We start from the raw sequence: 56,826 nt of genomic DNA on the forward strand, positions 1-56,826 counted from the left end.
GCGCCGCTCACCTGGGCGTTGATGAGCGACAAGGCCGTGACCCTGCGGTGGAGGGGTGAGGGAGAGCCGCCCTCCAGGCGAGAGCGCCGCAGGTCGAGGCGCCCCTCGATCCGGATCAGGCCGGCTTCCAGGCCCGGCACCCGGCTGCCCACGATCGCGATCGAATGGGTCGACGCTCCGGTGAGCTCCACGCCTTCCTCGAACCAGCAGTCGTCGAGCCGGAAGGCGTGATCGATCTGCGCGCCGGCCAGGTCGAGGTGCCCGGTTATGCGCGCCCCGGCGAGCCTCAGACTTGCGACGGCGCCCGTGCGCGCGGCGCTCGCGCCTTGGAGGAGCGCGGTGATCACGGCGGCCCGCACCGTCCGCGCGGGCCCCCACCGATCACCCCCGGCGACACGGTCGTCCTCGGGCACGCCGGTGCGCAGGTCCACACGGCGTCCGTCGGGGAACGCGTCCCACAGCTCACGCTCCGGTGAAGTCAACTCGTCGTATGAGAACACTCGTGCAGGGTAGTGATCCTTCTGCGCGCCCGCCGCGGGAACGCACCTGCCATCCCGCCACCGTGATGCCCACCCTCCTCCGCCCGCGCGCCGCCGTCCCGCGAACGTGTGTGCCAGGATGCGTGTACCTGCCCGCCATCGGCACGAGGAGCGATCTCGATGAGCACCACCCCCGCCGGCTACCTCTCCGGACTGTTCTCGCTCGAAGGGCGCAACGCACTGGTCACCGGCGGCAGTTCCGGCATCGGCAAGGCCATCGCCGGGGCCCTGGCCCGGGCGGGGGCGAGCGTGGTGATCCTGGCCCGCAAGGAGGCCGAGCTCGCCGCGACCGTCGACGAGCTGACGGCCGACGGCTGCCGGGCGGCCTGGGTGAGCGCCGACCTGAGCACCCGGGAGGGCATCAAGGCGGGGGCGGAGGCGGCGGCGGCCGTCTTCGGGGAGCCGGACATCCTGGTGAACTCGGCCGGCATCAACCTCCGTCCGCCGTTCGGCGAGCTGGGCGACGAGGTGTGGGACACGACGATGACGGTGAACCTGGAGGCGCCGTTCCTCCTGGGCCGCCGCTTCGGGCCCGGCATGGCCGAGCGGGGCTTCGGCCGGATCATCCACATCACCTCGCAGCAGGCGCACCGCGCGTTCGTGCAGAGCGGGGCGTACGGAGTCTCCAAGGGCGCCCTGGAGTCGCTGGCCCGCTCGCAGGCCGAGGCCTGGTCCCCGTACGGCGTCACCGCCAACACCCTGGTCCCCGGCTTCGTGATGACCCCGCTCAACCAGCGCCTCTCCTCCGACCCGGAGAAGGTCGCCGCGCTGGCCGCCCGCACGATGGTCGGCCGCAACGGCCTGGCCGAGGACTTCGCGGGCGCGGCCGTGTTCCTGGCGAGCGCCTCCTCGGCGTACGTCACGGGCCATTCGCTCTTCGTGGACGGCGGGTTCTCGGTCCACTGAGGCCCGCTCCCGGCCCGGGTCGGACGTAGAAGTCCTCCGCGTCCTGGAGGGGGAAGGCGTAGAGCCCGATCATCGCGCCGTGCTTGCCCTCGCCCAGGTAGTAGTCGCCGGTGTGGTGCATGCAGAAGAACCGGTTGCGTTCGTCCACGACGTACACCTCTCCGTCCGTGGAGTCCCAGCCGACCGGGAAGAGCCGCACGCCGAGGCTGCGGCTCAGTTCCGCCATGTTCTCGAAGGTGTCGCTCCAGACGGGAACGGGCGTGAAGTCGATGTAGTCGTCCCGCTGCGCGTCGTGCATCACGCGGAGCCCGGCGTGCTCGGTGAGGAAGTCGGTAGCGGGTGCGACGGGCTCCAGCGGGAATCCGCCGCTCCGGCTCTCCTCGACGGTCTCCGCCACGAACGCCGTTGCCCGGTCTCCGGCGTTCCGGCCGGGATACCAGCCGTACTCACCGAACCAGGCGTCGACGTCCGCGGGGACCTTGAGGTGGGGCACGAGGAGCTCCTGAGCTGCGGGGGCGGTGATCCCCATCCTGTCGCCTCACGGGCGGCACCCCCCAGGGGGGCGCACTCCACCGCGCAGAATCGGCCACACGCGCCCCCGACGGCCCTACGGTTTTCGGTCATTGTCGTCGGACCCCCTGGCGATGCCCGCGTGGACCACTTGAATGGCCTCACTCGTGTGCGAAGAACAATCGGGGGTGCACATGGATCCACTGACCGCCATCGCGGCCGCGGGCGTCGCGCTCGTCGTCAAGGGTGCTCTTGAGGCCACCGGCCAGGAAGCCGGCCGCAGCGGCTGGAACGGCGGCGCCCGGCTCATGGAGCGGATCAGGGCGCGGTTCCGCGGGGACACGGAGGCCGAGGCGGCTCTGGAGCGCGTCACGGAAGCTCCGGACGACGAGTCCCGGCAGCAGGTCCTGGAGCGGATGCTCGCGGCGCACATGCTGCGGGACCGGCAGTTCGAGGACGACCTGCGGCGCATCGTCGACGAGGCCGTGGCCGCCGGTGGACACCGCGGTGCGCAGGTCAGCGCCGCCCTGATCAAGAACGCCCAGGTCTTCAACGAGAAGGTCGAGATCAAGGGCGACTGGAACCTCTCCTGACGGTGTGACCGGCGCCGTGCGGCGCCGCCCCGTCATGTCGTCGCGCCCTCGTGACGGCATGCCGTCGTCCGTCGTGCCGTCATCCCTCCCGGAAGTCCGTGTGCCATGAGTGAGGAAGTCACCGCCCCGTCCGGCGGGACGAAGCCGAGCCCCGAACCCGCCCCGAAGCCTCCCGAAACCGATCCGGAGGCGAAGGCCCCGCCGGAGAGCGAGCGGCGGGGCACAGGACCGGAACAGGACGGTCCCGTCAGCGAGTCCGACGCCCTGCGCTCCCTCGCCGAGGGGAGCGGGAGCGACGACCCCGAGCGTTCCGAGGCGCAGCGCGCGGGCGCCATCGCGGACCTGATCGCCCAGCGCCTCAGCGCCGACGCCTCCGGCACCCGGATCGGCACCCTGGCGCTCTTCAACGACACCGTCAGCTTCGGCGGCGGCTTCCACACGGACGGCGGGCGGCGGCACCGGGAGCGGCCCGCAGCGGGCGAGGGTTCCGTCCTGCCGCTGGACTCCGCCGAACTCGACGACCACACCACGCGGTTCGTCGAGCCGCGGGCGTACCGCTCCGTGCTCGGGGTGCTGCGCGAGCGGCGGTTCCTCGTCCTGACCGGTCCGTCCGGCAGCGGGCGCGAGGCCGCCGCCGTCAACCTGCTCGCCGAGGCGCTCGCCCTGGCGGGCGCCGACGGCGGCGGGATCTGCCACCGGCTCCTCGACGCCTCCGCCCTGCTCACGCCCGGCTGGGAGCCGCCGGCGCCCGACAGCGGATACCTCGCCCAGGTCGACGACGGGCCGGCCGGGGCGCACGGCTTCGACGCGCTCCCCCGGCTGCTGCCCGCCGTGGTGGCGGCCCTGAAGGCCAAGGGGTGCCATCTGGTGCTCACGGGCGGCCAGGACCTCGCCGTCGCCGTCCGCGGTGACGGCGGCACGGAAGTCGCCGCACACGTCCTCGACCCCGTCGATCCCCTCGCCGTCCTCGAACGGCGGGTCCTCGGGCTCGGCGCCGCCCCGGAGGCGCACACCGCGCTGCGGGCCCGGCTCGCCTCCGGCGGGGTCGTCGACACCCTCAAGGAGCTGCCGGCCGCGCGGCACGCCGCACGGCTCGCCGCCGACATCTCCGCGGGCCGGGACGTGGCCGCCGCGGCCGCGGCGCTGCGCGACCCCAGCGACCAGGTGCGGGCCTGGTTCGACCGGCACCGGAACCCGGAGGCGGTGGCGTTCGCGCTCGCCGCGGCCGTCCTGGAGGACAGCGGCTATCTGACCGTCGCCGAGGCCGCGGTGAAACTGCGGTCCTCCCTCGCCGAACCCGGACTCGCGCCCCCGGACGTACGGTTCAGGGACCGGCTCGGCGACGAGCAGCAGTGGATCAGGCTCGACACCACGGGCGGCGGCGCGCCCCGCGTCCGCTTCCGCAACCCCCTGCTCGGCCAGGTCGTCCTGCTCTACGCGTGGACCGGTCTCGACGGCTGGCGCGAGCCCCTGCTCGCCTGGCTGCGGCAGCTCCTCGGCCACACCGACCTGGAGGTCCGCGCCCGGGCCGCGGTCGCCGCCGGAGTGCTCGCCTGGGCCGACCACCACTACGCGGTGCACCGCTACCTCACCACCTGGGCGGCCGGCGAGTCCTGGCCGCTGCGCCAGGCCGCCGCGACCGCCCTCGGCGTGGCCGGCGGCGACGAGGACTCGACCGAGGCCGTCTGGGCGCTGCTGCACGACTGGGCGCGCGGCGGCAGCTCCGCCCGCGCGCGCAGACTGGCCGGGACGGCGGCGAACACGGCGGGCGGAATCCTCGGCCGTACCGCACCCGGGCGGGCCGTGGCCGTGCTGCGCGACGCCCTGGACCGCGACGACGACTGGGGCACCCTGCCGTCCGTCGCCTGGGGCGGGGTGCACCTGATCCACCAGGGGCAGGCCGGGCCGCTGCTCGCCGCGTACCTCGACTGGTCCGCGCCCCGGGACCTCTCCCCCATGGTGGTGAAGTCGCTCTCCGCCTTCGTCTTCGCGACGACCCGGCCGTACGAGCCCGGCGTCGACGGGCCCGTGGACGGGGTCGCGGGGGTGCCCCTGCTGCTCGGCGGACTGCCCGCCCACCGGGCGGCGCTCGCCGAACTGTGGGCGCGGTCCCTGGCCCGGCGGCCCGTGCAGGACACGGCCCTGCTCGCGCTGCGCGACTGGATCGACGTCCACGCCGACCGGGCGGGACCGTCCGCGCTCGACGCGCTCGGCGGCCTCCTCGCCGACATCGCCCGCCGGCCGGGCTCGCACCGCGCCCGGCTGCTGTGGTGGCTGGACAAGTGGTCGCACGAGCGCGAACGGCCCTCGCGCAACGCGGCCCTGCTGCACGCACGCCTGTCCCGTACGTCCTGAGCGCACCGACGAGGAGAAGGGAGGAACCCGTGGAGGAGCAGACCTACGACCCGGTGCTGTCCTTCGAGGAGCTGCCCAAGTGGCGGCTGACGAAGCCGGTCCGGCCGCCGGAGCCGGGGCGCGCGATCGTCCTGGTGCGGGAGAGCGGCTCGTCGCTGACGATCCGCAGCGGCGAGGAGATCCCGTCGTCGCGCTTCGGCGCCTACAGCGGCATGTTCACCGTCGACCTGACCGAGCACCGGCTGATCCTGGACATCCCGCTGCTCAGCCGTGACCCCACCTTCTCCTTCCGCAGCCGGGTCGACCTGGTCTGCCGGGTCGCGGACCCGGCGCAGGTGGTGGCCCGCGGCATCCGGGACATGAGCGGCGCGCTCTTCGGCCACCTCCGCAAGACGCTCCGCGAGGTCGCGCGGGAGTACGACATCGCCGAATTCCACCAGGCCGAGCGGGCGTTGAACACGGCGGTGACCGGCTTCACCGGGGACGACGCGGTACGCCTGCGGAACGTACAGGTCGAACTCCTCGTCGACGAGGACGAGATCACCACCAGCGGACGTGAGTTCCGGGACGTCGTACGGGAGACCCGGCTCGCCGGCATGCGGCGCGGACGCCACCTCGACATGATCCGCGAGGAGGGCCTCGACGGTCTGATCGCCGAGATCATGGAGAAGGAGGGGCCACGGGCCGCGCTCACCTGGATCGAGAAGAACGAGGCCGAGAAGCGCGAGGTGAAGCGCGAGATCATGCGCCTCGTCCTGGAGCGCGGCGACGCCGACCGCGAACCCTTCGAGCAGGCCGAACTGGAGCGCACCGTCCTGGAGGAGGTGCTGCGCGAGAGCGACGGCCTCTTCGACGGCGCCGCCCGGCGCGGCAGGCTGCGCGGCTCCCTGGCGCGCGCCATCGAACCCGCTCCGGAGCCGGCCCCGGAACCCTCCTACGAGGAGCCCGGGCCCAGGCGGCTGCGGGGCGAGGTGATCCGGGAGGACCGACCGCGGTCCCGGCCCCGCTCCGGGCCGCCTTCGGGGCCGCCGTCCGGGCCGCCTTCCGGGCCGCCCGAGGACGAGCCGCTGCCGGGCCGCCGCGGCGCCCGCCCCACGGGCGGCGACGGGTCTCCTGGGTACACCCCGCCGGCGGCCCGTCCCGCCGAGGCTCCGGCGGATCCCCCGCCGCCCCGGGTCAGCAGGGTGCGGGGCACCACCACACGGGACACCGCCAAGCGTGACACCCCCGGCCGCGGACACGACAAGGAGCACTGATGGCCGACCACGAGCGCAGGGCCCGGCACGCCGTCTCCTCGCACCCGCACCCGCACGGTGCCGGGCAGCCGCCCCTGGGGCCGGCCGGGCCGCCGCCGCCCCCGGGACCCCCCGGACCGCCGCCCCCGGTGGCGCCGCTCGGACCGCCGCCGCCCCCGGCCGCGCCGCCCTCGCCCGGCGCGCCGCGGCAGCCGTCGGCCTCGGCGGGCGTCGTGGGCCCGCCGCTTCCGGCGGCCCCCGGGACCGCCGCGGACACCGCCGTGCCGGGGGCCTCCCCGGAGCGGCCGGCGCTGCCGCCCCAGGCCATCTGGTCGACCGAGGGCACCGCGCGCGGCGTCCAGGCGCTCTCGGTGTGGACCGAGCGCGTCCCCGGTCACGGCGAGGACGCCGAGCCCTTCGTCGCCCACCACTGGGGCACCGACCAGGGCCTGCTCGCCGTGTTCGACGGCTCCGGCGGCGCGGGCGCGGCCCCCGTCTGGCAGGACGCGGACGGCGTCTCGCACACCGGGGCCTGGGTCGGCGCCCGGATCGCCCGGCTCGCCACGGACTGCTGGTTCCGCGAGGTCGCCCAGGACAACGAACCCCTCGGCCCGGAGAGCCTGCACGAGTACCTGTCGTGGTTCCTGGCCAAGGCCCCGCAGCGGCGCAGCAAGATCGGCGGCACCATGCGCCGCCAGCTGCCCACCACCCTGGCGGCGGTCCACTACCAGGTGCGCAAGACCGACTGGAGGGTCGAGCTGCGGCCCCTGTGGGCGGGCGACTCACGCGCGTACGTGCTCACCGAGACGGGCGGGCTGCACGTCCTCACCCGGGACCACACGCGCGAGAGCGACGCCCTGGAACTGCTCCGCACCGACCCGCCGATGACCAACGTGGTCTGCGCGGACCGCGAGTTCACCGTCGACACGCACGACCTCGCCGCCTTCGAGCTGCCGTGCGTGCTGGTCGCCGCGACCGACGGGTACTTCGGCTACGTCGACACGCCCGCCGACTTCGAGCACCTGCTGCTGAGCACCCTCGGGAAGTCGGGCGACGAGTCCGAATGGGCCGACCTGCTGCGCCGCGAGGTGCAGGGGTACACGGGGGACGACGCCTCGCTCGCCCTGGTCGCCCTCGGCCACCCGGACTTCCGGGCGCTGCGCGACGCCTTCGAACGGCGCTACCGGGAACTGACCGAACTCCTTCAGCGGGACCGCCCGGCCGTCCTGGACCGCACCCCCGCCCGCCCGGGCGAAGCGGGAGCACCGGGCACGGCCCCGGCGGACCCGCGCGAGACCCACGCCCGCATCCGCGCCTGGCAGGACCAGAGCTGGCAGGCGTACCGCTGCGGCTACGAGACCCATCTGCCGCCCGCATCCGAGGAGCACCGATGAAGAAGGGCGACACGATCGCGGGCTACCGCATCGTCACCGACCCCACCAACGCCAACGGGGGCAAGTGCATCTGGGCCTTCGCGGAGCGGGACGGCCGGCAGTACTTCATCAAGCAGTTCCTGGAGCCCAAGCGCCCCAAGGACGACGCCGCCGACTCCAAGAGCGTACGGATCCGCCGCGAGGTCGCCCGGGAGTTCGAGGACCGGCACCGCACGATCATGAAGCGGCTGCGCTCGGACCGGCTCGACGGCGGCAACATCGTGCTCGCCGTGGACTTCTTCCACGAGGGCAGCACCTACTACAAGGTCACGGAGCGGATCGACACCTCCACCCTGGACCGGCCGCAGGCGCTGGAACCGAACCAGAAGGCGGTCCTGCTCAAGACGCTCGGCGCCAGCCTGAAGATGCTGCACGAGTTCGGGATCGTGCACGGCGACCTCAAGCCGCTGAACGTCCTGATCCAGAAGCGCGAGGGCGCCGCCTTCCACGTCGCCAAGCTGATCGACTTCGACGACTCCTACGAGTCCGGGGCCCCGCCGAAGCCGGAGGACATCTCCGGCGACTCGGCGTACGGCGCGCCGGAGTGGCGCCGGTACCTCCAGGACGACGGGGCGACCGGCCCGAAGGACCTCACCTGCGCCGTCGACATCTTCGCGCTCGGTCTGATGACCCATCTGTACGTGACGGGTGAACTCCCCTCGCACGACGCCCGGTTCGGCTCTCCGTCGGACGCGGTGAACGCCGGGGAGGAACTCCGGCTCGACCCGCGGCTCTCCGACGAACTGCTCGGCCTGCTGCGCCGGATGACGGCCGCCGATCCCCGCGTACGCCCCGGCATCGGCGTCTTCCTGGAGACGCTCGCCGACTCCGGGGTGTGCACGCTCCAGCACCGCAGGCCGGGCACGACGGCACCGGGCACCACCAAGCCGCCGGCACCGATCCCGACGCCCGGGCCCACGCCGACGGCGAAGACCAGCCGGGTGCGGTTCGGGGCGCGAAAGGGGCGGCCGGCACCCACGCCGCCGCCCGCCGAGGCGACCCCGCCTTCCCCGCCGGCACCGGAGCCGACCCCCGCACCACCGTCCGCACCCGCCCCCGCTCCGGGCGCGTCCCGGGTCCGTATCAACCTCGGTGGCCGCGGCGGCGACCGCCGCACCCCCTGACAGAGGAGAAGCCTTCATGACCGACGCCCACGGCCAGTACCAGGGCAATCTGCAGTACGCCGTCGACATCGCCCTCTGCATCGACGCGACCGGCAGCATGTACCCCGTCCTCGACACCGTGAAGTCGAGCGCCCTCCAGTTCCACCAGCGGCTCGACGACGTCATGGCGAAGAAGGGCAAGTCCATCAGCCAGCTGCGGCTGAAGGTCATCGCCTTCCGTGACTTCGGCGACGATCCGTCCAACGCCATCGAGGAGACCGACTTCCTCCAGCTCCCGGCCCAGGCGCGGGAGTTCGAGCAGTTCGTCGCCGCGATCGACGCGACGGGCGGCGGCGACATCCCGGAGTCCGGCCTCGAAGCCCTCGCCCTGGCGATCAACTCCCCCTGGGAGACCGGGCTCGACCGGCGCCGCCATGTCATCGTGATGTTCACCGACGCTCCCGCCCACGCCCTCGGCACGGTCGGCGCCGACACCCACACCTACCCCCGGCACATCCCGCGCAGCCTGGACGACCTGTTCGAGCAGTGGGGGTACGCGCGCAGCCAGACCTCGGTGATGGAGCAGTCCGCCAAGCGCCTGGTGCTCTTCGCCCCGGAGGAGGCCCCCTGGTCGGACCCGATCGCCGAGGAGTGGGACCTCACCCTGCACTTCGCCTCCAAGGCGGGCGAGGGCCTGGAGGAGTTCGAGATGGACGAGATCATCGAGACGATCGCGAACAGCCTGTGATCCTGTCCTGGGACGGTTTCCGCGTGCGGTCGACGCCGGCGGGCCTGGAGTTCTCCTGGCCCGGCGGCGGCGTCTTCGAGGTGCAGTCGGCGCACTGCGTCTCGGCCTCGCTGCACCCCTCGGACGACCGGGAGGGCCAGCGGCTCGTCTTCGAGTTCGCCTTCCTGGGCGGCGCGCCGACCGAGTCGGCGCTCGCCCTGCGCGCGGAGGTGCCTCCGGGCCGCCTTGAGGACGCCCAGCGGTTCGTCGACGCGCTCTGGACCGAGCATTCGATCCCGGACCACCCGGCCTCCGGGACGAAGAGGCACGGGGGCCCGGCCCCCGCGGCCGTGGCCGTACCCGTGGCCACGGCCACGCCGGCGCCCGCACCCGCGCCCGCTTCGGCTTCGGGCTCGGCTTCGGCGTCGAGATCGGCTTCGGATTCGGGGTCGGATTCGGGGTCGGGCTCCACCGAGGCGGTCCTGGAGCGGGTGACGTCGGGGCGTGACTGGATCGTCAACCCGGTCGGGCGGCGCTCGGAGGAACTGTTCCGGGACGTGATGGCACGCCCCGACATCGGCGACAACTGACACCGGACGACGGACGGCGGAGAGAGGGACGACAGGGGTGGCTGGCTCGGCCAACTGGCGATGCGCGGACTGCGACAGCAACAACGGGGCGGGGGACAAGGCCTGTACGACCTGCGGGTCGACCCGTCGTACGACGCTGCCGCCGCCCGCCGCACCCCCGCGTCCGGCGGCGAAGCGCCCCACACCCAAGCGCACTCCGCCCAAACCGGCCGCCTCGGGTACGTCGTCCTCGGGCACCACGCCGCCGAGGTCCACGCCCCGGCCGGCCCCCGCCAAGAAGGCCACCCCGAAGCCGGCCCCCGCCAAGAAGGCCGCGCCCAAGCCGGCCCCGAAGCGGCCGACCCCCCGCCGGACGCCCCCGACCACCCCGACGCCACCGCGTACGGGGTCCACCGGGTCCCGTCCCACGGGCGTCTTCTACCCGCCGCCGGCCTCGGGCGGCTACACCCCGACGTACACCCCGCCCGCGGCGACGCCGCCCCCGCCCCCTCGGCCCACGGCCCCCCGTCCCGTGTACACGCCGCCGAGCCGGCCCCCGAAGCCGAAGGGGAAGGGCTGCGGGACGGGATGTCTGGGCGTGGCCGGTGCCATCCTGCTCGTCGGGTTCCTCGCCAACAGCTGCTCCGGGATGCTCGACTCCCTGAGCCCGGACGACTCCGAGCCGACGACCCGTCCGAGCAGCAAGGCCGCCTCCTGCCCGTCCCGCATCGCGGCCGAGCTCCCGGACGGCGACGGCGCCGAGCTCGTCAAGGCCTTCCGTACGAAGAACAAGCAGATCACGCTCTGCCGCACGGGCTCGGGGAAGCTCTTCTACTTCGGCGAGTTCAGCGACCAGCGGGAGCCGGGCATCGCCATGAAGGCGAAGGCGACGAGCGACGGCTACGAGGCGACGAACAGCCCGTACCGCTATGTGATCCGCGACGGCACGGTGACCGTCTACAAGTCGGGCACCCGAATCGGCCGCGAGGAGCTCACCCCGGAACCGAATCCGAGCTGAGCCCCTCGCGCCCCGTGGTGAAGGCCCCTACTCCGTCGGCTCCAGCCGCAGCGAGATCGAGTTGATGCAGTACCGCTGGTCCGTCGGGGTCGGGTAGCCCTCGCCCTCGAAGACGTGGCCCAGGTGCGAGCCGCAGCGGGCACAGCGGACCTCGGTGCGGATCATGCCGTGGGAGGTGTCGGCGATCAGCTCGACGGCGGAGCTGTCCTTCGGATCGAAGAAGGACGGCCAGCCGCAGTGCGACTCGAACTTCTCGTTCGAGGTGAAGAGCTCCGCGCCGCAGGCGCGGCAGGAGTAGACACCCTTGGCCGTGGTGTCCGTGTACTCACCGCGGAAGGCGGGCTCCGTGCCGGCGAGCCGGAGCACCTGGTACTCCGACGGGCTCAGCTGGGCCTGCCACTCCTCGTCCGACTTCTCGACCTCGTACGCCATCGTTCGTCCACTCCCTCAGTTCGACAGGCGGGCGAGGATCTTCGGACCGAGGTCCGTGACGTCACCCGCGCCCATCGTGAGAACGAGGTCGCCGGGGCCGGCCATTCCCGCGATGACCTCGGGAACGGTGGCCATGTCGACGGCACGGACGGCCGTGACGGCGGCGCCGGCCCGCTCGGCCGCCGCGATGATCAGCTCGCTGGTGACGCCGGGGATCGGGTCCTCGCGGGCCGGGTAGATGTCGAGGACCACGGAGGCGTCCGCGAGGGCCAGCGCGTCGCCCATCTCCTTGCCCAGTTCCTGGGTGCGGGAGAAGAGGTGCGGCTGGAAGACGACGAGGAGGCGGGCGGCCCCGGCGGCGCCGCGCATGGCCTCCAGGTCGGCGGTCATCTCGGTGGGGTGGTGCGCGTACGAGTCGATGACCTGGACACCCTTGGCCTCGCCCTTGAGCTGGAGGCGGCGGCCGACGCCGGTGTAGGCGGTGAGCGCCTGGGCGAGCTCGGCCGGGTCGATGCCGACGCGGGCGCCGGCGGCGAGGGCCGCGGCGGCGTTGTGGGCGTAGTGGCGGCCGGGGACGGAGACGGTGAAGGTGTGCTCGACGCCGTCGAGGAGGACCGTCACCTCGCTCTTCATCCCGTTCGGGACGATCTTCAGGATGCGGGCGTCGGAGTCGGCGGACTCGCCGACGGTGACGATCTCCAGGCCGTCGCGGTCCGCGACGCGGCGGGCCAGCTCGCGGGCGCCCGCGTGCTCGCCGACGACGAGGGTGCCGCCGGGGCGGATCTTGGCGGTGAAGGCCTCGAAGGACTCGTAGATCTCGTCCATGGAGGCGTAGTTCGCGTGGTGGTCCAGCTCGACGTTGAGGACGATCGCGACCTCGGGGTCGTACTTCTGGAAGCTGCGGTCGCTCTCGTCGGCCTCGGCGACGAAGACCTCGCCGGCGCCGTGCCGGGCGTTCGTGCCGGGGCCCGCGAGGTCGCCGCCGATGGCGTACGAGGGGTCGAGGCCGAGCTCGGTGAGGGCGACGGCCAGCATGGAGGTGGTGGTCGTCTTGCCGTGCGTGCCGGCGACGGCGATCGCGCGCAGGCCGTCCATGAGGGAGGCGAGCGCGTCGGAGCGGTGGACGACGGGGATGCCGAGCTCGGCGGCGCGGGCCAGCTCGGGGTTGTCGGCGCGGATGGCGCTGGAGACGACCACGGCGGAGGCGTCGTCGGCGAGGTGCTCGGCGGCGTGGCCGATGTGCACGGTGGCGCCGAGGGCGCGCAGCGACTCGGCGGTCGCGGACTCCTTGGCGTCGCTGCCGGCGACCTTGGCGCCGCGCTGGGCGAGGATCTTCGCGATGCCCGACATTCCGGCACCGCCGATGCCGATGAAGTGCGGCCGTTCCATGGCGGCAGGGATGGCGGGTGCCATGCGGATCTCTCCCCGGGGTGTGTGGTTCTGGAAGCCCCCAGCCTAGTGGCTCACCGTGCCCTTGCCCGGCGGGGCGCAGCGGCTCCGGGTCCGCGCCCCCTGCACGGGGCGCGGACCCGGCCGTGCCGCTACTCGCTGTGGGCGAAGAGCTTCAGGACGGGGACCCCGACCTTGTGGCGGGCCCGGGAGGCCCAGTCGCGGTGGAAGAACTCCTCCACGTAGTGCGGGGCGGTGAGAACGATCACCTCGTCCGCCTCCGACCCGTCGACCACCGCCTTCATCTTGTCGAGCGGGTGGTCCTCGACGACCTGGCCGACCGCTTCGCAGCCGGCCGCTCTCAGGGCCCGGAGCGAGACCTCCAGGGCCTGCTCGGCCAGCGGCCGGGCCTCCTTGCCCTCCGGTTCGTCGCCCTCCCGGGCGGCTTCCTTCAGTTCGCCCATGGCGACGTCGTCGATGGCACGCAGCAGTACATCGGCCTGGTCACCACGCGGCTGCATGAGAACGATGAAGGACACGTCCTCTTCGCCGTGCAGGGTGGTGACGAATTCCACGTCGACGGACGTCAGGGGCTTCTCGATCATGAGAACGCTTGTGAACACCTCAGGAGCCCTTCTGCGGAAACCATCCTTCCCCGTGCCCGCACGGGGACTGCGACAGTAAGTCTGCCCAGCGGACGCTAAGCGGAACGACAAATTCCGCCGATTGTCAGATCCGACGGTAGCGGGTGAAGAGGAAGCCGTCCTGCTCCAGCACGGAAGCCACCTGGAAGCGTGTCGGGACGGCCACCGAAGGGCCTCCGGCGATCCGTTGGGCGTCACCCGCCGTCATCGTCGGCGAGACCGTCAGACACAGCTCGTCGAGGACTCCCGCCGCCACGAACTGGCCGAGCAGCCGGGGTCCGCCCTCGGTCAGCTGACGGCGGAGCCCGCGCTCCGCGAGCGCCGCCACCGCGCGGGCCGGCTCCACGCCGGGCCCGTCGCCCGCGGTCAGCACCACGGCGCCCGCCGCCCGGGCGGCCGCGATCCGCTCGGCGGGCGCCGTGGCTCCCGTGAGCACCAGGGTCGGCGTCAGCGGCTCCGTGAAGAGCGGCAGCGAGAAGTCGAGGTTCAGGGAGGCGCTGACCACGGCGATCACCGGCGCCGGGCCCTGTCCGGCGGCGGCCCGGCGGGCCGCGAAGGCCTCACGCGCGCGTGCCGGGCGGTAGCCCTCCAGGCGGACCGTTTCCGCACCCACCACGACCACGTCGGCGAGCCCGCGCAGGACGCCGAAGATCCGCATGTCCGTCTCGGAGGAGAGCGGCTGGGAGCGCCCCTCGTGCTGGCCGGCCCCGTCGAGCGAGGAGACCATGTTGGCCCGCAGCCACGAGCCCTCACGCGCGGCCCCGTCCCCGCCCCCAACCCCGGCCCCGCCGACGCCCTCCGGATACGCGTAGGCGTCGGCGAGAGCGTCGAGCGACCACTCCCGGTCGGCGGCGGGGGCTGTCATGTCCGTCACAGGGAAGAGCTGGCGCATGATCGAAGTCTGACACGGCGCTTACAGTGGGGAACTGTGTCGACCCGTGCCCTCACCGAAGCGGCTGCTCCCGAAGCTGCCCCGCTCTCGCTCTGCTCCCGAGAGCCCCACGTCCCCGCCGACCGTCTCGTCGCGGAGATGGTGCCGCCGCCGCGCTTCGACTCCGTACGCTTCGACACGTACCTCCCCGACCCGAACCAGCCGAGCCAGACGGACGCCGTCAAGGCCCTGAGCACCTTCGCCGAGGGCCTCGGCGGGGCGCACGCCACCGGCGCCGGCAAGCGCCGCTGGTTCGCGAAGAAGCCGGCCGCACCGAGCGGCCCGCGCGGGGTCTACCTGGACGGCGGGTACGGCGTCGGCAAGACCCACCTGCTGGCCTCGCTGTGGCACGCGACCCCCGCGGAGCCCGCGCTGAAAGCATTCGGCACCTTCGTCGAGCTGACCAACCTGGTCGGCGCGCTCGGCTTCCAGCAGACCGTGAAGACGCTGAGCGGACACCGTCTCCTCTGCATCGACGAGTTCGAGCTCGACGACCCGGGCGACACCGTCCTCGTCTCCAGCCTCCTCGGCAAGCTCGTCGAGTCGGGCGTGGCCCTCGCCGCCACCTCGAACACGCTTCCGGGCAAGCTCGGCGAGGGCCGTTTCGCCGCCGCCGACTTCCTCCGCGAGATCCAGGGCCTCTCGGCGCACTTCCGGCCGCTGCGGATCGACGGCGAGGACTACCGCCACCGCGGCCTGCCCGAGGCCCCGTCCCCGTACTCCGACCAGGTGGTCACCGAGACCGCGTACGCCACGCCGGGCGCCTCCCTCGACGACTTCCCACACCTGCTCGAACACCTGGCCAGGGTTCACCCGAGCCGGTACGGCGCCCTCACGGACGACCTCGGCGCCGTCTGCCTCACCGACGTCCAGCCGGTCCCCGACCAGTCGACCGCCCTGCGGCTCGTGGTCCTCGCCGACCGTCTGTACGACCGCGAGATACCCGTGCTCGCCTCCGGACTCCCCTTCGACAAGCTCTTCAGCGACGAGATGCTGAACGGCGGCTACCGCAAGAAGTACTTCCGGGCGATCTCCCGGCTCACCGCGCTCGCCCGCGACGCGAAGGGGCTCGTGGCGCAGTAGCTTGGGGGCCGTACCCGATCGAAAGGGATCCACATGGCCACCGTGCGTCACGCCCACACCATCTGGCAGGGCGACCTCCTCAAGGGCTCCGGCGTCGTCACCCTCGACTCCTCCGGTCTCGGCTCGTACGACGTCTCCTGGCCGGCCCGGTCGGAGGAGCCCAACGGGAAGACGAGCCCCGAGGAGCTCATCGCCGCGGCGCACTCCTCCTGCTTCTCGATGGCCTTCTCGAACGGTCTGGCCAAGGCGGGCCACGCGCCCGAGCGGCTGGAGACGAAGGCCGACGTCACGTTCCAGCCGGGCGAGGGCATCACGGGCATCCACCTGACCGTGCGCGGCACGGTCTCCGGCCTGGACGCGGACGAGTTCCAGGCGCTCGCCGAGGACGCCAAGAAGAACTGCCCGGTCAGCCAGGCGCTCACGGGCACGACGATCACCCTCACCGCCGAACTGGCCTGACACCAGGTCAGAACGGGCGCCACGCGAGGCAGTTGTGGCCCGCATGGTTCACGCACCACGAGGGTGCGTGATACACACATGCGGGTCACACGTCACATCACACACCTGTCCGCCAACAGGAAAAGTGGTTTGCCTCATGTCCGCAACACGACGTCAGATCCTCTCCCGCACCGGCGCGTCCGTCGCCGGGATCGCCTTCACGGGCGCCCTCTCCGAACTCTTCGCCGGCAGCGCGAGCGCCGCGCCCCGAACGGCCGGCTACGGGCCCCTCGTACCCGATCCGGACGGTCTCCTCGACCTCCCGGCCGGCTTCCGCTACCGGGTGCTCTCCCGGCAGGGCGACCCGCTCCGCTCCGGCGAGGGCCCCGTCCCCAGCAACCACGACGGCATGGGCGCCTTCGCCGGCCGCCGCGGCCGGGTGCACCTCGTCCGCAACCACGAGAACCGGGTCACCGGGAAGATCGCCGTCCCCACCGTCCCCGGCCTCACGTACGACCCCGCCGGCAAGGGCGGCTGCACGGTCCTCGAACTCGACGGCCGCAACAACGTCCTCGGCGAGCGGGTCGCCATCGCCGGGACCGCCGTCAACTGCGCCGGCGGGCCCACCCCCTGGAACACCTGGCTGACCTGCGAGGAAACCGAGGACCGGGCCGGCACGAACGGCTACACCAAGGACCACGGCTTCATCTTCGAGGTCGACGGCGCCGACCCGCACCGCACCGGAGCCGTCCCGCTCACCGCGATGGGCCGCTTCCAGCACGAGGCGATCGCCGTCGACCCGGCGAGCGGCATCGTGTACGAGACGGAGGACGCCTTCGAACGGCCCTTCGGCCTCTTCTACCGCTTCCTTCCGGAGAAGCCGCTCGGCGGCACCGGGTCGCTGCGCGCGGGCGGCGCCCTGGAGGCCATGCGGGTGCCCGGCGTGCCCGACCTCTCCGTCGTCCAGGAGACCGGCGCCCGCTTCGACGGCATCGAATGGGTCCCCGTACCGGACCCGTCGGCCACGTCGACCTCCATCCGGCACCAGGACTTCGGGCCCCGGGGCATCACCCACGCGCAGAAGCTGGAGGGCTGTTACTGGGGCGGGCGGGCCGTCTACTTCGTGTCCTCCTTCGCGCGGGCCAAGGACGGCTCGGCGGCCACGCACTTCGGCCAGGTGTGGAAGTACGAACCGCACAAGCGCCGGCTCACCCTCGTCGTGGTCTTCGGTCCGAGCACCGACGTGCAGCTCCCCGGCGAGTCCCCGGACAACATCTGTCTGGCGCCGACCGGAGGCCTGATGGTCTGCGAGGACGGCGACGGGGCGCAGCACGTCTTCGGAGTGAGCGCGGCGGGCGAGGTGTACGCGGTGGCCCGGGGCGCCCAGAACATCGGCACCCCCGAGGCCCCGGAGTGGGGCGAGTTCGCGGGCGTCACGTTCTCCCCGGACCGGAGCACGATGTACGTCAACTGCTACACGCCGGGGACGACGTTCGCGGTGACGGGGCCGTGGGAGTGCTGACCTGACGGAGGGACCGGCGGTCGCGCTACGCGCGTTACACGCACGTAGCGCGGCGGCCCCACACCGTCAACGAGCGCTTGCGTGAATGCCCGGGTGACCCTTCACCCCATTGACCGACGGCCACCGTTCGGGCGGCTCGCCGCCCTCGGCGCGCAGCACGTCCTCATCATGTACACCGGCTGCGTCACCGTCCCGCTGGTCTTCGGCGGCGCGGCCGGACTCGACCCGGCGGCCATCGCGCTGCTCATCAACGCCGACCTGCTGATCGCCGGCCTCGTCACCCTGGTCCAGAGCCTCGGGGTCGGCCGGATCCTCGGCATCCGGCTGCCGGTCGTCACCGGCGCCACCTTCGCCGGCGTGACCCCGATGATCCTGATCGAGCAGGAGTACGGCATGCGGGCCGTCTACGGCTCGATGCTGGCGGCCGGACTCTTCGGGCTGCTGGTGGCGGTGCCCTTCGCCCGGCTCGTACGGTTCTTCCCGCCGCTCGTCAGCGGCACCGTCATCACCGTCGTCGGACTCTCCCTCATCGGGGTCGCGGCCGGACTGATCACCGGGAACGACCCGAAGGCCCCCGACCACGCGTCCGGCGAACGCCTGGCGCTCGCGGCCGGGGTCCTGCTCTTCATCGTCCTCTTCACCCGTTTCACCCGCGGTTTCCTCGGCCAGGTCGGCATCCTGCTCGCGCTCGTGCTCGGCACCCTGGCCGCCGTGCCCCTCGGGCTCACCGACTTCTCCCGGGTCTCCGGCACCGACTGGGCGGGCCTCGCGGCCCCCTTCCACTTCGGGGCGCCGCAGTTCCCGCCGACCGCCGTCATCGCGATGTGCGTGGTGATGCTGGTGATCTTCACCGAGTCGACCGCCTCCATGATCGCGGTCGGCGAGGCCACCGGCCGCCCGGTCACGGACGAGGACCTGGCACGCGGTCTGGCGGCCGACGGGCTCTCCGGGGTCCTCGGCGGGGCGATGAACGCGTTCATGGACACGGTCTTCACCCAGAACGTCGGCCTCATCGGCATCACCAAGGTCGCCAGCCGGTACGTCACCGCCGTCGCGGGCGGCATCCTCGTCGTCCTCGGCCTCCTCCCCCGGCTCGGCGCCGTCGTCGCCGCCCTGCCAGGACCCGTCGTCGGCGCCGCCGGCCTCGTGCTCTTCGCGACGGTCACCATGGTCGGCGTGAACACCCTGCGCCGGGTCGACCTGGACCAGGGCCACAACCTGACGATCGCGGCGGTCGCGCTCGGCGTCGGCCTGCTGCCGGAGGTCGCCGACGGGATCTACGACGGCTTCCCCGCCTGGTCCCGGATCATCCTCGGCAGCGGCATCACCAGCGCGGCCCTCGCCGCCTTCCTCCTGAACCTCCTCTTCCACCACACGCCCGGCAGGCGCGCGGGTGCGGGGGCCCGCGTTCCGACGCAGGATCGGGAGAGGACGAGCGGTACGGCGGAAGGGGCCGGCGGTGGCGAAAAAGCGCGGCAAGAAGAAGCGGACGGCCCCCGAACCCGTACTGCGTGAGGTCCTCCGCATCCCGGAGGGCGACCGGGTCGACCTCACGGCGTACGACGCCTCGGCGACCCCCGTCGGCCCCGCCGACAAGGCGGCGGGCCTCGCCGCCACCGCCGCGCTCGGGCCCCGCCTCGCCGAACTCCAGGAACGCCTGTACGCGGCGAGCACCGCCGGGGACCGGCGGCGCCTGCTCCTCGTCCTCCAGGGCATGGACACCAGCGGCAAGGGCGGCACGGTCAAGCACGTCATCGGCCTCTTCAACCCGTCCGGCTGCCGGATCCGCGCGTTCAAGGCGCCGACGCGGGAGGAGCAGAACCACCCCTTCCTCTGGCGGATCATGAGGGCGCTCCCCCAGCCGGGCGAGATCGGCATCTTCGACCGCTCGCAGTACGAGGACGTCCTCATCGCCCGCGTGCGCGGGCTGGTCCCGCGCCGTCAGGTCGGCCGCCGCTACGGCCAGATCAACCGCTTCGAGAAGTCCCTCGTCGAGGACGGGGTGACCGTGGTCAAGGTCTTCCTCCACCTCTCGTACGAGGAACAGCGCGCCCGGCTCCTCAAGCGCCTGGACGACCCCGACAGGCACTGGAAGTTCAACCCGGGCGACATCGAGGAGCGGGCGCTGTGGCCCGCGTACCGGCAGGCGTACGAGATCGCCCTGGAACGCTGCACGACGGACGAGGCCCCCTGGTACCTGGTCCCGGCGGACCGCAAGTGGTACCGCAACTGGGCGATCAGCAAGCTGCTCCTCGAGCACCTGGAGGCACTGGACCCGAAGTACCCGCCGGGGGACTTCGACGTGGAGGAGTGCCGGGCGCGGCTACTGGCCTCGTGAGCGGCGCCGGCGGGCGATGGCCTGCGCCAGGGATCTCGTCATGGTGGGGTCGAGGGCGTCGGGTCCGCCCTGTTGGGCCATCGCGGTGAGCAGACGGTCGAGAAGGGCCGGAAGGAACCCCGTGCGTACGCTCCGATGGGCCCAGCGCGCCCTGATCGTTCTCGTCGCCACCCTGCCCCCGCCCCCTCGTCACCCTCGCCTTCGTTCCCGCCCTGCTCGTCCTGCCTTTGCGCCGTGAGCGGGCAGCGCACGCCCACGCGCTGGTGCGTCAGCTCAGCGCGTGGACTCGGGTGCTGCCGCTGTCGAGTCGCGAGCGTTAAGCACTTTGATCGGATAACTTCCGATCGTGAACACTTCTGTACGAAAAATGGCGGCGCTTGGTCTTCTGGGCGCCGCCCTCGTCGGCTGCGGCAGCGGCGCCGCCCCCGTCCCGGCGCCGAAGCCCGAGCCGAAGGCGGCCGTCGTCGAGAGCCCCGCACCGAAGGCCAGCGCCGCCGCCCCCGGCGCGAAGCCCGCGCGCGTCCCCGCCGCCCCGCCCACGATGGCCCCCGGGCCCGGCGGCCTCACCCCCGTCTACACGCGCCGCGCGAACGGCACCGAGAAGGTCGTCGCGCTCACCTTCGACGCCGACATGACGGCCGATCAGGGCCCCCGGGCCGCGCGCGGCGAGCACTTCGACAACCCCGAGCTCATCGCGACCCTGCGCCGGCTCAAGGTGGACGCGACCGTGTTCATGACCGGCCGCTGGGCGGAGGAGTACCCGGACCAGGCGAAGTCCATCGGCGGCGACCCGCGCTTCGAGATCGCCAACCACTCCTACAGCCACTACGCCTTCGCGTCCCCCTGCTACGGCCTGCCGACCGTCCCCGGGCCCGACATGGCCTCCGACGTGCAGCGCGCCTTCGACTCCTTCCGGGACGCCGGCGCCATCAACGTCGTCCCGTACTTCCGCTTCCCCGGCGGCTGCTACGACGACGCGGCCCTGCGCGCCCTCGCGCCCGCCGGGGTCACCGCGATCCAGTGGGACGTGGTCAGCGGCGACGCCTTCGCGAAGGACGCGGACGCCGTCGCCGAGCAGGTCCTCGACGGGGTGAAGCCCGGTTCGCTCGTCGTCATGCACTGCACGCGCAGCGCGGCCCCCGTGACCGAGCAGGCGATCCGCCGGATCGTCCCGGAGCTCCGCGCGCGCGGCTACCGCTTCGTGAAGGTCTCGGAGCTCATGAGCCGCTAGGGGGTGTCCGGACACCCCCCAGGGTCCGGCGGGCCCTACTCCAGGCGCGCCGTGGCCCGGGACGCGAGCAGCGCCGTCGCCGCCGCGAGGAGCAGCGCGCCGCCGCAGGCGAGCCAGGGCGGGTCGGCGGTCGTCGTACGGGCGCCGGTGACCAGGGCCGTCATGGCGTACTTCGCCGGGGAACCGGTCGTCACCAGCGCCAGCAGGGAGCCGAGGACGAGGGCCGCGAGGGACCAGCCGGTGGCCTTGACGAAGGGGCGGGAGGCCAGCGCGCCGACGGCGGCCCCCGTCAGGGCGCAGGCCAGCGCCGCGAGCAGCCCCGCGGTGACGGCGGCGAGCGCGGTGACGCCGCGTCGGTCGCCGATCGCGGTCACCGCGAGGACGGCGACCGTGCCGACGAGGACCGGCCAGGCGGCTCCGGTGAGCAGCGCCGCGAGATGCGCGCGCCCCCGGCCGGCCGCCGCCGCGACCACGCTGCGGGCGGCGGGCGGTTCCTGGGTGAGGCAGATCCGTACGGACCAGGCGGACACCGGGAGCAGGGCGGCGGCGGTGAAACCGAGCGCGCCGAGGACCGGTTCGCCGGCCTGGACGCCGACGCCGATGAAGGCCACGTAGAGCAGCAGCGGCGCGAGCCAGCGCTGGGAGCGGAGGAGCAGACCCGACTGGTAGCGCAGGAGCGCCGTCATACCCGTACGCCTTCGGTGCCGAGGTGGTGGATGTGCCAGGACGCGGCGAGGAGCGCGCCCAGGAGGGCGTCGGAGTGCGCCGCGCCGACGGTGAGGACGGTGGTGCCGCCGGGACCGGGGGCGGTCAGCGGGTCGCCGGGCAGACGGGCGGGCAGCGACCGGCCGCCGGAGACCGTGATCCGGACGGGAGGCGCGGCCGCCTCCGCCGTCTCGTGCGGGGACGCCACCTGCCGCACCCGCCCCTCCGCCGTCTCGTGCGGGGACGCCACCTGCCGCACCCGCCCCTCCGCCGTCTCGTGCGGGGACGCCACCTGCCGCACCCGCCCCTCCCCCGCCCGGTACACGGCGCCCGCCTCCCCGACCAGCCGGCCGGGGTCGTGGTCGACGAAGACGACCGTCGCGCCCGCCGCGAGGCGTTCGCGGACGACGGTGTCCAGTTCGGCGCGGGCGCCGGTGTCCAGGCCGGTCCAGGCCTCGTCGAGGACGAGCAGGGCGGGGTCGGCGAGGAGGGCCTGGGCGACGGCGACCTTCTGGCCGGTGCCCTTGGAGAGCTCCGACAGACCGGTACGCGCGTGCGTGCCGGCCCCGAAGCGCTCCAGCCACTCCCCCGCCCGGGCCCGCGCCGCCGCCCGGCCGAGGCCCTGGACGCGGCCGAGGTGGACCAGGTAGTCGAGGGCCGTGAACGGCAGGGCCACGGGGAAGCGTTCGGGGACGTACGCGGTCCGGTCCGGCCGGCCGGTGACGCGGCCCTCGGTGGGCGCGTCGATGCCGGCGAGCAGCCGGAGCAGCGTGGACTTGCCGGTGCCGTTGGTGCCGACGACCCGGACGAGGGCGGCGGCGGGCAGGTCGAGCGAGACCTGCCTCAGCGCCCACGGCCCGCGCGGGCCGTGCCGCCGCCCGACGTTCTCCAGCCTCAACGCGACAGCCTCAATTCAACGGCCTCAATTCGAGGAGTTCTTCTGCGGGGTGAGCTCGCTGGGACGGACGACGACGAAGCCCTGGCCCTCCAGCTTGAGCTGCACCGCCTCGCCGGAACCGCCGCGGAGCATGGAGCCGAGGGACTGCGAGCGGTGCAGCGAGGTGTGGAGCTGCTCGCTCCAGCCGACGACGGCGTCGGTGTCGACGTACACCGGGGCCTGCGGGGTGACGGGGATGACGATCGGGTTGCCCTCGCACATCAGGGCGATCTTGCCGTAGCCGGAGAAGACGGAGTTGAAGAGGCCGCCGCCGGTCATGCCGGCGCCCTTCACGGTCCTGATGTCGTAGTGGAGGGTGGCGTCGAAGCAGAGGACGTTGCGGCCGTTGACGGTGAAGGCCTCGCCCTGCTCGATCTCGACGATGAAGCAGTTCTGCGCCTCGTGCGCGAACCAGGCCTCGCCCTGGCCCCGTACGGCCATCAGCGCCAGGCCCTCGCCGGTGACGGCCCGCTTGAGCATGCCGCCGATGCCCTGGCCCTTGCGCTCGAAGTGCAGGTCGCCGCGGAAGGCGATCATCGAACCCTGGCGGGCGTGCATCTCGCCGTTCACGGTGTACTTGACCGACTTGGCGTTCTGGAGGGTCATCCCCGGGAAGGTCGCCGCCTCGGCGAGGTGCTCGCCGGCAAAAAGATCGCTCTTCATGGGGGGCATCCTGGCCCGGAAGGGATGATTCCCACAAGAATCACTCGTCACCGCGATGGCAGACTTGCCGGGTGAGCAGCAACGAGACCGATCTCCGCGATGAGAAGCCCCAGTTCGTCCTCCCCCTGGTCGTCAGGATCGAGCGCGACGCGCCCCCGAGCCGTACCGACGCGCTGGAGACCGCGGCGCGGGCCGTCCTGGAGATCCTCACCGACGACCGTTCGCTCGGTGAGGGCGAGTGGGCGCAGGCGATCACCGACTGGCAGGACGCCAGGATCCGCAAGGTGGTGCGCCGGGCGCGGGGCGCCGAGTGGCGCCGTGCGAACACGCTGCCGGGCATCACGGTGACGGGCGCGGAGGCGGAGGTACGGGTCTTCCCGCCGGTCCCGCTGGACGGCTGGCCCAAGGACCTCGCCAAGCTCCAGGTGTCGGGCACCGACCTCGACGACCCGGCGGCGCCGGGACCCGTACCGGAGGGGGCGGCGGTGCTGTGGCTGAACCCGGAACTCGACATGTCCGCGGGCAAGACGATGGCGCAGACCGGCCACGGGGCGCAGCTGCTGTGGTGGGCGATGGCGGAGGACGACCGGAAGGCCTGGCGCGAGGCGGGATTCCCGCTCGCGGTGCGGACCGCGCCGGCGGAGACCTGGGCGGGCCTGACGACGAGCGGCCTCCCGGTCGTCCGCGACGCGGGCTTCACGGAGATCGCCCCGGGCTCGTGCACGGTGGTCTCCGAGGGCAGCGCCCTCTTCGCCTCCCACCTGCGTCTTCCCCGGCCCTGACCGCCCGGCCGATGGCCGCGGGGCCGGGTGTCGGACCCGTGCCGTAGCGTGCGTGGTCCGCATCCTGGGAGATCCACATGTCCGTTCGCGCCCGGCTCCACGCCACCGTTCCCGCTCTCCTGCCCCCGTCGGCGGCCGGTCCGCCGGAGATCGTGGGCCGGCCGGGGCGCCGGCTGCTCGTCCAGCGGAGCGACGACGAGATCGTGGCGCTGCCCCTGGACGACAGCTACGCGGCCCGGCCGGGGGCTGAGGTCCGTTTCCCCGCGCCCTGGCCACGTCGCCGCGGCACGTGGGAGGTGTCTCCCGACGCGGGCCTGGCCGTCTTCGCCGGGGTGCACGCCGTGCGTGCCGTCGAGCCGTCGGGGGCCACGCGCTGGGAGGTCCGGCACGGCTGCTGGTCCGGGACGTGCGGGGAGATTCACGAGTCGTACGAGGCGTACGCGGATCGCCAGGACCATCGTTACCCGGACGAGGGCTCCGTCGGCTTCTCGGCGGACGGAAGCGTCGTCTGGGCCCACGTCCGCGGCCCGTCGGCCGAGGGCGAGCCGGCCCCGGACACCGTCGACGAGTGGCTGGTGATCGACGCCCTCGACGGCCGCGTGCTCGCGCGGGCCGACGCCCGCGCCGCGGCGGCCGGCAGTGAACACGTCTCCCACCCGACCGATCCCCGTCGGATGGGCCTCAGCATCGGCGAGGGCCAGGACGGCGCTCCCCTGCGCCTGGGCAGCTGGGACGGGGAGAAGCTGGACGTCACCTACGTGGCGGACGACCTCTGCCTGTTGAGCGTGAGCCCCTCGGGCGAGCGGCTGATGACCGTCTCCCACGACCAGGACTCCCTCACCGTCCGCGACGGCGACGGGCTCGTCCTGGACGGGCTGGAATGGGACGCCGAGTCGGTGCTGCCGGCGCATCCTGACGCCCCTTCCGAAGACGAGGACGAAGCGCCGGTCTGCTGGGACTGGGCCGGCGGCTTCGTGGAGGAGACGGCCCTCGTCGTCTCGACCGCGGAGAGCGACGACGAGTGGGGCGAGGCCCGTCACTGGCTGATCGACACCACGGGTACGCACGGACTCCTGCCGATCACCTACCCGTCCCCGCCCTCCGGCTTGCCCACCGCACTCGGGAACGGCGCCTGGGCGACGGCCTCCGAGTCCGGCGACGCCCTGCACGTCTGGACGGCCGGGACCCCGAGCGACGTCCCACAACGCCACGGGCTCACAGCGGCCGAACCTCAAATGAAGCTCTGAACGTCCCCCTCCTGGGATTCGAATGCGCCCGCCCGGGCCATCAGGTGAGGGACTGAGGACCGAAGGAGGGGGACATGACGGAACTCGGCATCGGCATCGGCTGGCGTCCCGAGATCGCTGAGGCGGTGGAGGCCCTGCACGGCGTCGACTGGGTGGAGGTCGTCGCGGAGAACATCTGCGCCGACCATCTGCCCGACTCCCTGACCCGGCTGCGCCAGCGGGGCGTGACGGTCGTCCCGCACGGCGTCTCGCTCGGGCTGGGCGGCGCGGACCGGCCGGACCCGGCACGGCTCGCGGCGCTCGGGGAGAAGGCGGTCGCCCTGGGGGCGCCGCTGGTCACCGAGCACATCGCGTTCGTACGGGCCGGGGGGCCGCTCACCGCGACCCCGCTCCTCGAAGCCGGCCACCTGCTGCCGGTGCCCCGCACCAGGGACGCGCTCGACGTGCTCTGCGAGAACGTGCGCATCGCCCAGGACGCCCTGCCCGTACCGCTCGCCCTGGAGAACATCGCGGCCCTGATCGCCTGGCCGGGCGAGGAGATGACGGAGGGACAGTTCCTGGCGGAGCTGGTGGAGCGTACGGGGGTACGGCTCCTCATCGACGTCGCCAACCTGCACACCAACCACGTCAACCGGGGCGAGGACCCGGCCCGTGCCCTGTCCGAACTGCCGGTCGAGGCGATCGCGTACGTGCACGTGGCGGGCGGGGTCGAGCGGGACGGGGTCTGGCACGACACCCACGCCCACCCGGTCCCCCGTGAGGTCCTCGGCATCCTGTCGGACCTCACGTCCCGCATGTCCCCGCCGGGTGTCCTCCTGGAACGGGACGACGACTTCCCGCCGAAGGAGGAACTGGCCGCGGAGCTGAGCGTGATCGCCACCGCTGTGGGCAATCGTTCCGCCGGGGCGGAACGGGTGGGGACAGCCCACGCGCACGGCGCCCGTCCCCTGGTACCCGCGCCCCGACGCGCCCCGCTCCTCATCGGCGCCGGTGCGCGCGTCTCGGGAGGCCCGATGCCGGGTGGCACGCCCTGCGTCCAGGACCCCGCCCCGCGAGAGGACGCCCGCCAGCGCCTGGCCGTGACCCAGGCCGCCCTCCTCTCCGCCCTCGTCGCCGGCACCCCCGTCCCCGAAGGCTTCGACACCCGCCGGATCGGCGTGCAGAGCCGCGCCCTCGCCGCCAAGCGGGCCGGTGTCGTCGCGAAGGTCGCGCCGGAGCTGCCGGAGATCCTCGGCAAGGACTTCCGGCCCGCGTTCCTCGCGTACGCCCGGTCCCGTCCCATGACCGGCGGCTACCGCCGGGACGCGCTCGACTTCGCCGAGCACCTGCTGGTCGCCGGGCGTCCGGAGGACCCGGCGGCACGGCGGCGGCTCACGGAGTGGTGGCAGGACCGTTCCGGCAGCCGCCCGCCGGGCCGCGCCACCCGTCTCGTACGGGCCGCCCGCCACGCCCTCGTACGGAGATGACCATGAACCTTCTCGTCGTGCTCGTGTATCTCGCGGGCGCCCTCGGCATCGCCCTCGTCATCACCCGGGTCGTCCGGACGCGCGGCGGTCCCGGCGGGCCGGTCCACGACCGGTACGAGGTCGCCTTCCTCAACGGCGGCCCGGCCCGCGTCGTCGACACCGCCCTCGCCGCCCTCCAGGCCGACGGCAGGCTGGCGATCGGCGGCCCCGGCATCGTCGCGGTCGTCCGCCCCACCGCGCACGACCCGGTGGAGCGCGCCGTCCTCCAGGAGCACGCCGCCGCCCCGCACGGGGCCCTGCACAACCTGCGGTTGAGTGTGATGCGGCACCCGGCGGTCCAGGAGATCGGCGACGGTCTCGCGGCGCGCCGGCTGGTCGTCGACCCGGCGACGCGGCGGACCACGGCCCGCTGGTGCACCACCCTGATCCTGACGGCCTTCGTCCTGTTCCCGGTCTCGATCGTCCTGACGGTGATCGACTTCTCCGTCGACCACGAGTTCCGGCTCCCGTTCGTCTTCAAGGTGGCGCCCGTGCTCTTCGCCGCCCTGATCACCGGCATCGTCTGCGGGTCGGTCTCCGGCCGACAGGTCACCTCGGCCGGCCGCCGTGCGGTCCTCGCGTACGGGAGCGACCACGGCCGTCTCCCGGACGCCGGTCATCTCGTGGCCCTGCACGGGCTGCGGGCCCTGCCGGACCCGGTGCTCCGGCAACAGCTGGTCGCCGCCGCCCGCTTCTACGCGCCGCCGCGGCGGAACCGGCGCGGCGGCGGGCGGCCCTCACCGACGCACTTCTCCTCCTCGCACGCGGCCGCCCTGGAGGTGGCGACCGCGTGGTGCGCGACCAACAGTTCCTGCGGTGGCGGGGGCGGTGGTGGTTCCTGCTCGGGCGCCGGGTCCTGTTCCTCGGGCTGCGGCGGTTCCGGCGGCAGCTCGTGCTCCGGCTCCAGCTGCGGCGGCTCCGGTTCGAGCTGTGGCTCCAGCTCCAGCTCGTGCTCGTCCAGCTCCAGCTCGTGCTCCAGCTCCAGTTCCAGTTCGTGCTCCAGCTCCAGTTCCAGCAGCTGAGGGGCCATTCGGGTGGCGGCCCCGGCCGTCCTCCCGTACAACCGGGACATGATCTGGGTTCCGCTGCTCCTGGTGGCGTTCGTCGTGGCCGGTGTCGGCTGTGTGCGGGTCTGCCGTGCCTCGCTCGCCGCCGCCCGGCCCCACGGGCCGTCCGGCGGTACGCGGGAGCTCACCGTGTGTGAGGCGGCCTACCTCGCGGGCGGGCCGCTCCGGGTCACCGATCTGACGCTGGTGTCGATGCACAGGGCGCGGCGGCTGCTGCTCGCGCACACCGGCTGGGCGACGGTCGTGGACGCCACGGGCGCCGGGGACGAGCTCGAGCGCGCGGTGCTCGGCGCCATCGGGCCCGGCGGGCAGTCGCCGGTTCCCGCCGTGCGTCCGGTGGTCGCCGCCGCCGAATCCGTACGTCTGCTCGGGGAGGGGCTCGTCGACCGGGGGCTCGCCGTGTCCGAGGAGGCGCGCCGGGAGATGGCGGCCGGGGTGCGGGCGGTCCGGGCGGGGTTCCTGCTGACGCTGGCGCTCGGGACGGTCGCCGCGCTCCTGGTGCCGGGTGACGGGCGCGCTCTGGTCGTCGCCGGTTTCGCGCTGCCGCTGGTGGGGTCGGGGCTCTGCCTGCTGATCGGGGGGATCGAGGTCTATCCGTACACCCGCTGGGCGTCGCCGGCCGGGCAGCGGCTGCTCTCCGGGCTGTCGCCGGACGAGCCGCTCACGGCTCTCGCGACGCGCGGTCCCGCCGTCCTGGAGCCGGAGCTCCGCGCGGCCCTGCGGGCCTGAGAAGAGGTCCCGGAAATGACGCCGGTGCGGCGCGCGTGACGCGCGCCGCACCCGGAGCCGGACCCGGTGTCGCTGGAGCGGCGGGCACATGGTGCCGCCCGCCGTCTGATCTTCCGGGTCAAGGGGTGGCGCGCCCGGCCGGGAGCCGGGCGCGCCACCTGGTTTCGTACGGCCGTCAGGCCAGGCCCGCCACCAGGTCGGCGACGCTCTTGCGGCGGCCGGTGAAGAACGGGACCTCTTCGCGGACGTGCATCCGCGCCTCGGAGGCGCGCAGGTGGCGCATGAGGTCGACGATGCGGTGCAGTTCGTCGGCCTCGAAGGCGAGGAGCCACTCGTAGTCGCCGAGCGAGAAGGAGGCGACCGTGTTGGCGCGGACGTCGGGGTAGCCGCGGGCCATCTTGCCGTGGTCGGCGAGCATGCGGCGGCGGTCCTCGTCCGGCAGCAGGTACCAGTCGTAGGAGCGCACGAAGGGGTACACCGAGACGTAGTCGCGCGGGTTCTCGTCGGCCAGGAAGGCCGGGATGTGCGACTTGTTGAACTCGGCGGGGCGGTGCAGCGCCATGTTCGACCAGACCGGCTCCAGGGCGCGGCCCAGCTTGGTGCGGCGGAAGAGGTTGTACGCCTCCTGGAGCTCGTCGCTCGTCTCGGCGTGCCACCAGATCATGACGTCGGCGTCGGCGCGCAGACCGGACAGGTCGTACGTGCCGCGGATCGTGATGTCCTTGGCGGCGAGCTGGTCGAACAGCTCCTGGACCTCGTCGGCGTAGCCGGCTCGGTCCTCGGGCAGAACGTCGCGCAGCTTGAACACAGACCACAGGGTGTAGCGGATGACCTCGTTGAGGTCCTTCGCCTTCTTACCGGCGTTCGGGATCTTTTCGGGCGCACTCATACGCCTATTCTCGCCCGTCACAGGGAGTGCCCCGCACCGGGGTCGGTCCTTTTCGACGTGGCGATGATCTCGTCGGCCGCGCGATGGGCCGAGGCGATGCACGCGGGGATGCCGACGCCGTCGTACGCGGCGCCCGCGAGGCGCAGTCCGGGCAGGCCGGCGACCGCCGCGCGGACCCGGGCGACGCGGGCGAGATGGCCCACGGGGTACTGGGGCAGGCCGCCGGTCCAGCGGGTCACCGTGGACGCGACGGGCCGGGCGGCGAGGCCGGTGGCGGCGGCGAGGTCCTTGAGGGAGGCGGCGACGAGGTCGGCGTCCTCGCGGTGGATCTGCTCCTCCTCGCCGTGGCGGCCGACGGAGGTGCGCAGCACGAACAGGTCGGGGGCGGCGTCGGCGACCCACTGCCACTTCTGGGCGGAGAAGGTGGAGGCCTTGATGGTGTGGCCGTCGACGGGCGGCACCAGGAAGCCGGAACCGGCCAGGGCGGGCATGTCGGAGCGGCGGAAGGCGAGGGTGATCAGGGCCATGGAGGCGTAGTCGACGGCGCCGAGCTCGGCGGCGGCGTCCGGGGCGTGGCCGCCGAGGAGTCCGGCGGTGATCCCGGCGGGGGTGGCGAGGACGACGGCGTCGGCGTCGAAGGTCCGGTGCGGGGTCACGATCTGCCAGCCGGTGGCGCCGGTGCGGACGAGGGCGTCGACGCGCGTTCCGGTGTGGATCTCGCCGCCGGCGGCGCGGATCGCTTCGGCGACGGCGCCGGGGAGGGTGCCGATGCCGCCCTGGATGCCGAGGAAGGCGGCGCCGCCGAGGCCGGTGGCGGCGCCCGCCGCGTCGGCGGGGGTGGCGGCGCCGGCCCGCTGGACGGCGTGGACGGCGGCGGTGAGCGTGGGGTGGACGCGGGCGGCCTCGAAGAGGGCGGGGACGGCCGCCTTCATCGAGATGAGGTGGGCGTCCCCCGCGTACACCCCGCCGAGGAGGGGTTCGACGAGCCGGTCGACGACCTCGTGGCCCATGCGCGCGGCGACGTACGCGCCGATGGCGATGTCCTCGCCGATCTCGGTGGGCGGCAGCTCCAGGTCGCCGCCGATGCGGCGCACGCCGTCGGCGGAGAGGAGCCCCTCGACGGCGGCGGGGTCGCCGGGGACACCCATGACGTGGCCCTTGGGCATGGGGACGAGCTCGCCCCGGGACCAGACGGACGCGGTGGTCGTCGCGGGGGCCTGGAGCCGCTCGCCGAGGCCGACGGCCCGGGCGAGGGCGACGGCCTCGGGGCGGCGGGCGAGCAGCGACTCGGCGCCGAGGTCGACGGGCGCGCCCGCGATCTCCCCGGCGAGGAGCTTGCCGCCGAGCCGGGTGTCCGCTTCGAGGAGGGTCACCCGGTGGCCGGCGAGGGCCAGCCGGTGGGCGGCCGCGAGTCCGGCGATCCCGCCTCCGGCGACGACGACATGAGGCCCGGCGTGGTGTCCCGTGATGTCCGCGTTCATGGCACCACTCTCTCAAATCGCCCGCCCGCTCCCGTTCCGAGGCCGGACCGTGACCGCATCGCTACCGCCCGGGGGCAACCCGTACGACGGGCCCGTACGTCCAAGGGGCATCACTCACCACGATCCTGGGGGGATCTCGTGCGGACAGCGAGAACGAGAACGACGGCCGCGGTCCTGCTGACGGCTTCACTGGTCCTGACCGGCTGCGGCGCCGGCGCCGCGGACACGGCCTCGGACGGCAAGGGAGGCATGCCGGCGGCGAGGCCGGCGGACAAGGGGGCCGAGGGAGCGGCCGACGCCGCCTCGGGGGCGGCCGGGAAGCCCGCGGCGAAGGCGCCGGCCCAGCAGCACGTCATCCGTACCGCCGAGCTCTCCGTCGAGGTGAAGGACACGGCGAAGGCGCTGGCCGCCGCCCGCCGGGTGGCGACGGACGCGGGCGGGCGCGTGGAGAACGAGACGACGGAGCGGGCCGACGCCACGCACCTCACCTCGCAGATCGTGCTGCGGGTGCCGCAGGAGCGGTACGACTCCGTCCTCGCCGAGCTCGCGGGCGCCGGGAAGCTGATCGACCGCAAGGCGACCGCCAAGGACGTCACCGACCAGGTGGTGGACGTGGAGAGCCGGATCGCCACCCAGCGGGCGAGCGTGGCGCGGGTGCGGGCCCTGATGGACCGGGCGGAGAAGCTGTCCGACGTGGTGACCCTGGAGGGTGAGCTGAGTCGCCGCCAGGCGGACCTGGAGGCGCTGCTCGCCCAGCAGGGCACGCTGAAGGACCGGACGACGATGGCGACGATCACCCTGTGGCTCTCCGAGCCCGAGAAGCCGTCGGCGGAGGAGCGGGAGGAGGGCCGTCCCGGTTTCGCGGACGCCCTGGGCGGCGGCTGGAACGCGCTGGTGAGCGCGGCGGCCTGGATCGGCATCGTGCTGAGCGCGCTGGCGCCGTGGCTCGCGGTGGCCCTGATCGTCTTCGTCCTGTGGCGCCGCCTGCTCCGCCCGCGCCTCGCGGCCCGCGGCGCCCGCCCGGCGGGCGCGGCCCCCGTGCTGCCGGACACCCCGCGCAACGCCGCCGGAGCGGCCGTGGCCGCCGGGCCGGCCCCCGAGTCCCCGGCGACTCCCCGGCCCAGGGAGGCCCCCGAGAAGTAGCGTCTCCTCATGAGCGAACGACTGGTGGTCATCGGTGGCGACGCGGCGGGCATGTCCGCCGCGTCGCAGGCGCGCAGGCTCAAGGGGCCCGGGGAGCTGGAGATCGTCGCCTTCGAGCGGGGGCACTTCTCCTCGTACTCGGCCTGCGGCATCCCGTACTGGGTCGGCGGGGACGTGGCGCGGCGCGGGGAGCTGATCGCGCGCTCCCCCGAGGAGCACCGGGCCCGTGACATCGACCTGCGGACGCGGACCGAGGTGACGGAGATCGACGTCCCGGGGCAGCGGGTCCGCTCGCGGGACCTGGAGGCGGGTACGGAGGCGTGGACGGGCTTCGACAAGCTGGTGATCGCGACCGGGGCCCGGCCGCTGCGCCCGCCGCTGCCGGGGATCGACGCGCCCGGGGTGCACGGGGTGCAGACCCTCGACGACGGCCAGGCGCTGATCGACTCGCTGTCGGGTACGCCGGGGCGGCGGGCGGTCGTCGTCGGCGCCGGGTACATCGGCGTGGAGATGGCGGAGGCCCTGCTGAGCCGGGGCTACGAGGTGACGGTCCTGACCCGGGGCGAGCAGCCGATGGCGACGCTCGATCCGGACATGGGGCGGCTCGTGCACCGGGCGATGGACGGGCTCGGGATCACGACGGTCGTGTCGGCGCCGGTGACGAAGATCCTCACGGGTGCGGACCGGCGGGTGCGGGCGGTGGCGACGGACGCCGCCGAGTACCCGGCGGACGTGGTGGTCCTCGGCACGGGTGTGGTGCCGGAGACCTCGCTCGCGCGGGCGGCGGGGCTGCCGCTGGGGGCGTACGGGGGGCTGCTCACCGATCTGGCGATGCGGGTCAGGGGCCACGGGAACATCTGGGCCGGCGGTGACTGCGTGGAGGTCCTGGACCTGGTCTCGGGCCGGGAGCGGCACGTTCCCCTCGGCACGCACGCGAACAAGCACGGCCAGGTCATCGGTTCCAACGTGGGCGGCGGCTACGCGACCTTCCCGGGCGTGGTGGGCACGGCGGTGTCGAAGGTGTGCGACCTGGAGATCGCGCGGACGGGCCTGCGGGAGAGGGACGCCCGGGAGGTGGGTCTGCGGTACGTGACGGTGACGGTCGAGTCGACGAGCCGCGCGGGCTACTACCCGGGGGCCGCGCCGATGACGGTGAAGATGCTGGCCGAGAAGCGGACGGGCCGGCTGCTCGGGGTGCAGATCGTGGGCCGGGAGGGCGCGGCGAAGCGGGTGGACATCGCGGCGGTGGCGCTCACGGCGGGGATGACGGTGGAGGGGATGACGGCGCTCGACCTGGGGTACGCGCCGCCGTTCTCGCCGGTGTGGGACCCGGTGCTGGTCGCCGCGCGCAAGGCGGTGGCGGCCGTTCGGGCGGCGGAATGACCCGAGCGGCAGAGTGACCGTTGGTGACGGATTGCGGCCATCGCATCACCATGCGTCACTGTTCGCATGATCAGACACACGATGCGTGCGCTCTGCGCCGCCACTCTCGTCATAGCCCCGGTCGCCCTGACGGCGACGCCCGCCCACGCGGTGGCCTCGTGCCGGGTCAACGGCATCGCCGTCAGCAGCACGAACGTCGTCGGGACGGCGGGCTCCGACTACATCACCTGCGGCTCGCTCGCCGCCGGTGACCAGGTCAACGGCCTCGGCGGCTCCGACTACATCCGCATCGACGGCAGCGTCGGCGGCGGTGCCGTCGTCCGGGGCGGCACCGGCCAGGACTACGTCCTGGTGATCGGCTCCGTCGGGCCGATGGCCCAGGTCCTCGGCGAGGCGGACAACGACTACCTCCGCGTCGGCCCCAACGCGGGCGCCGTCAACGGCGGCACCGGGCTCGACGTGTGCCGGGTGGCCTCCGGCAACCCGCCGGTCAACTGCGAGGGCTGACGCCCGTCCCCTGTGCGCCGCCGGAACCCGGCGGCGCACAGTCGCGCGTGGGCGCCGCTCAGCGGGCCGTCCGCGTGTGCACGTACTCGACGAGCCGGGTCAGGGCGTCCGGGTCCATCGACGGCATGACGCCGTGGCCCAGGTTGAAGACGTGCCCCTCCAGGTCCCTCGCGGCGGCGAGGACCTCGTCGGCCTTGGCCTCCACGACCTCGGGGGAGGCGAAGAGCACGGCGGGGTCCAGGTTGCCCTGGAGGGCCTTGCCGGGGCCGACGCGGCGGGCGGCCTCGTCGAGCGGGACGCGCCAGTCGACGCCGACGACGTCCGCGCCCGCCTCGCCCATCAGGCCGAGGAGCTCGCCCGTACCGACACCGAAGTGGATGCGCGGGACGCCGTAGCCGGCGACCGCGTCGAAGACCTTCGTGGAGGCCGGCATCACCGAGCGGCGGTAGTCGGCCGGGGCGAGGGCGCCGACCCAGGAGTCGAAGAGCTGGACGGCGGAGGCGCCCGCCTCGATCTGCACCTTGAGGAAGGCCGAGGTGATCTCGGCGAGGCGGTCGAGCAGGTCGGCCCAGAGCTGCGGGTCGCCGTACATCATCGCCTTGGTGCGCTCGTGGCTGCGCGAGGGGCCGCCCTCGACGAGGTAGCTCGCGAGGGTGAAAGGCGCGCCGGCGAAGCCGATGAGCGGGGTGTCGCCCAGTTCGCCGGTGAGCATCCCGATGGCCTCGGTGACGTAGTGGACGTCCTCGGGGGTCAGGTCGCGCAGCCGGGCCAGGTCGGCGCGGGTGCGGATCGGGTCGGCGACGACCGGGCCGACGCCGGGCTTGATGTCGAGGTCGAGGCCGATGGCCTTGAGCGGGACGACGATGTCGCTGAAGTAGATCGCGGCGTCGACCTTGTGGCGCCTGACCGGCTGGAGCGTGATCTCGGTGACCAGCTCGGGCCGCATGCACGACTCGAGCATCGGGATGCCCTCGCGGACCTTCAGGTACTCGGGGAGGGAGCGCCCGGCCTGCCGCATGAACCAGACGGGGGTGTGCGGCACCGGCTCGCGTCGGCACGCCTTGAGGAACGCGGAGTCGTACGTCCGCGACTGCTGCTTCGTCTGCTGGCCCTGCGGGCTGTCCTTGGCACTCACGCCCAAATCTTCGCATGTGACGTGAAGCCGCTCGTCCGGGCCGGGTGTCCTCCCTGCACGGAGGCCCCGTTCCGCCTACTCTTCCCGGCATGGCTGCGGCTCAGGGACATTTTTCCGATCATTCCGACGGCGATCGAGGGACGGACGAAACAGCGGAGAGCAAGGAGACGAATCCGGTTCCGCCCGCGTTCCGGCGGGCGGTGGAGGCCTTGCGGTCGGCGAGGCTGCGGCCCGAGATCGAGATCGACCCGACCAGGCCGCCGCAGCGCCTCGCCCCGTACGCGTACGCGGTGGAGGCGGCCGTCGTCGAGGGCGAGGAGGACCTGGCCGACGGGCGGCTCGTGCTGCTGCACGATCCGGACGGGCACGAGGCCTGGAAGGGCACGTTCCGCCTGGTGACCCTGATCCGGGCGGAGCTGGAGCCGGAGATGGCGGCGGACCCGCTGCTGCCCGAGGTGTGCTGGTCCTGGCTGACCGGGGCCATGGAGGCGCGGGGGCTGGCGTACGGGGAGGCGAGCGGGACCGTGACGATGGCGGGCTCGCACTATTTCGGCGGTCTCGCGGACCGCAGACCGGCGACCCAGATCGAGATCCGCGCGTCCTGGACCCCGCGCGAGGGCCTGGCCGGGGTGCCGGACACGGGGGCGCACCTGGCGGCCTGGTGCGATCTGCTCTGCCAGATCGCGGGCCTGCCGCCCGCACCGGCGGATCCGGGGGCGGGGACGGTGACGGGCGCGGGGGTCGTCTCGCTGCCCCAGCGCCGGGGGCCGCAGGGGGCCTGAAACGCCTCCCCGCGGGTCCCTCGTGGGGGTGACGGGGCGAGGCCCACTCGTAGGATGATCGATCACGCGTCCGAATTGCCCTAATTGTTACTCACCAAATCGTGATCTTTCCCTAAAGGCGGGCGGCCCAGCTGCCGAAGGAGTCAGTGACCCCTTCACAGCACGGGTTCGCCCCCGGCTTCTTCCCCGAGCCGGCTCCGTCCCGCACCCTTCCCCCCAGGAGGCCTGGTGTCCGTTCTCCTCGAGCAGCCCGCAAGCCTGGTCGCCTACCGCCCGAACAAGCCGACGGCCATGGTCGTCGTGGCCGACCCACGCGTCCGCTCCACCGTCACCCGCCACCTGTGGGCCCTCGGAGTGCGCGACGTGATCGAGGCGTCGTCCATCGCGGAGGCCCGTCCCCGCGTCGGCAACCCGCGCGACATCTGCGTAGCCGACGTCCACCTGCCCGACGGCAGCGGCCTGACCCTGCTGTCCGAGACCCGCGCCGCGGGCTGGCCCAACGGCCTCGCCCTCTCGGCCGCCGATGACATCGGCGCCGTACGCAACGCCCTGGCGGGCGGCGTGAAGGGCTATGTCGTCACCGGAACCCGGACCAACATCGGTCACCCGACCCGCCCCGGCGCCGCCCCCATCGGCGCCGCGGCGGCCCGCCTCGGCCACCGCCGCCCCCCGGGTGCCCCGAGCCACCCGGGCGGCTACCGCGAGCTCTCCGGCCGTGAGGTCGAGGTGCTGCGGCTCGTCGCGGAGGGCCAGTCGAACAAGGCGATCGGCGTCTCCATGGGGCTCTCCGCCCTCACCGTCAAGAGCCACCTCGCCCGCATCGCCCGCAAGCTGGGCACCGGGGACCGCGCCGGCATGGTCGCGGTCGCCCTGCGGACGGGGATCATCCACTGACGGCCGGTGGACACGGGCCCGCGCCTGTCGACGGAACGTTCCGTCGACAGGCGCTTGCCGTTCACCGATACCCTTGACAGGTGACCGACGCCCAAGAGACCGCAGCAGACACAGCACTGCGCACCACCGGGGGCGGCCCCCCGGACGACGATGTCCCTGCGAATGGGCTTCCGATCCCGTTGCTGGAGCCCCGCGAGGGGATTCCGCCCGTCGTCGAGACCGAGGACGCCCTCGCCGAGGTGATCGCCGCGTTCGCCGCCGGAAGCGGTCCCGTGGCCGTGGACGCCGAGCGCGCCTCCGGCTACCGCTACGGCCAGCGCGCCTATCTCGTCCAGCTCCGCCGCGAGGGCGCGGGCACCGCGCTGATCGACCCCGTCGGCTGCCCCGATCTCTCGGGGCTCGGCGAGGCGCTCGCCGGGACCGAGTGGATCCTGCACGCCGCGACCCAGGACCTCCCGTGCCTGCGCGACATAGGCATGCTCCCCACCTCGCTCTTCGACACCGAGCTCGCCGGACGCCTCGCGGGCTTCCCGCGGGTCGGCCTCGGCGCGATGGTGGAGTCCGTCCTCGGCTACGCCCTGGAGAAGGGCCACTCCGCCGTCGACTGGTCCACCCGCCCGCTGCCCGAGCCGTGGCTGCGGTACGCGGCCCTGGACGTCGAGCTGCTCGTCGACCTCCGGGACGCCCTGGAGAAGGAGCTCGACCGGCAGGGGAAGCTGGAGTGGGCCCACCAGGAGTTCGACGCGATCGCCTCGGCCCCGCCCGCGCCGCCGCGCAAGGACCCGTGGCGCCGGACCTCCGGCATGCACAAGGTGCGCCGCCGGCGTCAGATGGCGGTCGTACGGGAGCTGTGGACGGCCCGTGACAAGGTCGCCCAGCGGCGCGACGTCTCCCCCGGCAAGGTGCTGAGCGACGCGGCGATCGTGGAGGCGGCGCTCGCGGTGCCCGTGAACGCGGCCGCGCTCCTCGCGCTGCCCGGTTTCGGCAACCGGATGAACCGCCGGCAGCTGGAGCAGTGGCAGGCCGCGGTGGACCGGGCCAGGGCCCTCCCGGAGAGCGAGCTGCCCCAGCCGGGCCAGCAGGTCGCGGGCCCGCCCCCGCCGCGCGCCTGGGCGGACAAGGACCCGGCCGCGGCGGCCCGCCTCGCGGCGGCGCGCACGGCGGTCTCGGCCCTCGCGGAGGAACTGAACCTCCCGCAGGAGAACCTGATCACCCCGGACACCGTGCGCCGCGTCTGCTGGGAGCCGCCGAACCCGGCGACCCCCGAGACGGTGTCCGCTGCGCTGTCCGGCCACGGCGCCCGTCCGTGGCAGGTGGAGCTGGTGACCCCGTTGCTCGTGAAGGCGCTGACGGCGCAGGCGTGACCCTGCCGGACGAGCCCCCGGCGCCCTTCCGGGCGCCGGGGGCTCCGCCGTGTCCCGGGACGGGCCCTACGGGGCCGGGCTGAGGTTGCCGTCGGTGTCCATGTCGAAGACGCCCTGGGTCTTCCCGTCGACCTTGAGGTGCTTGAGCCAGTGCTTCGAGAGGTGGTGCAGGTTGCGGTGCTGCGTCTCCCACACCAGCGAGTGCCCCGCGCAGGCCAGCTTGACCATGAGCTTGTGGGGGCCCGCGATGGCGTCGTAGAGCTCGGGGACCGAGAAGTTGAGCTCCGGGTCGGCGCTGGGCGGTGAGGTGTTCGCCTGGGCGTCGCTGTCCCCGTACACGATGAGCACCGGAACGCTTCCGCCGAGCACTCCGCCCTGAGGCGCGGTGGTCTTGTTCCATCCCCACCGGACGAAGTTCCTGATCCTGTTGAACCCGGTGGGCGGCCCCCACGCGCTGCCGACCGGGTCGCACTTCATGATCGCTTCCCAGGCCACGTCGGTGATGCCGGGTTCGCGCTGGTCCACGCAGTGCGTCTCGTTGTCCAGAGCCTTGACGAACCCCGCCTTCCCCCCGATGAAGGTCGGGAAGCCGGGCTGTGGCAGGGGGGACGGCGGGGTGGAGGAGCCGTTGGCCGGGAAGATCGGGGCCAACAGGAACAGGCTCTCGACCTTGTCGGGGTTGTTGATCGCATACGGCCCCATGTGGAAGGCGGCCGCGGACCAGCCGACGAAAGCGAGCTTCGCCGTCCCGCACTCCTTCAGGACGAACTTCACGACGGTGTTCAGTTCGTCCCGGTCGCTGTTCGAGTTGGTCAGCTGGTACGGGTAGGTCGGCGGGCCGGGCACGAATCCCGGCGGCCTCGGGGTGAGCAGGTGCTGCTGGGCGGGGTTGACGTTGTGGGGGTCGTCCATCTTGGGGCGCGGCGAGAGTCCCGAGCCCTGGAGGTCCATCATGAAGACGTCGTAGCCGGCCTTCGCCAGCTCCTCGGCCCAGCTGTACGACTTGTACTGGAGGTCGAAGCCCGCGAGCACCGGGACGCTCCGGCCGTGGAGCATCAGGACCGGCTTGCGCGTCCCTCCCGGAGGCGTGCCGTTCCGCTCCCGCACGAAGAGCTTGACGATCTCGTCCTTGTTCGCCGGGACGGTGGATTTGTGGGTGACCTGGTGATCGGTGGTCACGATCGGCATGGGAGTCCCTTCTCTGCGCCGGGCCCGGGCCTCGTGCCCCGGCCCCTTGGCACAGCCTCGATTCGCCCCGGAACGCGCGCCACGGCTCGGCGACCGCTCTGCGCCCATCGGGTTGCCGGACCGTCCCAACGGAGGGGCGCACGGAGGGGGCGCGCGTGGCGGTGTGGGATGTGACCTTCGCCGCTTGCCCCTCAGGGGGTGGGCAGCTTGGTTACCCACAAGTAGCATGGGGGGAGCAAGCGCGCGCTTAGGCGTGGGCCGCAGCAGCAGTGCCATCCCGCACCCTGGAGGAGAGCCATCGTGCCTCGTACCGTCAGGGACGTCGTCTTCGTCGACGGCGTCCGCACCCCGTTCGGCAAGGCGGGCCCGAAGGGCATCTACCACGAGACCCGCGCCGACGACCTCGTCGTGAAGGCGATCCGGGAGCTGCTGCGCCGCAACCCGGGTCTCGACCCCGCGAAGATCGACGAGGTCGCCATCGCCGCGACCACGCAGATCGGTGACCAGGGCCTGACCCTCGGCCGCACGGCGGGCATCCTCGCCGGCCTGCCGCAGTCGGTGCCCGGCTACTCCATCGACCGCATGTGCGCCGGTGCCCTCACGGCCGTGACCAGCGTCGCCGGTTCGATCGCCTTCGGCGCGTACGACGCCGTCATCGCCGGTGGCGTCGAGCACATGGGCCGCCACCCCATGGGCGAGGGCGTCGACCCGAACCCGCGCTTCGTCAGCGAGAAGCTGGTCGACGAGTCCGCCCTGTTCATGGGCATGACCGCCGAGAACCTGCACGACCGCTACCCGAGCATCACCAAGCAGCGCGCCGACGAGTACGCCGTGCGCTCGCAGGAGAAGGCCGCCAAGGCGTACGCCGACGGCAAGATCCAGCAGGACCTGGTGCCGATCTCGGTCCGCCGCACCGACGCCTCCACGGGCGAGACCGGCTGGGGCCTGGTCACCGCCGACGAGCCGATGCGCCCGGGAACCACCCTGGAGTCGCTGACCGGCCTGAAGACGCCGTTCCGCGTCCACGGCAACGTCACCGCGGGCAACGCGGCCGGCCTCAACGACGGCGCCACCGCCTCGATCATCGCCTCCGAGGACTTCGCCCGGGAGAACGACCTCCCGGTCAAGATGCGCCTCGTCTCGTACGCCTTCGCCGGCGTCGAGCCCGAGGTCATGGGCTACGGCCCGATCCCGGCGACCGAGAAGGCCCTGGCCAAGGCCGGCCTGACGATCGACGACATCCAGCTGTTCGAGATCAACGAGGCCTTCGCCGTTCAGGTCCTCGCGTTCCTGGAGCACTACGGCATCGCCGACGACGACGCCCGCGTGAACCAGTACGGCGGCGCGATCGCCTACGGTCACCCGCTCGCCTCCTCCGGCGTCCGTCTGATGACGCAGCTGGCCCGCCAGTTCGAGGAGCAGCCGCAGGTCCGTTACGGCCTCACCACCATGTGCGTCGGCTTCGGCATGGGCGCGACGGTCATCTGGGAGAACCCCCACTGGGAGGGCAAGTGAGCACCACCGCCGAGCTTCTGAAGGGCGCCGCCGAGCTCTTCCCGGACGAGGTCGTCACCTCGGCCCACGTACGGCACTTCGAACTCCCGGCCGGTGCCGGTCGGTTCGCGCTGATCACGCTGGACAACGGCTTCGACCACACCAAGCCGACCACCTTCGGCCCGCAGTCCCTCGCCAACCTGAACGCGGCGATCGACCAGGTCGAGGCCGAGGCCGCGAACGGTGACATCGTCGGCGTCGGCATCACCGGCAAGCCGTTCATCTTCGCCGTCGGCGCCGACCTCAAGGGCGTCGAGCTGCTCAAGAAGCACGACGAGGCGCTCGCCATCGGCAAGGGCGGCCACGACGTCTTCAAGCGTCTGTCCGCGCTCGCCGTGCCGACCTTCGCGTACTACAACGGCGCGGCCATGGGCGGCGGCGTCGAGGTCGGTCTGCACTGCTCCTACCGCACCGTGTCGAAGGCCCTCCCGGCCTTCTCGCTGCCCGAGGTCTTCCTCGGCCTGGTGCCCGGCTGGGGCGGCTGCGCCATCCTGCCGAACCTGATCGGCGCCGAGAAGGCCGTCTCGGTCATCATCGAGAACTCGCTGAACCAGAACCGTCAGCTCAAGGGCAAGCAGGTCTTCGAGCTCGGCATCGCCGACGCGATCTTCGAGGGCGCCGACTTCCTGGAGCAGTCGCTCATCTGGACTGCGGGCGTCCTCAACGGCTCCGTGACGGTCGAGCGTCCCGAGGTCGACCGCGGCGAGGCCTGGGACCAGGCCGTCGCCAAGGGCCGCGCCATCGCCGACTCCAAGGTGCACGGCGCCGCCCCGGCCGCCTACCGCGCCCTCGACATCATCGAGGCCGCCAAGGACGGCGACCTGCAGAAGGGCTTCGACGCCGAGGACCAGGCCCTCGCGGACCTGATCATGGGCGGCGAGCTGCGCTCCGGCATCTACGCCTTCAACCTGGTGCAGAAGCGCGGCAAGCGCCCCGCCGGCGCCCCGGACAAGTCCCTGGCCCGCCCGGTCACCAAGGTCGGTGTCGTCGGTGCCGGTCTCATGGCCTCCCAGCTGGCCCTGCTCTTCCTGCGCCGCCTCGAGGTGCCGGTCGTCCTGACCGACATCGACCAGGAGCGCATCGACAAGGGCGTGGGCTACGTCCACGGCGAGATCGAGAAGCTGCTCGGCAAGGGCCGCATCAACCAGGACAAGGCCAACCGTCTCAAGGGCCTGGTCTCCGGTGTCCTCGACAAGGCCGAGGGCTTCGCGGACGCGGACTTCATCATCGAGGCCGTGTTCGAGGAGATGGGCGTCAAGCAGCAGGTGTTCGCGGAGGTCGAGGCGGTCGCCCCGGCGCACGCGATCCTCGCCACCAACACCTCCTCGCTCTCCGTCTCGGAGATGGCCTCGAAGCTCCAGCACCCGGAGCGCGTGGTCGGCTTCCACTTCTTCAACCCGGTCGCGATCCTCCCGCTCCTGGAGATCGTCCGCGGCGAGAAGACCGACGACGCCTCCCTGGCCACCGCCTTCGGTGTCGCCAAGAAGCTGAAGAAGACCGCGGTCCTCACCAAGGACGCCCCGGCGTTCGTCGTGAACCGCATCCTGACCCGCTTCATGGGCGAGATCCAGAACGTCATCGACGAGGGCACCCCGGTCGCCGTCGCCGAGAAGGGCGTCGAGCCGCTCGGCCTGCCGATGTCCCCGCTGGTGCTCCTGGAGCTCGTCGGCCCGGCGATCGGCCTGCACGTCTCCGAGACCCTGAACCGCTCCTTCCCCGAGCGCTTCAAGGTCTCCCCCAACCTGAAGGCGGTCGTCGAGGCCGGCAAGCGCGGCTTCTACGTCTACAACGCCGAGAACGGCTTCAAGCCGGAGCTCGACCCGGAGGTCGCCGCCCTCCTGAAGCAGGGCGACGTCGTCCTGACGGAGGAGCAGGTCCGCGACCGCGTCCTGGACGCGGTGGCGCAGGAGATCGGCCTCATGCTGGAGGAGGGTGTCGTCGCCGAGGCGCAGGACATCGACCTCTGCCTGATCACGGGCGCGGGCTGGCCCTTCCACCTGGGCGGCATCACGCCGTACCTGGACCGTGAGGGCGTCTCCGAGCGCGTCAACGGCAAGCGTTTCCTGGCCCAGGGCGTGGCGAGCGTCCCGGCGTAACACCCAGGGCGTCAAGACGACGGCCCCGGCACCTCGCACAGGTGCCGGGGCCGTTTCCCGTTGTCGCGGGCGGCGTCACCCTATGGAACGCCAGCCTTCGAGCAGCAGGCCCTCGGCCCCCACCTTCTGACGGGTCGTGACCGGGGTGCGGCCGTCGGCCACGGTCATCGCGACCAGGCCGCCGTCGAGGCCCCGGGTGAGCACGGCGGCCAGGTTCGCCTGCCGTTCCCCGGTCTCCGACCAGCTCAGGCCCTCCGCCTCCTGCTCGCTGGGGTAGGCGGCGAGGGCGAGCCGGCCGTCCTCGGACTGCTGGGCGAGGACCGTGCAGTCGAAGCCGTCGATGAGACAGCGGGTGACGGACAGGCGTCCGGTGCCGACCGCCTTGCCCAGCGGCGTCGGCGCGAGCTCGCGCTCCGGCGACCAGGCCATGACCTGGCCCTCCTGGTCCAGGTAGAAGAGCGTGACGTGCCCGGAGGGGCCGGTGACGGCGGCGAGGGTGCCCATGGTCACCGAGGCGGGCAGCAGCTCCTCGCGGATCGGCTTGGCCCCGGACTCGCGCTGGACGTAGCGGACGAGGCCCTTGGCGTGCGAGCTGTACAGCTCGACGAAGCCGGAGCCGTTGGTGACGGCGACCGGCGAGGGGTCGGTCTTGGAGCCGAGCAGGTCCCACCAGGGGTGCCAGCCGCCCGCGTCCTTCTGCGCCCGCACGCTGAGGCCGCCGCCCCCGTTCCGTACGAAGACGTAGACGCGGCCCAGGGCGTCCACGGCGACCGCCGGGTGGCCCGTCCAGGGGGACTTGCCGTTCGAGTGCCCGAGGGACCGCCAGGCGGCCGCCGGACGGCCCGTCTGGAACTGGACGGCGTGCACCAGCTCGACGTGCCCCTCGTCCCCGCCCGTCGGCCGCACGCCGACGAGGTGGACGTAGCGGTCGGCACCCTGGCCCACCGCGAGGAAGGGGGTCAGACCGTCGCCGCCGAGGGAGACGGGGCCGCTCCAGCCGCCTCCGGGCTCCTCGGTCCAGCGCACCACCTCGCCGTCCCGGGGCAGGAAGGCGCTGAACCGGCCCTCCTCCCCTCTGGTCAGCCAGCCGCCCTGGAGCACGGGGGCGGCGGGGCCTTGGGAACGGTCGTCGGTGACCTGGGATCGATTCGCCATGAGGGGATCCAGCACTCCGGTCGTCGGGAGGAGTTCGGGTACGAACCGACTGTAGTCGCCCTCCCGGACGGTCCTCCCCGCGCCTACGGCGTCACCCGCTCAGTACGTGGCATCCCGGCCCAACCGCCCGAGCCGGCTGTGACCGCGCCCGTACAGGAAGTACACGACGAAGCCGATCACCATCCAGACGGCGAAGCGGAACCAGGTCTCGCCGGGCAGGTTGAGCATGAGCCAGACGGAGGCCGCGACGGAGAGGATCGGGAGGACCGGCACCCAGGGGGTGCGGAAGGCCCGGTGCAGGTCGGGGCGGGTGCGGCGGAGGATGATGACGCCGATGGCGACCATGACGAAGGCGAAGAGGGTGCCGATGTTCACCAGGGTCGCGAGCTCGTTGATGCTGGTGAAGCCGGCGACGATGGCGATGATCACACCGAGCAGGATGGTCGGCCGGTACGGGGTCTTGAACCGCGGGTGTGTGACCGAGAAGAAGCGCGGCAGCAGGCCGTCGCGGCTCATGGCGAAGAAGACACGGGTCTGGCCGAGCAGCAGGATCAGACAGACCGTGGTGAGGCCGACGGCGGCGCCGAAGCTGATCACGCCCGCGTACCACGGGTGTCCCGCCGCCTTGAAGGCGTCGGCGAGGGGGGCGCTCACGGACAGCTCGGTGTACTTCTGCATGCCGGTGACGACGAGGGCGACGGCCACGTACAGCACGGTGCAGATGAGGAGCGAGCCGAGGATGCCACGGGGCATGTCCCGCTGCGGCAGCTTCGTCTCCTCCGCGGCCGTGGCGACCACGTCGAAGCCGATGAAGGCGAAGAAGACGACGGAGGCGGCGGTGAAGATGCCCATGACGCCGAAGTTCGTCGGCTCGTAGCCGAAGATCAGCTGGAGCATCGGGGAGTCCCAGCCGGAGGTACCGCCGGGCGGGGTGACGGCCGGCGGGATGAAGGGCTTGTAGTTGTCGCCGACGATGAAGAACAGGCCCGCGACGATCACGATCATCACGACGGTCACCTTGATCGCGACGACGACCGCGGTGATCCGGGCGGAGAGCTTCATGCCGAGGACGAGGACCACGGTCAGCACGAGGACCAGCAGGAAGGCCAGGATGTCGAAGGTGCCGCCCGCGACGTCCGGGCCTTCGAGCGAGGCCGGCAGGTGCCAGTCGATGTTGTCCATCAGGGATCTGACGTAACCGGACCAGCCGACGGCCACCACCGCCGTGCCGAGGGCGAACTCCAGGACCAGGTCCCAGCCGATGATCCAGGCCGGCAGCTCGCCGATCGAGGCGTACGCGAAGGTGTACGCGGATCCCGCCACCGGCACCGTCGAGGCGAACTCGGCGTAGCACAGGGCGGCCAGGGCGCAGACGATGCCCGCGGCGACGAAGGCGAGGGCGGTGGCCGGCCCCGCGTTCTCCTTGGCGACCTTGCCGGTGAGGACGAAGATGCCGGTGCCGATGATGACACCGACACCGAACACCGTCAGATCCCAGGCCGACAGGGATTTCTTGAGCGCGTGCTCGGGCTCCTCCGTGTCTCGGATCGACTGCTCGACCGACTTGGTCCGGAACAAGCCGGAATTGGCGCGTGGCTGTTGGTCCGTGCTCACCGTCGTACCTCCCTGCCTTGGAGCTGCCCGCTCTGTGGTCAGAATGCACGCGAAAGGGCCGGTCGGCACTCCGAAGAGTGAGCCGACCGGCCCAAAGGTGACGCCGGGTGACGGAGGTCCGTCAGTCGCGGGCGGGCTCCACGGCCTGCGCGCTGCTCTCGAACCGTCCGTCGAGCCGCGACACGAGACCGGTGACCTGGCGGGCGATGTCCGGGGCGGTCAGGCCGATCTCGGCCAGGACCTCGCCGCGGGAGGCGTGGTCGAGGAAGCGCGGCGGGATGCCGAAGTCACGCAGCGGTACGTCGACGCCGGCGTCGCGCAGCGCCTGGGCGACGGCGGAGCCGACACCGCCGACACGGCTGTTGTCCTCGACGGTGACGACGACCCGGTGGCGCTCGGCGAGCGGGGCGAGGGCCTCGTCGACGGGCTTGACCCAGCGGGGGTCGACGACCGTGGTGGAGATGCCCTGCCGGTCGAGGAGGTCGGCGATCTCCAGGCACATGGGGGCCAGGGCGCCCACGGAGACCAGGAGGACGTCGGGCGCGTCGCTGCCGGGCTCGCGGAGCACGTCCATGCCGCCGACGCGGCGCAGCGCGGGGACGGCCGGGCCGACCGCGCCCTTGGAGAAGCGGACCACGGTGGGGGCGTCGGTGACCTCGACGGCCTCGCGGAGCTGGGCGCGGACCTGGTCGGCGTCGCGCGGGGCGGCGAGCCGCAGGCCGGGCACGACCTGGAGGATCGACATGTCCCACATGCCGTTGTGCGAGGCGCCGTCGGTGCCGGTGACACCGGCCCGGTCCAGGACGAACGTGACGCCGCACTTGTGCAGGGCCACGTCCATCAGGACCTGGTCGAAGGCGCGGTTGAGGAAGGTCGCGTACACGGCGAAGACCGGGTGGAGGCCGCCGGTGGCGAGGCCGGCGGCGGAGACCGCGGCGTGCTGCTCGGCGATGCCGACGTCGAAGACCCGCTCGGGGAAGGCCTTGGCGAACTTGTCGAGGCCGACGGGCTGGAGCATGGCCGCGGTGATGGCGACGATGTCCTCGCGCTCCTTGCCGAGCGCGACCATCTCCTCGCCGAAGACGCTGGTCCAGTCGGCTCCGGAGGAGGCGATCGGCAGGCCGGTGTCGGGGTGGATCTTCCCGACGGCGTGGAAGCGGTCGGCCTCGTCCTGGAGGGCGGGCTGGTAGCCGCGGCCCTTCTCGGTGAGGCAGTGCACGATCACGGGGCCGCCGAAGCGCTTGGCGCGCGTGAGGGCGGACTCCAGGGCCTCGATGTCGTGGCCGTCGATGGGGCCGACGTACTTGAGGCCGAGGTCCTCGAACATGCCCTGCGGGGCGATGAAGTCCTTGAGGCCCTTCTTGGCGCCGTGCAGGGTCTCGTAGAGCGGCTTCCCGACGACCGGGGTGCGCTCCAGGATGTCCTTGCCGCGGGCGAGGAAGCGCTCGTAGCCGTCGGTGGTGCGCAGGGTGGCCAGGTGGTTGGCGAGGCCGCCGATGGTGGGCGCGTAGGAGCGCTCGTTGTCGTTGACGACGATGACGAGCGGGCGGTCCTTGGCGGCGGCGATGTTGTTCAGCGCCTCCCAGGCCATGCCGCCGGTGAGCGCGCCGTCGCCGATGACGGCGACGACGTGGTCGTCCTTCTTCAGGACCTCGTTCGCCTTGGCCAGTCCGTCGGCCCAGCCGAGGACCGTGGAGGCGTGCGAGTTCTCGATGACGTCGTGCTCGGACTCGGCCTGCGAGGGGTAGCCGGAGAGGCCGCCCTTCATCTTGAGCTTCGAGAAGTCCTGGCGTCCGGTGAGGAGCTTGTGGACGTAGCTCTGGTGGCCGGTGTCCCAGAGGACCTTGTCCTTCGGGGAGTCGAACACCCGGTGCAGGGCGATGGTCAGCTCGACCACGCCGAGGTTGGGGCCGAGGTGCCCGCCGGTCTTGGAGACGGCGTCCACGAGGAACGTCCTGATCTCGTCGGCCAGCTGGTCCAGCTGCTCCGGGGAGAGCCGGTCCAGATCTCGCGGTCCCCTGATACGGGTCAGCAGAGCCACCCGTTCCTCCTTGCTTTGAGCTGGTCGAGCTTGCCGATTTGTCGAGTCTAATGTTCCGTCTTGGATCGTGGGCATCGGGCCGGGGGGTGAGGCGTCACCCGCACGGCCGACAAGCCGCTGATCTGTACGGCCCTGTACGCGCGCGCGTACTGCTCCGGACGCAGCAGTGCCCGGCACCGGTTTCCCGGTGCCGGGCTGCTGTGACGGGAGTTACGCGCGGCCCGCGGTCTTCTGCGTGCGGCGGGAGACCGAGTCGATGATCACGGCGATGAGCAGGACCGCTCCGGTGATCATGTACTGGATGGCGTTCGAGGACAGGTTCATCTGGTTGAGGCCCTGGACGATCGACTGGATGACCAGGATGCCGAGGAGCGCCGACCAGACCTTGCCGCGTCCGCCGAACAGGGACGTACCACCGATGACCGCGGCGGCGATGCACATCATCAGCTGGTTGCCGCCGCCGAGGGAGCGGTCGGCGCCGCCCGTCGCGGAGGCGAGGAAGAGACCGCCGACGGCGCCCATCGTGCCGGAGATCATGAAGACCGAGATCCGGATCCACGACACGTTGATGCCGGCGCGGCGGGCGGCCTCGATGCCGCCGCCGACCGCGAAGACCTGGCGGCCGTACGTCGTGCGGCGCAGGACGAAGTCGGTGACGAGCAGGATGACCAGGAAGATCACCAGGGAGAGCGGCAGGCCCTGCTCCTGGTTGAAGCCGTACGCGGCGACGAGGACCAGGACCGCGAGGACGGCGGTGCGCAGGATGATCTCGCTCTGCGGGCGGTGCGGCAGCTCGGCGGCCTTGCGGCGGCGGGAGTCGCGCAGCTGGGCGAGGTAGAAGGCGGCGATGACCACCACGGCGAGGCCGTAGGCGGCGGCGACGTCGGAGAAGTAGTACTTCGTGAGGTCGCCGACGAAGCTGCCGATCGGGGTGGGGATGGTGGACTTGTCGCCCATCACCCAGGTCTGCAGACCGGCCCAGCCGAGGAAGCCGGCGAGGGTGACGACGAAGGCGGGCACGCCGATCTTGGCGAAGACCAGGCCGTGGAAGGCGCCGATCAGGGTGCCGGACAGGATGCCGAGGAGGATGGCGAGCCCGTCGGGCATGTCGGTGCCGAGCACGCCCCAGACGGAGCCGGCGAGGCCCGCCACGGAGCCTACGGCGAGGTCGATCTCGCCGAGCAGCAGGACGAAGACGATGCCGACGGCCATGATGCCGGGACCGACCGCGTACAGCGTGATCTGGTCGAGGTTGTACGAGGTGATGAAGTTGCCGGTGAGGGCCTGGAAGACGACGCCGATGACGATCAGGCCGACGACGACGGGCAGCGAGCCGATCTCACCCGAGCGGATCTTGCGCTTGAACTCGTCGACGTAGCCCTTGAAGCCCTGCTCGCGGACGAGGAGGCGGGGGTCGACGGCGGGTACGGCGGCGGCGGCGGGCGCCTCGCCGGTGCGGGGCTCGGGCACGGTGTCCTCGGAGGTGCTGGGGGTGGTGCTCACTTGGCTACCTCCGCGTTGCGGGCCTGGCGGCGGGTCACGGCGTTGTCCGTGGCACCGGTGATCGCGGCGATGATCTCTTCGTGCGTGGTGGTGGCCACCGGGAAGGTGCCGTTGTTGCGGCCCAGGCGGAGGACGGCCACGGTGTCGGCGACGGCCTTCACATCGGCCATGTTGTGGCTGATGAGGATGACGCCGAGGCCCTGCTCGCGCAGCCGCTCGACCAGGTCGAGGACCTGCGCGGTCTGCTCGACGCCGAGCGCGGCGGTGGGCTCGTCCAGGATCACGATCTTGGGGTCGCCGACCAGGGCGCGGGCGATGGCCACGACCTGGCGCTGGCCGCCGGAGAGGGCGGCGACGGGGATGCGGACGCTGGGGATGCGGATGGAGAGCGTGGAGAGCAGGTCCTTGGCCCGCTTCTCCATGGCGACCTCGTCGAGGACGCCGCCCTTCTTGATCTCGCGGCCGAGGAACAGGTTGGCGACGACGTCGAGGTTGTCGCAGAGCGCGAGGTCCTGGTAGACGGTCGCGACACCGAGGTTCTGGGAGTCGTGCGGCCGCTGGATCTCGACGCGCTCGCCCTCCCACTCGATGACGCCCTCGTCGATGGGGTGCACGCCGGCGATCGTCTTGACCAGCGTGGACTTTCCCGCTCCGTTGTCGCCGACGAGCGCGACGACCTCTCCTGCGTGGACTTCGAGATCGACACCGGAGAGGACCTGGACCGCTCCGAATCGCTTGAAGATCCCGCGCAACGCCAGCACGGGCGTCTGGGACACGTGAACCAACTCCTTCGCCGCCCGAGGGGGCGACGGCATGTCGCGCCGTCGTGCGGCGCCGAAGTTTCGAGGGGGGCTGGGCTCGTCCGGCCCCCGGACCGACAGCGGGGTCTGGGTCGGCCGGGGGCCGGACGGGCTGGGGGACGGATCCGGGCGTCGTACGCCGGCCTTGTTACCGGGGGTCTTCACCCTCTGTACTCGGGGCCTCGGCGCCCGCTTCGGGGGCGCTCACGCCGGGATCCGTGAAGCCGGGCCCACGCGGGGCCCGGCCGGGTCGGGCCGGGTTACTTGATGCCCAGCTCGGTGCACTTGGCGGCGAGGTCCGCGGTGCAGAGGTCGGCGGCCTTGTAGATGCCGTCCTTGACGACCGTGGACTGGATGTTGGCCTTGTCGACCACGACCGGGGCGAAGAGCGTGGACGGCACGCCGTCGGTCTCGCCCTGGGCGCCGAGCTCCTTGCCCTTGAGCAGGTTCACCGCGAACTTGGCGGCCTCGGGGGCCAGCTGGAGCGGCGACTTGTAGATGGTGAAGGTCTGGGTGCCGGCGATGATGCGCTGGATGCCCGCGACCTCGGCGTCCTGGCCACCCACCGGGACGTCCTTGACGCCGGCGTTCTCGAGGGAGGTGATGATGCCGCCGGCCATGCCGTCGTTCGCGGAGTAGACGGCGCCGATCTTGTCCTTGCCGACCGAGGAGATCGCGGCGGACATCTTCTCGCCCGCGACCTTCGGGTCCCACTCGCCGGAGGCCTCGTAGGCGATCTTGCCGACCTTGCCGTCGAGGGCGGTGTGGGCGCCCTTCTTGAACAGCGCGGCGTTCGGGTCCTTCTCGTCGCCGTTGATCATCACGACGTTGGCGGTGGCGGCCTTCGCGCCGAGCGCGGTCAGCAGGGCCTGGCCCTGGAGCTCGCCGACCTTGTTGTTGTCGTGGCTGACGTAGGCGTCGGCACCCTGGACGGCACGGTCGTACGCGACGACCTTCACACCCTTGGCCTTCGCGTCCTTGACCCAGCCCGCGGCCTTGGCGGCGTCCACCGGGTCGAGGGCGATGACCTTGACGCCGTCGGCGATCAGCTGGTCGAACTGCTGCTTCTGCTTGACGACGTCGGAGACCGCGTTGTTGTAGACGATCTCGCAGTCGGAGCAGGCGGCCTTGACGGCCTTCTCGAACTGGGGCTTGTCCAGGGCCTCGTAGCGCGAGGTCTTGTTCTCCGGCAGGAGCAGACCGATCTTGGTCGAGCTGCCCTTGTCACCGCTGTCGTCGCCACCGGCCTTGCCGCAGGCGGCGAGCGAGAGGGCCATCGAGACCGCGGCCGTGGCTATGACGGCACGACGCGTCACTGCGTTCATGTGGGGTTGCCTCCCTGACGAGGCCGCGACGGTGCGGCCGAGGTGCCACGAAGTCAACTCGGCCGAAACGTTGACGTCAAGAAGTAAATTATTAACGAGATGACAACGACGGTGTTCGTTATCTAAGTGAAGGCAAGGCGCGAGGCCGGCGCAGCGGCGGGCAGCGCACTCTCCAACAGGGTCGAATCGCCCATTTCGCTCAGTACGAGGGCGAGGGCGCCGAGCACCTCGGCGCGCCCGCCGAGGGCCCCCTGGGTCAGCGAGAGCTGCCGGGCCGCGCTGGGGATCGCGTACCGCGAGACGGAGTCCCTGATGGGCGCGAGGACCAGCTCACCGGCCTCGGCGAGGTCGCCGCCGAGCACCACCCGGCTGGGGTTCAGGAGGTTGCAGAGGTTGGCGATGCCGCTGCCGATGTGCCGTCCGACGTCGGCGATCACCCGGCGGCAGCCGGGGTCGCCCTCGCGGGCCAGCTGGACGACCCGCTCCATGGTCAGGTCGGGGCCGTGGCTCGGCTGGAGCAGCGGCAGCACGTACCGCGCGGCGGTGAAGGTCTCCAGGCAGCCCCGGTTGCCGCAGCGGCAGACGGGGCCCGACTCGTCCAGGGTGATGTGCCCGATCTCCCCGGCGGTGCCGCCCGGCCCCCGGTAGACCCGGCCGTCGATGACGAGTCCGGCACCGACGCCGCTGGCCACCTTGATGTACGCCAGGTCCTTGACCCCGCGGCCGCTGCCCCAGACGAGCTCGCCGAGCGCGCCCAGGTTGGCGTCGTTGTCGACGTGCACGGGGACGCCGAGCCGGCCCGAGAGCTCCTCGGCGGGGTTGATGCCGCTCCAGCCCGGCAGGATCGAGGTCGAGCCGAGGGTCCCGGAGGAGACGTCGATCGGGCCGGGCACGCCGAGGCCGACGCCGATCACCTTGTCGTAGCCGATGCCGGTGGCCCGGATCAGCCGCTTGACCAGCTGTTCCGCCCGGTCGAAGCCCTCGGCGGCGGAGGCGTCCACGTCGAGCGGCTCGGCCTCCTCGGCGAGCACCTGGTGGGCGAGGTTGCCGACGGCGACCCGGAGGTGGGTGTGGCCGAAGTCCACGCCGATCACGATGCCGGCGTCGCCGGAGAGCGAGACGCTGCGGGCGCGGCGGCCGCCCGCGGATGTGGGCGTCACCTCGACGGTGCCGCCGTCCTTCAACTCCCGCACGATGTTGGAGACCGTGGCGGCGGAGAGGCCCGTCGCCCTGGCGATCTCCGCCTGGGTGAGCGAGCCGGCCATGCGTACCGCCCGGACGACCCGTTCGAGATTGGCCCTGTGCAGAGACGTCTGCGACCCCGGAGTCTCCATCGACTCACTCACTCCCACCGTTTTCTCCAACATGTGAACTCTAAGGGGACTCTTTCGGCTTGGTCCCCGTCAAGACCTTGAGTGTCGGACGGCGAGGGTCACACGACGCGCGGGGCCCCCTGCGCGGGTGCGCCGGGGGCCCTGCGGAGTGCGACGGAGGGGTTACTTCACGGCGCCGGCGGTCAGACCGGCCACCACCTGCCGCTGGAAGATGATGTACGCGGCGAGGACCGGGAGCATCGCCATCACGAGGCCGGCGAAGAGGCCGGACCAGTCGCCCTTGTAGCCCTGGCTGACGGCCAGCTGGACGAGTCCCTGCGAGAGCACCTTGTTCTCCGGCTCGGTGTTGAGCACGGTCGGCAGCAGGTACTGGTTCCACTGGCCGAGGAAGTTGAAGATGCCGACGCTGATCAGGCCGGGCTTGGCCATCGGCAGCATGACCTGGAAGAAGGTCCGGGTGTGCGAGGCGCCGTCGACGAAGGCCGCCTCCGCCACCGAGGTCGGCAGGGTGCGGAAGAAGGCCGTGAGGAAGAAGACGGTGAACGGCAGCGAGTACGCGATGTAGACCAGGATCAGACCGTGCAGCGTGTTCAGCAGGGCCATGTTCTGCATGACGTAGAAGAGCGGCACGAGCGCCAGGATGATCGGGAAGCTCATCCCTCCGATGAAGAGGAAGTAGATGACGCGGTTGCCCGGGAAGTCGAAGCGGGCCAGCACGTAGGCCGCCATCGAGCCGAAGAGGAGCGTGCCGAGGAGCGAGCCGCCGACCACCAGCAGGGTGTTCAGGAAGTAGTCGCTCATGTGCGCCTCGGTCCAGGCGCGCGACCAGTTCTCGAAGTGCAGCTTGTCGGGCAGCGCCCAGGGCGAGGTGAAGATCGCCTTGTCGCTCTTGAAGGAGGTCATGACCGCCCAGAGCAGCGGCATGACGACCATGATCGCCCAGATGATCAGGACGCCGTGCGAGAAGACGTTGAGGGTCGCGCCCTCGGCCTTGGCGGTCCTGCGCGGGGCGGGCGCCGCCGTCTTGGTGACCGCGGGTCCCGGTCCGGCCGGGGAGCCGGGGGTCTCGACGCCGGTGGAGGCAGTGTCGGTCGTCTTCATCAGAACTCCAGCCGCTCGCGCCGGCCCAGCTTCATCACGACGGCCGCGAAGGCGAGCGTGACGAGGAGGAGCGCGACACCGATGGTCGTTGCGTAGGCGGCCTGACCGTCCCGGAACGCCTTCTGGTACACGTACAGCGGAAGGACGATGGTGGAGAAGTCGGGCCCGCCGCCGTTGGGGCCGACGGTCATGATCTGCACGACGGCGAAGGACTCCGCGCCGAGCGCGAGGATGCCCATGTAGATCCAGCCCGACTGCACGGTGTCCCAGAGCAGCGGCAGGGTGATCCTGAAGAAGGTCGTGAAGCGGTTCGCGCCGTCGAGCAGGGCCGCCTCGTAGAAGTCCCTCGGAATGGACGCCATGCCGGCCGAGAAGAGGACGACGAAGAATCCGACCGTGGACCAGACGAGGACCACCATCACACAGATGAGGGCGAGGTTCGGATCACCGAGCCAGTCCGGCTGAATGCTGCCGAGACCGACACCCTTCAATACGGAATTGATGGCTCCGCTGTTCGGGTTGTACGCGAACTGGAACAGCAGCGCGACGATCGCGATCGACAGCACCTGCGGGAAGAAATAGACGATCTTGTAGAACGAGGAACCGCGCACACCCGAGATCGCCGCACCCTTGCGGCGCCGACCGCCGACATTGAGCATGAAGGCGAAGAAAAGCGCGAGTCCCACGGTCACGAGCGGCAGGACCACCGCGAAGGTCAGACTGTGCTGGACCGATTTCCAGAAGACCTCGTCGTCCAGCATTCTGCTGTAGTTGTCGAATCCGACCATGCCGAATTCGGGACTCAGCCCGGTCCAGTCCGTGAACGAGTAGTAGATGGCCTGGATGAACGGCCAGATCACGAACAGCGCGTAGAGCGCGAGGGGGACCGCCAGGAACCCCACGATGAAACGGTACTTGCCGTGTTGCATTCCTACCGACCCCGATCTTTCCCGCGCCAGGCGCGCCGCAGGTGCCGCGCGCGAAGGAGCCGGGGCCCGCTCCCGGTCGGCGGGAAGGGGCCCCGGCACTGTGCGTCAGTGCTTGTAGTGCTTGATGCTCGAGTCCTTGGCCGCCTCGTCGGCGTACTTCTGGATCTTCTTGATCGTCTCGGCCGGGGTCGCGCGGCCGGCCATCATCTCGCCGAGGCCGGCGACACCGATCTTCTCCTTCTGGAGGGCGACGTACCAGTCCTGGAGACGCGGGTTGACGACGTTCTGGCCGGCCTTCTCCAGGGCGGCGACGCCGGACTTGAGGCCCGGGGTCAGCTCGATGCCGTCGGTGCCGCCGTTGAAGGCCGTCAGGGACTTCACGGACTTGGTGAAGTTCTTGGAGGAGGCCTCGCTCAGCATGATGCGCAGCTGCTCCAGGCCGCCCTCCGGGTTCTTCGCCTTCGCCGGGACGATGAAGGGCTCACCACCGGAGGCCCAGATCGTGCCGAAGGGCATCTTGTCGGAGGAGTCGATGCCGGTCGGGGCGGAGACGGCCAGGTTGAAGTCGGCCGGCATGGTCTTCGCGGCCTCGTTCTCGACCCAGGAGCCGTTCGGGATGAACAGCGCCTTGCCCTCGGTCCAGGCGGTCTGCGACTGGATGTGGTCGAGGCCGGGGGTGCCCTGGAGGATGTACCCCTTCTTGACCAGCTCGTAGTACGCCTCGAAACACGCCTTGACCGCGGGGTGCTCCCAGGCCTTCGGCTCCAGGTTGTCGATGGCGTCGAGGACCTCGCGGCCGCCGACCTTGCCGATCATCGGGTAGAGCGAGAAGGGGACGTAGTACGGGTACTTGCCGGCGTACGTCCAGCCCGCGATGCCCTTCTTCTTGGCCTTCTCGCAGACGGCCAGCATCTCGTCCCAGGTCTCGGGGTACTTCGCGTCGAGGGAGTCGAGCAGCTTCTGCGAGTACCAGACGCCGTAGACCGTGTACGCGTAGTACATGATCCACACCGGGTCGCCCTCGAACTGGCCCATCTCGACGATGCCGGGCCGCAGGGTGTCGCGGACCTTCTTGCCCGGGTCGTCGATGGACGGCGCGTCCAGGAGCGGGGTGAGGTCCATCAGCTGCTTCTGGCCGACGAGGACACCCATGTCCATCTGCTCGGCGCCGGAGTTGTCGATGAGGTCCGGCGGGGTGCCGCCGTTGAAGCGCGGCTGCAGCGTGGTGGTGATCTTCTGGGTCGGCGTGAACTTGACCTGCGCCTTGGGGTAATTCGTCTCGTAGACCTTGATCGCGTCCTTGGCGTACTCCTGTCCGAATCCGCCGTCGAAGAGGACGAACTCCATCGGCGCCGACTCGTTCACCCCGAGCGGGTTCTTATCGGACTTCGTGCCCTTTTCGACCTTCTCGTTACCACCGTCACCGCTGCTCGCGCAGGCGGACAGGAAGCCCATCGTCGGTACGGAGATCAGACCGAGAGCGGCGGAACGCTTGATCAGATCGCGACGGCCGAGGCCCTCACCGTTGTGTGCGGAGGTGGATCCCATGCTCAAGTCCTCGCCTTCATTCAGGACTCAGGCGGTGTACCGGTCGCCCGTTTCTCGCTCGCCACAGGCGAAGGGCCCCGCCACCGCGGTCAATTGCAGCCGGGTCGTGCACGCGTCGGGCCGTCGTCGGATTGCTCCGACTGGCTGGACGCCGACAGGTATAGTCCACTTCCCTTCGCGGGAGCAAGATCGAAACCAGGTTTGCACGACCATCTTTCCCGAGTTGAGACCTCCGGGATAAGCACGCTGGATCTGCGGCGTTTCGTCCAACCATTCGCGACGCAACACCCTTGACACGGCATCAGGGTCACCCCATCCCTCGGGACTTCACGAAAGGCGGACGGAAGCGCACGGGAGGAAAGGGGTAAAGGGGACAAACGATCGAACATCGAAACAGTTGTGTCACAAACCAGTTGCCCCGTGAAGATC

At 72.1% G+C, this 56,826-nt stretch carries 51 protein-coding genes (1 of these 51 only partly in view); 28 read left to right on the plus strand and 23 right to left on the minus strand.

Features of this window, described 5'->3' with window-relative positions; genetic code table 11:
• Positions 1-500 carry the beginning of an oxidoreductase gene (locus ACF07V_RS24770; protein WP_392157230.1) on the minus strand. Its footprint begins 1,057 nt before the window's first position, so only the first 500 of its 1,557 coding nucleotides appear in the window; the start codon lies at positions 498-500; the stop codon falls past the left edge of the window.
• A 159-nt stretch (positions 501-659) separates the two neighbouring features.
• Between ACF07V_RS24770 and ACF07V_RS24775 the strand changes: the two genes are divergently transcribed.
• Positions 660-1,445, plus strand: a complete 786-nt coding sequence (locus ACF07V_RS24775; RefSeq protein WP_392157232.1) for an SDR family NAD(P)-dependent oxidoreductase — start codon at positions 660-662, stop codon at positions 1,443-1,445.
• On the opposite strand, the gene ACF07V_RS24780 is transcribed toward ACF07V_RS24775, so the two are convergent.
• Positions 1,399-1,974 carry an SUKH-3 domain-containing protein gene (locus ACF07V_RS24780; RefSeq protein WP_392157234.1) on the minus strand — a complete coding sequence of 192 codons (576 nt, stop codon included), beginning with the start codon at positions 1,972-1,974 and terminating at the stop codon, positions 1,399-1,401. The genes ACF07V_RS24775 and ACF07V_RS24780 overlap by 47 nt on opposite strands.
• Positions 1,975-2,149: 175 nt before the next feature.
• Here ACF07V_RS24780 and ACF07V_RS24785 point away from each other — a divergent pair, with 175 nt between their 5' ends.
• The 8 genes from ACF07V_RS24785 (at position 2,150) to ACF07V_RS24820 (ending at position 10,988) form a co-directional block, all read left to right on the plus strand.
• Positions 2,150-2,548, plus strand: coding sequence for a hypothetical protein (locus tag ACF07V_RS24785; protein ID WP_392157235.1), 399 nt, complete (start codon positions 2,150-2,152; stop codon positions 2,546-2,548).
• Between the two features lie 105 nt (positions 2,549-2,653).
• The gene (locus tag ACF07V_RS24790; protein WP_392157237.1) at positions 2,654-4,903 is read left to right on the plus strand and encodes a hypothetical protein; all 2,250 of its coding nucleotides are present in this window, start codon (positions 2,654-2,656) and stop codon (positions 4,901-4,903) included.
• A gap of 29 nt (positions 4,904-4,932) precedes the next feature.
• Entirely contained in the window at positions 4,933-6,159 is a 1,227-nt protein-coding gene (locus ACF07V_RS24795) for a hypothetical protein (RefSeq protein ID WP_392157239.1), read from the plus strand.
• Entirely contained in the window at positions 6,159-7,532 is a 1,374-nt protein-coding gene (locus ACF07V_RS24800; RefSeq protein WP_392157241.1) for a serine/threonine protein phosphatase, read from the plus strand. Before ACF07V_RS24795 ends, ACF07V_RS24800 begins: the two co-directional genes overlap by 1 nt.
• The gene (locus tag ACF07V_RS24805; RefSeq protein WP_392157243.1) at positions 7,529-8,695 is read left to right on the plus strand and encodes a lipopolysaccharide kinase InaA family protein; all 1,167 of its coding nucleotides are present in this window, start codon (positions 7,529-7,531) and stop codon (positions 8,693-8,695) included. Before ACF07V_RS24800 ends, ACF07V_RS24805 begins: the two co-directional genes overlap by 4 nt.
• 16 nt (positions 8,696-8,711) lie before the next feature.
• Positions 8,712-9,422 (plus strand): vWA domain-containing protein, encoded by a 711-nt coding sequence (locus tag ACF07V_RS24810; protein WP_392157244.1) that lies wholly within the window; start codon positions 8,712-8,714, stop codon positions 9,420-9,422.
• Positions 9,423-9,445: 23 nt separating this feature from the next.
• Complete coding sequence (locus tag ACF07V_RS24815) at positions 9,446-9,991, plus strand: hypothetical protein (protein WP_392157246.1); 546 nt, start codon at positions 9,446-9,448, stop codon at positions 9,989-9,991.
• Between the two features lie 577 nt (positions 9,992-10,568).
• Positions 10,569-10,988, plus strand: coding sequence for a hypothetical protein (locus tag ACF07V_RS24820; protein ID WP_392157247.1), 420 nt, complete (start codon positions 10,569-10,571; stop codon positions 10,986-10,988).
• Positions 10,989-11,015: 27 nt separating this feature from the next.
• On the opposite strand, the gene msrB is transcribed toward ACF07V_RS24820, so the two are convergent.
• From msrB to ACF07V_RS24840, 4 genes are all read right to left on the minus strand, one after another.
• Positions 11,016-11,420 (minus strand): peptide-methionine (R)-S-oxide reductase MsrB, encoded by a 405-nt coding sequence (gene msrB / locus ACF07V_RS24825; RefSeq protein ID WP_392157248.1) that lies wholly within the window; start codon positions 11,418-11,420, stop codon positions 11,016-11,018.
• Positions 11,421-11,435: 15 nt separating this feature from the next.
• Positions 11,436-12,833 (minus strand): UDP-N-acetylmuramate--L-alanine ligase, encoded by a 1,398-nt coding sequence (murC, locus tag ACF07V_RS24830; RefSeq protein WP_392157250.1) that lies wholly within the window; start codon positions 12,831-12,833, stop codon positions 11,436-11,438.
• Positions 12,834-12,961: 128 nt separating this feature from the next.
• Positions 12,962-13,432: an indole-3-glycerol phosphate synthase gene (locus ACF07V_RS24835; RefSeq protein ID WP_392157251.1), complete on the minus strand. Its 471-nt coding sequence runs from the start codon at positions 13,430-13,432 to the stop codon at positions 12,962-12,964.
• Positions 13,433-13,538: 106 nt separating this feature from the next.
• Entirely contained in the window at positions 13,539-14,345 is an 807-nt protein-coding gene (locus tag ACF07V_RS24840; protein ID WP_392157253.1) for a pyrimidine reductase family protein, read from the minus strand.
• Positions 14,346-14,381: 36 nt separating this feature from the next.
• Here ACF07V_RS24840 and zapE point away from each other — a divergent pair, with 36 nt between their 5' ends.
• The 6 genes from zapE to ACF07V_RS24870 all read left to right on the plus strand — a co-directional run bounded on the left by zapE (position 14,382) and on the right by ACF07V_RS24870 (position 20,996).
• Positions 14,382-15,467, plus strand: a complete 1,086-nt coding sequence (zapE, locus tag ACF07V_RS24845; RefSeq protein ID WP_392157255.1) for a cell division protein ZapE — start codon at positions 14,382-14,384, stop codon at positions 15,465-15,467.
• 33 nt (positions 15,468-15,500) lie between these two features.
• Positions 15,501-15,926: an OsmC family protein gene (locus tag ACF07V_RS24850; RefSeq protein ID WP_116158292.1), complete on the plus strand. Its 426-nt coding sequence runs from the start codon at positions 15,501-15,503 to the stop codon at positions 15,924-15,926.
• Between the two features lie 136 nt (positions 15,927-16,062).
• Positions 16,063-17,427, plus strand: a complete 1,365-nt coding sequence (locus ACF07V_RS24855; protein WP_392157256.1) for an alkaline phosphatase PhoX — start codon at positions 16,063-16,065, stop codon at positions 17,425-17,427.
• Positions 17,428-17,520: 93 nt separating this feature from the next.
• On the plus strand, positions 17,521-18,942 hold the full coding sequence (locus tag ACF07V_RS24860) for a nucleobase:cation symporter-2 family protein (protein WP_392157258.1): 1,422 nt from the start codon (positions 17,521-17,523) through the stop codon (positions 18,940-18,942).
• Positions 18,887-19,765, plus strand: coding sequence for a PPK2 family polyphosphate kinase (locus ACF07V_RS24865; protein WP_392157260.1), 879 nt, complete (start codon positions 18,887-18,889; stop codon positions 19,763-19,765). Before ACF07V_RS24860 ends, ACF07V_RS24865 begins: the two co-directional genes overlap by 56 nt.
• 367 nt (positions 19,766-20,132) lie before the next feature.
• Positions 20,133-20,996 carry a polysaccharide deacetylase family protein gene (locus ACF07V_RS24870; protein ID WP_392157631.1) on the plus strand — a complete coding sequence of 288 codons (864 nt, stop codon included), beginning with the start codon at positions 20,133-20,135 and terminating at the stop codon, positions 20,994-20,996.
• Positions 20,997-21,031: 35 nt separating this feature from the next.
• On the opposite strand, the gene ACF07V_RS24875 is transcribed toward ACF07V_RS24870, so the two are convergent.
• The 3 genes from ACF07V_RS24875 to ACF07V_RS24885 are packed head-to-tail and all read right to left on the minus strand — an operon-like array spanning position 21,032 to position 23,301.
• On the minus strand, positions 21,032-21,682 hold the full coding sequence (locus ACF07V_RS24875; RefSeq protein ID WP_392157262.1) for an ABC transporter: 651 nt from the start codon (positions 21,680-21,682) through the stop codon (positions 21,032-21,034).
• Complete coding sequence (locus ACF07V_RS24880) at positions 21,679-22,599, minus strand: ATP-binding cassette domain-containing protein (protein ID WP_392157263.1); 921 nt, start codon at positions 22,597-22,599, stop codon at positions 21,679-21,681. Before ACF07V_RS24880 ends, ACF07V_RS24875 begins: the two co-directional genes overlap by 4 nt.
• A 24-nt stretch (positions 22,600-22,623) precedes the next feature.
• Entirely contained in the window at positions 22,624-23,301 is a 678-nt protein-coding gene (locus ACF07V_RS24885; RefSeq protein WP_392157265.1) for an AIM24 family protein, read from the minus strand.
• Between the two features lie 71 nt (positions 23,302-23,372).
• Here ACF07V_RS24885 and ACF07V_RS24890 point away from each other — a divergent pair, with 71 nt between their 5' ends.
• The 5 genes from ACF07V_RS24890 to ACF07V_RS24910 all read left to right on the plus strand — a co-directional run bounded on the left by ACF07V_RS24890 (position 23,373) and on the right by ACF07V_RS24910 (position 28,631).
• Positions 23,373-24,083, plus strand: a complete 711-nt coding sequence (locus ACF07V_RS24890; RefSeq protein WP_392157267.1) for a peptidyl-tRNA hydrolase — start codon at positions 23,373-23,375, stop codon at positions 24,081-24,083.
• Between the two features lie 77 nt (positions 24,084-24,160).
• On the plus strand, positions 24,161-25,330 hold the full coding sequence (locus ACF07V_RS24895) for a hypothetical protein (RefSeq protein ID WP_392157269.1): 1,170 nt from the start codon (positions 24,161-24,163) through the stop codon (positions 25,328-25,330).
• A 74-nt stretch (positions 25,331-25,404) separates the two neighbouring features.
• The gene (locus ACF07V_RS24900) at positions 25,405-26,796 is read left to right on the plus strand and encodes a DUF692 domain-containing protein (protein ID WP_392157270.1); all 1,392 of its coding nucleotides are present in this window, start codon (positions 25,405-25,407) and stop codon (positions 26,794-26,796) included.
• A gap of 2 nt (positions 26,797-26,798) precedes the next feature.
• The gene (locus tag ACF07V_RS24905; RefSeq protein WP_392157271.1) at positions 26,799-27,857 is read left to right on the plus strand and encodes a TIGR04222 domain-containing membrane protein; all 1,059 of its coding nucleotides are present in this window, start codon (positions 26,799-26,801) and stop codon (positions 27,855-27,857) included.
• 48 nt (positions 27,858-27,905) lie between these two features.
• The gene (locus tag ACF07V_RS24910; RefSeq protein ID WP_392157273.1) at positions 27,906-28,631 is read left to right on the plus strand and encodes a TIGR04222 domain-containing membrane protein; all 726 of its coding nucleotides are present in this window, start codon (positions 27,906-27,908) and stop codon (positions 28,629-28,631) included.
• Positions 28,632-28,806: 175 nt separating this feature from the next.
• On the opposite strand, the gene hemQ is transcribed toward ACF07V_RS24910, so the two are convergent.
• Both hemQ and hemG read right to left on the minus strand, forming a co-directional pair.
• Positions 28,807-29,520: a hydrogen peroxide-dependent heme synthase gene (hemQ, locus tag ACF07V_RS24915; RefSeq protein ID WP_392157274.1), complete on the minus strand. Its 714-nt coding sequence runs from the start codon at positions 29,518-29,520 to the stop codon at positions 28,807-28,809.
• 17 nt (positions 29,521-29,537) lie between these two features.
• The gene (hemG, locus tag ACF07V_RS24920) at positions 29,538-31,001 is read right to left on the minus strand and encodes a protoporphyrinogen oxidase (RefSeq protein ID WP_392157276.1); all 1,464 of its coding nucleotides are present in this window, start codon (positions 30,999-31,001) and stop codon (positions 29,538-29,540) included.
• Positions 31,002-31,139: 138 nt separating this feature from the next.
• Between hemG and ACF07V_RS24925 the strand changes: the two genes are divergently transcribed.
• The 3 genes from ACF07V_RS24925 to ACF07V_RS24935 all read left to right on the plus strand — a co-directional run bounded on the left by ACF07V_RS24925 (position 31,140) and on the right by ACF07V_RS24935 (position 34,034).
• Entirely contained in the window at positions 31,140-32,144 is a 1,005-nt protein-coding gene (locus ACF07V_RS24925; protein WP_392157277.1) for a DUF4349 domain-containing protein, read from the plus strand.
• A gap of 9 nt (positions 32,145-32,153) precedes the next feature.
• Positions 32,154-33,527, plus strand: coding sequence for an FAD-dependent oxidoreductase (locus ACF07V_RS24930; RefSeq protein WP_392157278.1), 1,374 nt, complete (start codon positions 32,154-32,156; stop codon positions 33,525-33,527).
• 66 nt (positions 33,528-33,593) lie between these two features.
• Positions 33,594-34,034, plus strand: coding sequence for a hypothetical protein (locus ACF07V_RS24935; RefSeq protein ID WP_392157279.1), 441 nt, complete (start codon positions 33,594-33,596; stop codon positions 34,032-34,034).
• 58 nt (positions 34,035-34,092) lie between these two features.
• Here ACF07V_RS24935 and hemE read toward each other — a convergent pair whose 3' ends face one another.
• Positions 34,093-35,169 carry a uroporphyrinogen decarboxylase gene (gene hemE / locus ACF07V_RS24940; protein WP_392157281.1) on the minus strand — a complete coding sequence of 359 codons (1,077 nt, stop codon included), beginning with the start codon at positions 35,167-35,169 and terminating at the stop codon, positions 34,093-34,095.
• An 89-nt stretch (positions 35,170-35,258) separates the two neighbouring features.
• Here hemE and ACF07V_RS24945 point away from each other — a divergent pair, with 89 nt between their 5' ends.
• The 3 genes from ACF07V_RS24945 (at position 35,259) to ACF07V_RS24955 (ending at position 38,209) form a co-directional block, all read left to right on the plus strand.
• Complete coding sequence (locus ACF07V_RS24945; RefSeq protein ID WP_392157283.1) at positions 35,259-35,951, plus strand: DUF3000 domain-containing protein; 693 nt, start codon at positions 35,259-35,261, stop codon at positions 35,949-35,951.
• 228 nt (positions 35,952-36,179) lie between these two features.
• Positions 36,180-36,845, plus strand: a complete 666-nt coding sequence (locus tag ACF07V_RS24950; RefSeq protein WP_015037008.1) for a response regulator transcription factor — start codon at positions 36,180-36,182, stop codon at positions 36,843-36,845.
• Positions 36,846-36,925: 80 nt separating this feature from the next.
• Positions 36,926-38,209 carry a ribonuclease D gene (locus tag ACF07V_RS24955; protein WP_392157285.1) on the plus strand — a complete coding sequence of 428 codons (1,284 nt, stop codon included), beginning with the start codon at positions 36,926-36,928 and terminating at the stop codon, positions 38,207-38,209.
• A gap of 66 nt (positions 38,210-38,275) precedes the next feature.
• On the opposite strand, the gene ACF07V_RS24960 is transcribed toward ACF07V_RS24955, so the two are convergent.
• Entirely contained in the window at positions 38,276-39,397 is a 1,122-nt protein-coding gene (locus ACF07V_RS24960) for an alpha/beta fold hydrolase (protein ID WP_392157287.1), read from the minus strand.
• A 300-nt stretch (positions 39,398-39,697) separates the two neighbouring features.
• Here ACF07V_RS24960 and ACF07V_RS24965 point away from each other — a divergent pair, with 300 nt between their 5' ends.
• Together ACF07V_RS24965 and ACF07V_RS24970 are read left to right on the plus strand one after the other, a co-directional pair.
• Positions 39,698-40,912, plus strand: a complete 1,215-nt coding sequence (locus tag ACF07V_RS24965; protein WP_392157289.1) for a thiolase family protein — start codon at positions 39,698-39,700, stop codon at positions 40,910-40,912.
• Positions 40,909-43,047, plus strand: a complete 2,139-nt coding sequence (locus ACF07V_RS24970) for a 3-hydroxyacyl-CoA dehydrogenase NAD-binding domain-containing protein (RefSeq protein WP_392157291.1) — start codon at positions 40,909-40,911, stop codon at positions 43,045-43,047. The genes ACF07V_RS24965 and ACF07V_RS24970 overlap by 4 nt, the downstream gene beginning before the upstream one ends.
• Before the next feature lie 75 nt (positions 43,048-43,122).
• Here ACF07V_RS24970 and ACF07V_RS24975 read toward each other — a convergent pair whose 3' ends face one another.
• The 10 genes from ACF07V_RS24975 to ngcE form a co-directional block, all read right to left on the minus strand.
• Positions 43,123-44,202 (minus strand): hypothetical protein, encoded by a 1,080-nt coding sequence (locus tag ACF07V_RS24975; RefSeq protein ID WP_392157293.1) that lies wholly within the window; start codon positions 44,200-44,202, stop codon positions 43,123-43,125.
• A gap of 99 nt (positions 44,203-44,301) precedes the next feature.
• Entirely contained in the window at positions 44,302-45,816 is a 1,515-nt protein-coding gene (locus ACF07V_RS24980; protein ID WP_392157295.1) for an amino acid permease, read from the minus strand.
• A 121-nt stretch (positions 45,817-45,937) separates the two neighbouring features.
• Complete coding sequence (gene dxs / locus ACF07V_RS24985) at positions 45,938-47,857, minus strand: 1-deoxy-D-xylulose-5-phosphate synthase (protein WP_392157297.1); 1,920 nt, start codon at positions 47,855-47,857, stop codon at positions 45,938-45,940.
• A gap of 210 nt (positions 47,858-48,067) precedes the next feature.
• Positions 48,068-49,360, minus strand: a complete 1,293-nt coding sequence (locus ACF07V_RS24990; RefSeq protein WP_392157299.1) for a sugar ABC transporter permease — start codon at positions 49,358-49,360, stop codon at positions 48,068-48,070.
• Positions 49,357-50,145, minus strand: a complete 789-nt coding sequence (locus tag ACF07V_RS24995) for an ATP-binding cassette domain-containing protein (RefSeq protein WP_015037000.1) — start codon at positions 50,143-50,145, stop codon at positions 49,357-49,359. The genes ACF07V_RS24990 and ACF07V_RS24995 overlap by 4 nt, the downstream gene beginning before the upstream one ends.
• A gap of 275 nt (positions 50,146-50,420) precedes the next feature.
• Positions 50,421-51,485, minus strand: a complete 1,065-nt coding sequence (locus ACF07V_RS25000; protein WP_392157301.1) for a sugar ABC transporter substrate-binding protein — start codon at positions 51,483-51,485, stop codon at positions 50,421-50,423.
• 122 nt (positions 51,486-51,607) lie between these two features.
• On the minus strand, positions 51,608-52,819 hold the full coding sequence (locus ACF07V_RS25005) for an ROK family protein (RefSeq protein ID WP_392157303.1): 1,212 nt from the start codon (positions 52,817-52,819) through the stop codon (positions 51,608-51,610).
• Positions 52,820-52,981: 162 nt separating this feature from the next.
• Positions 52,982-53,920, minus strand: coding sequence for a carbohydrate ABC transporter permease (locus ACF07V_RS25010; RefSeq protein ID WP_392157304.1), 939 nt, complete (start codon positions 53,918-53,920; stop codon positions 52,982-52,984).
• Positions 53,920-54,849: a carbohydrate ABC transporter permease gene (locus tag ACF07V_RS25015; RefSeq protein WP_392157305.1), complete on the minus strand. Its 930-nt coding sequence runs from the start codon at positions 54,847-54,849 to the stop codon at positions 53,920-53,922. The genes ACF07V_RS25010 and ACF07V_RS25015 overlap by 1 nt, the downstream gene beginning before the upstream one ends.
• Positions 54,850-54,954: 105 nt before the next feature.
• Positions 54,955-56,397 carry an N-acetylglucosamine/diacetylchitobiose ABC transporter substrate-binding protein gene (ngcE, locus tag ACF07V_RS25020; protein ID WP_392157307.1) on the minus strand — a complete coding sequence of 481 codons (1,443 nt, stop codon included), beginning with the start codon at positions 56,395-56,397 and terminating at the stop codon, positions 54,955-54,957.
• Between the last annotated feature and the right edge of the window lie 429 nt (positions 56,398-56,826).

The organism is Streptomyces sp. NPDC015661, assembly GCF_043077765.1.
GTDB lineage: Bacteria > Actinomycetota > Actinomycetes > Streptomycetales > Streptomycetaceae > Streptomyces.

What these genes read in the sequence shown, in the direction of transcription:
- ACF07V_RS24775 (WP_392157232.1), top strand. Translation starts at nt 660, where the DNA reads ATGAGCACCACCCCCGCCGGCTACCTCTCCGGACTGTTCTCGCTCGAA.
- ACF07V_RS24780 (WP_392157234.1), bottom strand. Translation starts at nt 1,974, where the DNA reads ATGGGGATCACCGCCCCCGCAGCTCAGGAGCTCCTCGTGCCCCACCTC.
- ACF07V_RS24785 (WP_392157235.1), top strand. Translation starts at nt 2,150, where the DNA reads ATGGATCCACTGACCGCCATCGCGGCCGCGGGCGTCGCGCTCGTCGTC.
- ACF07V_RS24790 (WP_392157237.1), top strand. Translation starts at nt 2,654, where the DNA reads ATGAGTGAGGAAGTCACCGCCCCGTCCGGCGGGACGAAGCCGAGCCCC.
- ACF07V_RS24800 (WP_392157241.1), top strand. Translation starts at nt 6,159, where the DNA reads ATGGCCGACCACGAGCGCAGGGCCCGGCACGCCGTCTCCTCGCACCCG.
- ACF07V_RS24805 (WP_392157243.1), top strand. Translation starts at nt 7,529, where the DNA reads ATGAAGAAGGGCGACACGATCGCGGGCTACCGCATCGTCACCGACCCC.
- ACF07V_RS24810 (WP_392157244.1), top strand. Translation starts at nt 8,712, where the DNA reads ATGACCGACGCCCACGGCCAGTACCAGGGCAATCTGCAGTACGCCGTC.
- msrB (WP_392157248.1), bottom strand. Translation starts at nt 11,420, where the DNA reads ATGGCGTACGAGGTCGAGAAGTCGGACGAGGAGTGGCAGGCCCAGCTG.
- murC (WP_392157250.1), bottom strand. Translation starts at nt 12,833, where the DNA reads ATGGCACCCGCCATCCCTGCCGCCATGGAACGGCCGCACTTCATCGGC.
- ACF07V_RS24840 (WP_392157253.1), bottom strand. Translation starts at nt 14,345, where the DNA reads ATGCGCCAGCTCTTCCCTGTGACGGACATGACAGCCCCCGCCGCCGAC.
- ACF07V_RS24850 (WP_116158292.1), top strand. Translation starts at nt 15,501, where the DNA reads ATGGCCACCGTGCGTCACGCCCACACCATCTGGCAGGGCGACCTCCTC.
- ACF07V_RS24855 (WP_392157256.1), top strand. Translation starts at nt 16,063, where the DNA reads ATGTCCGCAACACGACGTCAGATCCTCTCCCGCACCGGCGCGTCCGTC.
- ACF07V_RS24870 (WP_392157631.1), top strand. Translation starts at nt 20,133, where the DNA reads ATGGCGGCGCTTGGTCTTCTGGGCGCCGCCCTCGTCGGCTGCGGCAGC.
- ACF07V_RS24875 (WP_392157262.1), bottom strand. Translation starts at nt 21,682, where the DNA reads ATGACGGCGCTCCTGCGCTACCAGTCGGGTCTGCTCCTCCGCTCCCAG.
- ACF07V_RS24885 (WP_392157265.1), bottom strand. Translation starts at nt 23,301, where the DNA reads ATGAAGAGCGATCTTTTTGCCGGCGAGCACCTCGCCGAGGCGGCGACC.
- ACF07V_RS24895 (WP_392157269.1), top strand. Translation starts at nt 24,161, where the DNA reads ATGTCCGTTCGCGCCCGGCTCCACGCCACCGTTCCCGCTCTCCTGCCC.
- ACF07V_RS24900 (WP_392157270.1), top strand. Translation starts at nt 25,405, where the DNA reads ATGACGGAACTCGGCATCGGCATCGGCTGGCGTCCCGAGATCGCTGAG.
- ACF07V_RS24905 (WP_392157271.1), top strand. Translation starts at nt 26,799, where the DNA reads ATGAACCTTCTCGTCGTGCTCGTGTATCTCGCGGGCGCCCTCGGCATC.
- ACF07V_RS24910 (WP_392157273.1), top strand. Translation starts at nt 27,906, where the DNA reads ATGATCTGGGTTCCGCTGCTCCTGGTGGCGTTCGTCGTGGCCGGTGTC.
- hemQ (WP_392157274.1), bottom strand. Translation starts at nt 29,520, where the DNA reads ATGAGTGCGCCCGAAAAGATCCCGAACGCCGGTAAGAAGGCGAAGGAC.
- hemG (WP_392157276.1), bottom strand. Translation starts at nt 31,001, where the DNA reads ATGAACGCGGACATCACGGGACACCACGCCGGGCCTCATGTCGTCGTC.
- ACF07V_RS24930 (WP_392157278.1), top strand. Translation starts at nt 32,154, where the DNA reads ATGAGCGAACGACTGGTGGTCATCGGTGGCGACGCGGCGGGCATGTCC.
- ACF07V_RS24935 (WP_392157279.1), top strand. Translation starts at nt 33,594, where the DNA reads ATGATCAGACACACGATGCGTGCGCTCTGCGCCGCCACTCTCGTCATA.
- ACF07V_RS24945 (WP_392157283.1), top strand. Translation starts at nt 35,259, where the DNA reads ATGGCTGCGGCTCAGGGACATTTTTCCGATCATTCCGACGGCGATCGA.
- ACF07V_RS24960 (WP_392157287.1), bottom strand. Translation starts at nt 39,397, where the DNA reads ATGCCGATCGTGACCACCGATCACCAGGTCACCCACAAATCCACCGTC.
- ACF07V_RS24975 (WP_392157293.1), bottom strand. Translation starts at nt 44,202, where the DNA reads ATGGCGAATCGATCCCAGGTCACCGACGACCGTTCCCAAGGCCCCGCC.
- ACF07V_RS25000 (WP_392157301.1), bottom strand. Translation starts at nt 51,485, where the DNA reads ATGAACGCAGTGACGCGTCGTGCCGTCATAGCCACGGCCGCGGTCTCG.
- ACF07V_RS25005 (WP_392157303.1), bottom strand. Translation starts at nt 52,819, where the DNA reads ATGGAGACTCCGGGGTCGCAGACGTCTCTGCACAGGGCCAATCTCGAA.
- ACF07V_RS25010 (WP_392157304.1), bottom strand. Translation starts at nt 53,920, where the DNA reads ATGAAGACGACCGACACTGCCTCCACCGGCGTCGAGACCCCCGGCTCC.
- ACF07V_RS25015 (WP_392157305.1), bottom strand. Translation starts at nt 54,849, where the DNA reads ATGCAACACGGCAAGTACCGTTTCATCGTGGGGTTCCTGGCGGTCCCC.
- ngcE (WP_392157307.1), bottom strand. Translation starts at nt 56,397, where the DNA reads ATGGGATCCACCTCCGCACACAACGGTGAGGGCCTCGGCCGTCGCGAT.